This is a genomic window from Gracilibacillus alcaliphilus, assembly GCF_016909015.1.
Taxonomy (GTDB): Bacteria; Bacillota; Bacilli; order Bacillales; family Amphibacillaceae; genus Gracilibacillus; species Gracilibacillus alcaliphilus.
Window position 1 is genome coordinate 57,672 of record NZ_JAFBFA010000011.1, and the last position, 57,671, is coordinate 115,342.

General features: G+C 39.6%; 51 protein-coding genes, 2 pseudogenes and 1 riboswitch. Of the genes and pseudogenes, 32 read left to right on the top strand and 21 right to left on the bottom strand.

The window, feature by feature from the left end:
• The first annotated feature begins 50 nt into the window (after positions 1-50).
• The 3 genes from JOD18_RS10210 to JOD18_RS10220 are packed head-to-tail and all read left to right on the top strand — an operon-like array spanning position 51 to position 3,642.
• Positions 51-806 carry a DeoR/GlpR family DNA-binding transcription regulator gene (locus JOD18_RS10210; RefSeq protein WP_204668924.1) on the top strand — a complete coding sequence of 252 codons (756 nt, stop codon included), beginning with the start codon at positions 51-53 and terminating at the stop codon, positions 804-806.
• Positions 803-1,720: a 1-phosphofructokinase gene (gene pfkB / locus JOD18_RS10215; protein WP_204668925.1), complete on the top strand. Its 918-nt coding sequence runs from the start codon at positions 803-805 to the stop codon at positions 1,718-1,720. Before JOD18_RS10210 ends, pfkB begins: the two co-directional genes overlap by 4 nt.
• A gap of 20 nt (positions 1,721-1,740) precedes the next feature.
• On the top strand, positions 1,741-3,642 hold the full coding sequence (locus JOD18_RS10220; RefSeq protein ID WP_204668926.1) for a PTS fructose transporter subunit IIABC: 1,902 nt from the start codon (positions 1,741-1,743) through the stop codon (positions 3,640-3,642).
• 85 nt (positions 3,643-3,727) lie between these two features.
• On the opposite strand, the gene JOD18_RS10225 is transcribed toward JOD18_RS10220, so the two are convergent.
• From JOD18_RS10225 to JOD18_RS10270, 10 genes are all read right to left on the bottom strand, one after another.
• Positions 3,728-4,399 (bottom strand): ABC transporter ATP-binding protein, encoded by a 672-nt coding sequence (locus tag JOD18_RS10225; RefSeq protein ID WP_204668927.1) that lies wholly within the window; start codon positions 4,397-4,399, stop codon positions 3,728-3,730.
• Positions 4,392-5,513 (bottom strand): ABC transporter permease, encoded by a 1,122-nt coding sequence (locus JOD18_RS10230; RefSeq protein ID WP_204668928.1) that lies wholly within the window; start codon positions 5,511-5,513, stop codon positions 4,392-4,394. The genes JOD18_RS10225 and JOD18_RS10230 overlap by 8 nt, the downstream gene beginning before the upstream one ends.
• On the bottom strand, positions 5,510-6,736 hold the full coding sequence (locus tag JOD18_RS10235) for an ABC transporter permease (RefSeq protein ID WP_204668929.1): 1,227 nt from the start codon (positions 6,734-6,736) through the stop codon (positions 5,510-5,512). Before JOD18_RS10235 ends, JOD18_RS10230 begins: the two co-directional genes overlap by 4 nt.
• Positions 6,737-6,777: 41 nt before the next feature.
• Positions 6,778-8,637: a hypothetical protein gene (locus JOD18_RS10240; protein WP_204668930.1), complete on the bottom strand. Its 1,860-nt coding sequence runs from the start codon at positions 8,635-8,637 to the stop codon at positions 6,778-6,780.
• A 382-nt stretch (positions 8,638-9,019) separates the two neighbouring features.
• A complete protein-coding gene (locus JOD18_RS10245; protein WP_275582988.1) occupies positions 9,020-10,126 on the bottom strand; it encodes a C40 family peptidase in 1,107 nt (368 codons plus the stop codon).
• A 412-nt stretch (positions 10,127-10,538) separates the two neighbouring features.
• Entirely contained in the window at positions 10,539-11,147 is a 609-nt protein-coding gene (cysC, locus tag JOD18_RS10250; protein WP_204668931.1) for an adenylyl-sulfate kinase, read from the bottom strand.
• A 22-nt stretch (positions 11,148-11,169) separates the two neighbouring features.
• Positions 11,170-12,351, bottom strand: a complete 1,182-nt coding sequence (gene sat / locus JOD18_RS10255; RefSeq protein ID WP_204668932.1) for a sulfate adenylyltransferase — start codon at positions 12,349-12,351, stop codon at positions 11,170-11,172.
• A gap of 13 nt (positions 12,352-12,364) precedes the next feature.
• Positions 12,365-14,059: an assimilatory sulfite reductase (NADPH) hemoprotein subunit gene (cysI, locus tag JOD18_RS10260; RefSeq protein ID WP_204668933.1), complete on the bottom strand. Its 1,695-nt coding sequence runs from the start codon at positions 14,057-14,059 to the stop codon at positions 12,365-12,367.
• A gap of 173 nt (positions 14,060-14,232) precedes the next feature.
• Positions 14,233-16,047: an assimilatory sulfite reductase (NADPH) flavoprotein subunit gene (locus tag JOD18_RS10265; protein WP_204668934.1), complete on the bottom strand. Its 1,815-nt coding sequence runs from the start codon at positions 16,045-16,047 to the stop codon at positions 14,233-14,235.
• A 59-nt stretch (positions 16,048-16,106) separates the two neighbouring features.
• Positions 16,107-16,850 (bottom strand): phosphoadenylyl-sulfate reductase, encoded by a 744-nt coding sequence (locus JOD18_RS10270; RefSeq protein ID WP_420827797.1) that lies wholly within the window; start codon positions 16,848-16,850, stop codon positions 16,107-16,109.
• Between the two features lie 220 nt (positions 16,851-17,070).
• Positions 17,071-17,177, bottom strand: a riboswitch (SAM riboswitch).
• Positions 17,178-17,448: 271 nt separating this feature from the next.
• On the opposite strand from JOD18_RS10270, the gene JOD18_RS10275 reads away from it, so the two are divergent.
• On the top strand, positions 17,449-17,880 hold the full coding sequence (locus JOD18_RS10275; RefSeq protein ID WP_204668936.1) for a hypothetical protein: 432 nt from the start codon (positions 17,449-17,451) through the stop codon (positions 17,878-17,880).
• Positions 17,881-17,916: 36 nt separating this feature from the next.
• Here the strand turns inward: JOD18_RS10275 and JOD18_RS10280 are convergent, their stop codons facing one another.
• Entirely contained in the window at positions 17,917-18,861 is a 945-nt protein-coding gene (locus JOD18_RS10280) for an aldo/keto reductase family protein (RefSeq protein ID WP_204668937.1), read from the bottom strand.
• Positions 18,862-19,165: 304 nt separating this feature from the next.
• On the opposite strand from JOD18_RS10280, the pseudogene JOD18_RS10285 reads away from it, so the two are divergent.
• The 13 genes and pseudogenes from JOD18_RS10285 to JOD18_RS10345 form a co-directional block, all read left to right on the top strand.
• Positions 19,166-20,244, top strand: a pseudogene (locus tag JOD18_RS10285) (RNA-guided endonuclease InsQ/TnpB family protein); the annotation flags it as partial.
• 204 nt (positions 20,245-20,448) lie between these two features.
• Positions 20,449-21,567, top strand: coding sequence for a sensor histidine kinase (locus tag JOD18_RS10290; RefSeq protein WP_204668938.1), 1,119 nt, complete (start codon positions 20,449-20,451; stop codon positions 21,565-21,567).
• On the top strand, positions 21,564-22,199 hold the full coding sequence (locus JOD18_RS10295; protein ID WP_204668939.1) for a response regulator: 636 nt from the start codon (positions 21,564-21,566) through the stop codon (positions 22,197-22,199). Before JOD18_RS10290 ends, JOD18_RS10295 begins: the two co-directional genes overlap by 4 nt.
• 219 nt (positions 22,200-22,418) lie before the next feature.
• Positions 22,419-23,351 carry an ABC transporter ATP-binding protein gene (locus tag JOD18_RS10300; protein WP_204668940.1) on the top strand — a complete coding sequence of 311 codons (933 nt, stop codon included), beginning with the start codon at positions 22,419-22,421 and terminating at the stop codon, positions 23,349-23,351.
• Between the two features lie 11 nt (positions 23,352-23,362).
• Positions 23,363-24,610: an ABC transporter permease gene (locus JOD18_RS10305; RefSeq protein ID WP_204668941.1), complete on the top strand. Its 1,248-nt coding sequence runs from the start codon at positions 23,363-23,365 to the stop codon at positions 24,608-24,610.
• Positions 24,607-25,698 carry an ABC transporter permease gene (locus tag JOD18_RS10310; RefSeq protein ID WP_204668942.1) on the top strand — a complete coding sequence of 364 codons (1,092 nt, stop codon included), beginning with the start codon at positions 24,607-24,609 and terminating at the stop codon, positions 25,696-25,698. Before JOD18_RS10305 ends, JOD18_RS10310 begins: the two co-directional genes overlap by 4 nt.
• A 340-nt stretch (positions 25,699-26,038) precedes the next feature.
• Positions 26,039-27,580, top strand: coding sequence for a response regulator transcription factor (locus JOD18_RS10315; protein WP_204668943.1), 1,542 nt, complete (start codon positions 26,039-26,041; stop codon positions 27,578-27,580).
• A 433-nt stretch (positions 27,581-28,013) separates the two neighbouring features.
• Positions 28,014-28,721 carry a YesL family protein gene (locus JOD18_RS10320; RefSeq protein ID WP_204668944.1) on the top strand — a complete coding sequence of 236 codons (708 nt, stop codon included), beginning with the start codon at positions 28,014-28,016 and terminating at the stop codon, positions 28,719-28,721.
• Between the two features lie 18 nt (positions 28,722-28,739).
• Positions 28,740-30,503 (top strand): sensor histidine kinase, encoded by a 1,764-nt coding sequence (locus JOD18_RS10325; protein ID WP_239588050.1) that lies wholly within the window; start codon positions 28,740-28,742, stop codon positions 30,501-30,503.
• Positions 30,504-30,937: 434 nt separating this feature from the next.
• Positions 30,938-32,590 carry an extracellular solute-binding protein gene (locus JOD18_RS10330; RefSeq protein WP_204668945.1) on the top strand — a complete coding sequence of 551 codons (1,653 nt, stop codon included), beginning with the start codon at positions 30,938-30,940 and terminating at the stop codon, positions 32,588-32,590.
• Between the two features lie 123 nt (positions 32,591-32,713).
• Positions 32,714-33,688: an ABC transporter permease gene (locus JOD18_RS10335; RefSeq protein ID WP_204668992.1), complete on the top strand. Its 975-nt coding sequence runs from the start codon at positions 32,714-32,716 to the stop codon at positions 33,686-33,688.
• A gap of 13 nt (positions 33,689-33,701) precedes the next feature.
• Complete coding sequence (locus JOD18_RS10340; protein ID WP_204668946.1) at positions 33,702-34,622, top strand: carbohydrate ABC transporter permease; 921 nt, start codon at positions 33,702-33,704, stop codon at positions 34,620-34,622.
• A gap of 142 nt (positions 34,623-34,764) precedes the next feature.
• Positions 34,765-35,745, top strand: coding sequence for an endo-1,4-beta-xylanase (locus JOD18_RS10345; RefSeq protein WP_204668947.1), 981 nt, complete (start codon positions 34,765-34,767; stop codon positions 35,743-35,745).
• A 224-nt stretch (positions 35,746-35,969) separates the two neighbouring features.
• Here JOD18_RS10345 and JOD18_RS10350 read toward each other — a convergent pair whose 3' ends face one another.
• A complete protein-coding gene (locus JOD18_RS10350; protein WP_204668948.1) occupies positions 35,970-36,536 on the bottom strand; it encodes a TetR/AcrR family transcriptional regulator in 567 nt (188 codons plus the stop codon).
• Positions 36,537-36,699: 163 nt separating this feature from the next.
• Here JOD18_RS10350 and JOD18_RS10355 point away from each other — a divergent pair, with 163 nt between their 5' ends.
• Both JOD18_RS10355 and JOD18_RS10360 read left to right on the top strand, forming a co-directional pair.
• A complete protein-coding gene (locus JOD18_RS10355) occupies positions 36,700-37,626 on the top strand; it encodes a DsbA family protein (protein ID WP_204668949.1) in 927 nt (308 codons plus the stop codon).
• A gap of 15 nt (positions 37,627-37,641) precedes the next feature.
• Entirely contained in the window at positions 37,642-37,947 is a 306-nt protein-coding gene (locus tag JOD18_RS10360; RefSeq protein ID WP_204668950.1) for a monooxygenase, read from the top strand.
• 108 nt (positions 37,948-38,055) lie between these two features.
• Here the strand turns inward: JOD18_RS10360 and gdhA are convergent, their stop codons facing one another.
• Positions 38,056-39,408, bottom strand: a complete 1,353-nt coding sequence (gene gdhA, locus JOD18_RS10365; RefSeq protein WP_204668951.1) for an NADP-specific glutamate dehydrogenase — start codon at positions 39,406-39,408, stop codon at positions 38,056-38,058.
• 256 nt (positions 39,409-39,664) lie between these two features.
• Positions 39,665-40,921 (bottom strand): MFS transporter, encoded by a 1,257-nt coding sequence (locus JOD18_RS10370; RefSeq protein ID WP_204668952.1) that lies wholly within the window; start codon positions 40,919-40,921, stop codon positions 39,665-39,667.
• 115 nt (positions 40,922-41,036) lie between these two features.
• Here JOD18_RS10370 and JOD18_RS10375 point away from each other — a divergent pair, with 115 nt between their 5' ends.
• Positions 41,037-41,402, top strand: coding sequence for a hypothetical protein (locus JOD18_RS10375; protein ID WP_204668953.1), 366 nt, complete (start codon positions 41,037-41,039; stop codon positions 41,400-41,402).
• A 153-nt stretch (positions 41,403-41,555) separates the two neighbouring features.
• On the opposite strand, the gene JOD18_RS10380 is transcribed toward JOD18_RS10375, so the two are convergent.
• Positions 41,556-41,819 carry a hypothetical protein gene (locus JOD18_RS10380; RefSeq protein WP_204668954.1) on the bottom strand — a complete coding sequence of 88 codons (264 nt, stop codon included), beginning with the start codon at positions 41,817-41,819 and terminating at the stop codon, positions 41,556-41,558.
• A gap of 473 nt (positions 41,820-42,292) precedes the next feature.
• Positions 42,293-43,108 (bottom strand): DUF2268 domain-containing putative Zn-dependent protease, encoded by an 816-nt coding sequence (locus JOD18_RS10385; protein ID WP_204668955.1) that lies wholly within the window; start codon positions 43,106-43,108, stop codon positions 42,293-42,295.
• 141 nt (positions 43,109-43,249) lie between these two features.
• Between JOD18_RS10385 and JOD18_RS10390 the strand changes: the two genes are divergently transcribed.
• Both JOD18_RS10390 and JOD18_RS10395 read left to right on the top strand, forming a co-directional pair.
• Positions 43,250-43,747, top strand: coding sequence for an Lrp/AsnC family transcriptional regulator (locus JOD18_RS10390; RefSeq protein ID WP_239588051.1), 498 nt, complete (start codon positions 43,250-43,252; stop codon positions 43,745-43,747).
• A complete protein-coding gene (locus JOD18_RS10395; RefSeq protein WP_204668957.1) occupies positions 43,744-44,910 on the top strand; it encodes an aminotransferase in 1,167 nt (388 codons plus the stop codon). Before JOD18_RS10390 ends, JOD18_RS10395 begins: the two co-directional genes overlap by 4 nt.
• Before the next feature lie 198 nt (positions 44,911-45,108).
• Here the strand turns inward: JOD18_RS10395 and JOD18_RS10400 are convergent, their stop codons facing one another.
• Entirely contained in the window at positions 45,109-45,396 is a 288-nt protein-coding gene (locus tag JOD18_RS10400; protein ID WP_204668958.1) for a HesB/YadR/YfhF family protein, read from the bottom strand.
• Between the two features lie 211 nt (positions 45,397-45,607).
• Here JOD18_RS10400 and JOD18_RS10405 point away from each other — a divergent pair, with 211 nt between their 5' ends.
• Positions 45,608-45,928 (top strand): MerR family transcriptional regulator, encoded by a 321-nt coding sequence (locus JOD18_RS10405; RefSeq protein WP_204668959.1) that lies wholly within the window; start codon positions 45,608-45,610, stop codon positions 45,926-45,928.
• Positions 45,929-45,941: 13 nt separating this feature from the next.
• On the opposite strand, the gene JOD18_RS10410 is transcribed toward JOD18_RS10405, so the two are convergent.
• Positions 45,942-46,166, bottom strand: a complete 225-nt coding sequence (locus JOD18_RS10410) for a Fur-regulated basic protein FbpA (protein ID WP_204668960.1) — start codon at positions 46,164-46,166, stop codon at positions 45,942-45,944.
• 499 nt (positions 46,167-46,665) lie between these two features.
• Between JOD18_RS10410 and JOD18_RS10415 the strand changes: the two genes are divergently transcribed.
• The 4 genes from JOD18_RS10415 (at position 46,666) to JOD18_RS10430 (ending at position 50,756) form a co-directional block, all read left to right on the top strand.
• Positions 46,666-47,478: a glycosyltransferase family 2 protein gene (locus JOD18_RS10415; RefSeq protein ID WP_204668961.1), complete on the top strand. Its 813-nt coding sequence runs from the start codon at positions 46,666-46,668 to the stop codon at positions 47,476-47,478.
• 7 nt (positions 47,479-47,485) lie between these two features.
• Positions 47,486-48,820, top strand: a complete 1,335-nt coding sequence (locus JOD18_RS10420; protein WP_204668962.1) for an MATE family efflux transporter — start codon at positions 47,486-47,488, stop codon at positions 48,818-48,820.
• Positions 48,821-48,985: 165 nt separating this feature from the next.
• Positions 48,986-49,969, top strand: a complete 984-nt coding sequence (locus JOD18_RS10425) for a Gfo/Idh/MocA family protein (RefSeq protein ID WP_204668963.1) — start codon at positions 48,986-48,988, stop codon at positions 49,967-49,969.
• A 145-nt stretch (positions 49,970-50,114) separates the two neighbouring features.
• Positions 50,115-50,756, top strand: coding sequence for a CAP domain-containing protein (locus tag JOD18_RS10430; RefSeq protein ID WP_204668964.1), 642 nt, complete (start codon positions 50,115-50,117; stop codon positions 50,754-50,756).
• Positions 50,757-50,845: 89 nt separating this feature from the next.
• Here JOD18_RS10430 and JOD18_RS10435 read toward each other — a convergent pair whose 3' ends face one another.
• From JOD18_RS10435 to JOD18_RS10445, 3 genes are all read right to left on the bottom strand, one after another.
• Positions 50,846-51,406, bottom strand: coding sequence for an RNA 2'-phosphotransferase (locus JOD18_RS10435; protein ID WP_204668965.1), 561 nt, complete (start codon positions 51,404-51,406; stop codon positions 50,846-50,848).
• 102 nt (positions 51,407-51,508) lie between these two features.
• Positions 51,509-52,075, bottom strand: coding sequence for a histidine phosphatase family protein (locus JOD18_RS10440; RefSeq protein ID WP_239588052.1), 567 nt, complete (start codon positions 52,073-52,075; stop codon positions 51,509-51,511).
• Between the two features lie 81 nt (positions 52,076-52,156).
• Positions 52,157-52,648: an NUDIX hydrolase gene (locus JOD18_RS10445; protein ID WP_204668966.1), complete on the bottom strand. Its 492-nt coding sequence runs from the start codon at positions 52,646-52,648 to the stop codon at positions 52,157-52,159.
• A 219-nt stretch (positions 52,649-52,867) separates the two neighbouring features.
• Between JOD18_RS10445 and JOD18_RS10450 the strand changes: the two genes are divergently transcribed.
• From JOD18_RS10450 to JOD18_RS10470, 5 genes and pseudogenes are all read left to right on the top strand, one after another.
• Positions 52,868-54,031, top strand: a complete 1,164-nt coding sequence (locus JOD18_RS10450) for an MFS transporter (protein ID WP_204668967.1) — start codon at positions 52,868-52,870, stop codon at positions 54,029-54,031.
• 6 nt (positions 54,032-54,037) lie between these two features.
• Positions 54,038-54,944: pseudogene (locus tag JOD18_RS10455) on the top strand (AEC family transporter).
• A 167-nt stretch (positions 54,945-55,111) separates the two neighbouring features.
• A complete protein-coding gene (locus tag JOD18_RS10460; RefSeq protein WP_204668968.1) occupies positions 55,112-55,915 on the top strand; it encodes a basic amino acid ABC transporter substrate-binding protein in 804 nt (267 codons plus the stop codon).
• Positions 55,916-56,131: 216 nt separating this feature from the next.
• Positions 56,132-56,788, top strand: coding sequence for an amino acid ABC transporter permease (locus JOD18_RS10465; protein ID WP_204668969.1), 657 nt, complete (start codon positions 56,132-56,134; stop codon positions 56,786-56,788).
• Positions 56,785-57,507, top strand: coding sequence for an amino acid ABC transporter ATP-binding protein (locus JOD18_RS10470; protein ID WP_204668970.1), 723 nt, complete (start codon positions 56,785-56,787; stop codon positions 57,505-57,507). The genes JOD18_RS10465 and JOD18_RS10470 overlap by 4 nt, the downstream gene beginning before the upstream one ends.
• Positions 57,508-57,671 lie beyond the last annotated feature (164 nt).

Here is a 57,671-nt window from a genome sequence, read left to right on the forward strand (position 1 = left end):
CATTTTTGTTGGACTTTTTGAACAACTTCTATAAAAAAGGAATGATCACAGTGCTAACGATTGAGAGGCAAGAATTGATTTTGTCTTTGCTGAAAGAACAAGAAGTCGTAAAGGTTAAAGACATTTGTGAGTTAACACAAGCCTCCGAATCAACGATCCGCAGAGATTTAACAGAACTGGAGAGGAAACAATATATCAAACGTGTTCATGGTGGTGCTTCGTTAATAAAGAAAAAAAGAGAAGAACCTACTTTTCTGGAGAAACAGACTAAAAATTATGAGGAAAAGCAGGCAATTGCCAAAAAAGCAGCTTCGTTTATAGAAACAGGAGACTCCATTTATTTAGATGCAGGATCGTCATCATTAGCGATGATCCCTTTTTTACAAGATAAGTCGGTTGTGGTCGTCACCAATGGTATTCCGCATGTGCAGCTGTTAATTGAACAAGGTATTGATACTTATGTGATTGCCGGTAAAGCAAAGCAGGGTACAGCCGCACTTACTGGTACAAAGGCAGTCGAATCTGTTCGAGAATACCGATTTGATAAATGTTTTCTAGGTATGAATGGTATCCATCTGGAACAAGGGTTAACGACACCAGATCCGGAAGAAGCAAGTGTGAAACGTGCAGCAATAGATCAATCACTGGCAGCTTATGTACTGGCAGACTCCTCCAAATTCGGAGAGATATCTTTTGCAAATGTAGGCGATTTATCAGAAGTCAGCATTGTTACAACGAACCATATATCAGAAGAACAGCAAGATGCTTTACGAAAATATACGTCTTTGGAGGTGGTATCACTATGATTTATACGGTTACACTAAATCCAGCGATTGATTATGTTGTGCAAGTCGATCAGTTTACGGCAGGCGGTTTAAACAGAAGTAAAGCAGATTACAAGGAAGCTGGCGGTAAAGGAATTAATGTTTCCAGAGTATTGCAAAGGCTCGGTGGGGAAAGTACAGCATTAGGGTTTGTTGGAGGCTTTACCGGCAAGTTTATTACCGATTACTTAACAGAAACAGGCATTTCGCATGATTTTGTCCAATTGCAAGCAGATACGCGGATAAATTTGAAAATGAAATCAGGTAATGAGGAAACAGAGGTAAACGGTGTGTCGCCACAGATTGAACCAGCAGATTATCAGCAATTATTAGATAAATTTAAACAGTTAAATCAAGAAGATGTGGTTGTCCTAGCGGGAAGTCTGCCTGCTTCTTTGGCACCGAATACGTATCGTGAAATAGTTGCCCACTTGCATGAACAGGGAGTAAAGGCAATTTTGGATACGAGCGGTCTGCCGCTCAAGGAGGCCATTCAGGCAAGCCCGGCTTTTATTAAGCCGAATCATCATGAATTGGCAGAGTTGTTTGAGGAAACGGTACATGGGGAAGAGGATATTGTTCGTTTAGCCAAACGTCTTCATCAGGAGAATAAGATTCAACACGTATTAATTTCAATGGCGAAAGATGGCGCTATTTATGTAGGGGAAGGCGGCGAATTTCGTTTGACAGCACCAGTTGGTCAAGCAGTTCACTCTGTAGGTGCGGGTGATTCAGCGGTCGCCGGTTTTATTTATAAATTACAGCAGACAGGCAATCCGCAAGAAGCAGCGCAATATGCGATTGCGTCGGGCAGTGCAACAGCCTTCTCCAAGACATTATGTACGAAAGAAGAAGTAGTGGCGTTGTTGCCGCAAGTTCAAATAAACCGATATTAATCAGAAAGGATGGATAAATAATGAAAATTACCGAGCTATTAAGACGTAATATTATCATTTTAGATGCAAAGGCACAGTCTAAAGATGGGATTATTAATGAATTAGCTGAACAACTAGATAAAGGCAATTATCTGAAGGATAAAGAGCAATTTATACAAGCTATTTGGGATCGTGAAAATCAGACAAGTACGGGAATTGGCGAAACGGTAGCGATCCCGCACGCAAAGACAAGTGCGGTAGCTACGCCTGCTATTGCGTTTGCCCGATCACAAGCTGGAATTGATTATGATTCATTAGATGGTCAGCCTGCTCATTTATTTTTTATGATTGCTGCTAGTGAAGGCGCGAATAATGATCATCTTCAAACATTATCCAGGTTGTCCACGTTATTGATTGATGAAGATTTCCGTCAGCAGCTGATGGAGGCCAATACAGAGGATGATATTCTGAAGATTATTGATCAGAAGGAAGAAGAAAAACTAGGCAGGGATGAATCAGAGGCTAAGGCAGCAGCCGAAGCTAACCCAGAAGACAGCGGCATTGAACTTCTTGCCGTCACGGGTTGTCCGACAGGAATAGCCCATACTTATATGGCAGCAGATGCCCTCAAGGATAAGGCAAAAGCAAAAGGAATTTCAATCAAGGTAGAGACAAATGGTTCAGATGGTGTGAAGAATCGCTTGACAGACGAAGAGATCAAAAAGGCAAAAGCGATTATCATTGCGGCTGATACAAAAGTAGAAATGGATCGTTTTGCTGGTAAGAAAGTGCTGCGCCGTGGTGTAACCGATGGAATTCGTAAGACAGAGGAATTAATTGATACAGCTATGAGTGGAGATGTACCAGTATTTGAAAGTGATGGAAAAGGTTCAGGATCTGGTTCTGGATCAAGCAGCGGCAACCGATCTAGCTTCTATCAGCACTTAATGAATGGTGTATCGAATATGCTCCCATTTGTTGTCGGCGGTGGTTTGTTAGTAGCCATTTCCTTCTTATTTGGGATTCATTCAGCCGATCCTGAAAGTGCGGAATACAATGTATTTGCAGCAGCATTAAACACTATTGGCGGGGAAAATGCCCTTGCACTGATGGTTGCAGTGTTAGCCGGTTTTATCGGTATGAGTATTGCTGATCGTCCAGGGTTTGCACCGGCGATGATTGGTGGTTTTATGGCAACAGCAGGTGATGCCGGTTTCTTAGGCGGTTTAATTGCTGGTTTCTTAGGTGGGTATGTTGCTTTAGGTGTCAAGAAGGCACTATCAGGAATGCCGAAGACGTTCGATGGTATTAAGACGATTCTATTTTATCCGGTGTTCAATATTTTAATTACTGGTCTATTAATGTATTTTGTTATTATTGAGCCGGTTGCTTGGCTGATGCGTGTGATGAGTGATTGGTTAGGTGGTATGACAGGTGCGAACGTGCTGTTCTTAGGAATTATCTTAGGTGGTATGATGGCAATTGATATGGGTGGTCCAATTAACAAAACCGCCTTTACGTTTGGTATTGCTATGATCGATGCTGGTAACTTTGGTCCACATGCAGCTGTAATGGCTGGCGGGATGGTACCACCATTAGCGATCGCCTTGGCAACTACCTTCTTCAAAAATAAATTTACTGAGGAAGAGCGAGAAGCCGGTAAAACAAACTATGCCCTCGGATCCTTCTTTATTACCGAAGGTGCGATTCCATTTGCTGCTTCTGATCCAGGGCGGGTATTGCCAGCGTCTATAATTGGCTCGGCCATTGCTGGCGGACTGACCTTATTATTCGGCATTGGTATACAAGCGCCGCATGGCGGAATTTTCGCCTTTCCGGCAGTAGTGGGTAATTGGGTTATGTACTTGCTGGCAATCATTATCGGTGCCGTGATTTCATGTTTAGTACTCGGTCTTTGGAAAAAACCGATTGAGAAAAAATAAAGACAGCAGAAAAAGCTACTCCGTGATATGCGGAGTAGCTTTTTTCATCATATTTAACGAATGATGATCAAGCTGAAACTCATAGCTATACGACCATTACCTCTTTCCCAGCTTCTTTCAACAGATCATAATAAAAGGAATCTTCTCCGATAACCAGTACCCGGTCACAAAGCTCCTTAATCTCATCCATATCATGAGAAGTGTAGATAATCAGTTTGTTCCCTTCTGTGGCTTGGCGGCGCAGGTAGGCACCGATTTCCTTACGGGATTTCAAGTCAATTCCTACAGTCGGTTCATCAAGTAATAAGAGGGAAGGGTCATGAATCAAGCTAATCGCCAAATTTAATTTTCGCTGCATACCGCCGGATAGGTTCTTGACTGGTTCTTTCCAGCGGTCAAGACGCATATCTAAGCAGATTTTTTCAAGCTGGGCCTTGCTTTTTTTCTGCCATGAAAGTTTTTCGAAAAAAACCATATTTTCTTCAACGGTTAACTGATTCCAAACGGCGATATCCTGAGGTACAAAGCCAATATGCTTTCTAATTTGAGACTTATCTTTTTTATAGTCCCAATCATTGAAATAGATAGAACCTGCGGTTGCTTTTGAGGTCGCAGCTAATATATTCAATAAGGTGGACTTCCCGGCTCCATTTTCTCCGACAAGTCCGACGATTTCTCCTTGTTGGGCGCTGAATGATAAATTTTCTAATATTTTCTTATGGTGATAGTGCTTCTGTAATCCTTCTACCTTAAGCATATTTCTTCTCCTCTCTGATATACCAGACAATCATCCCGATCAAACAAAGTATGAACCAGCCGATCGTTAGCTCCCCTGTTAAAAAGCGATAGAGTGGGTTTACATAAGGCAGCCAGTCTGCAGCTGTTTCCGTGCTGCCAAACGGCAGGATGGCTCCGCTCAACGCGACTAGGATAAGTGTCCATAGGATAGCGATGATATAACTGAAATAGGCATTTCTGATAATCGACACCAAAAGAAAAGCAAATAAACAAAGCATTAAGCGCAACGTCAATAGCGCCAAGATAGAAACAGATTCCTGATATAATCCATAAAACAATCCAGCGGTAGCCAAATCAATGATGAAAAAAACAGCAACATAAATGGCAATATTGATCAGCATGTAAAAGGTAAAGCTGTATTTCATAAAAGGAAAACGAATGGAGACACTGGCTTTTTGCTCCTTTATGACCCAATCAAATACAAATATCGTCATCAATAAAGTGACAAATGCCCAAACCATCCAGGGGTTCCATTGAATAAAACCGCCCGCTTCTGCTTGTGCTTGCCCTTGATAGCGAAACGAATGTCTTAACAAATCTTGTTCCTGCTGCACTTCTCGTGATTTTGCGACCACTTCCTCGACAGTCAAGTTCTGGGTGCCTTGCAGCTGCTGTTCTAATGCTATTACTGCATTTGCTGCTTTGACTCTTCCTGTTTCCTGCTGAATGATCGACACAATCATTTCTTTGACAGGGCGGTAAGCAAAGGAGCGATTGGTATAATAGGCTTCCAACAAATCCCGCCGTTCCCCAATATGGATTTGTTCTTCGTAACCGGTGCGAATAACAAAGACACTGTCCAATTCATGCTGCTTTACTTTTCTTAAGGCCTCTGTTTCACCTAAAATCGTTGCAGAAACGAGAGGAGAGTCTGCTATCTCATCAAATAAGGCATGGCTTGCTTCCGTATCATCTTCTAATACAATTCCAACCGGTACTTGAAAATCATCCTGAACAGTTTCTACAGTGCTAAGGAAGCCAATCGTTATCGCAATAGGCAGCAGAAGCCAGCAGACAAGACTCAACCATTGCTTCTTCCATAGTAACAGACGTGTAGAGAGGATTTCTTTCATGGCTGCATCCGCCCCTTTACAATGGAAATGACTCCAAGCAGTGCAAAGCCAGCCAGCATAGTAAGGGCTAATGCTTGGTAATCAGCATAAAAACGTCCATTCAGGCTGATTTGCTCTATCCAATAGAAGGCTTGATGGGCGAAGCTGAACTGAAACAGTTGTTCTAAATAAGCAGGAAAATAGATCATGGGCACAATGGCTCCACTGAATATAATAACCAGTCCAGTAAACAGAGTGTGGACAAGTAATGTCAGCTTCTGTGATGGCACCAGCCAGTCTAGTAAAAGTAAACATTGTAAAAAGATAATACTATGCAGCAGCGTAAGCAGGGCAATCCGCACATAATTTTCGCTAACTAATGTCAAGTCCTCTAAAAAGTAGAGCAGTCCCGAAAATGTGAAGGCAGACATGACGACGGTAATAAGCAATGTAACAACAATAGTGGCAATGGCTTGCTGAAATTCGGTAACCCCGTATAATTGCATCCGTGCCTTCATGCGCTGATCATGGTTTCGATGTAACTGTGTGTATACAGTAAATAACCAAATAGTAACCAGGGTATACCAGCCAGCCAGACTAAAATAATGCAGAGGAGAGGCGGTGGCATGATTGGTAATTTCCTGTTCGTTCACCACTTGATTACTTCCTAATACATAAAAGAAAAAATCAATAAATTGGTCAAATAACAGATCATTCCTTGCTTCACTGTCCATATCTAATTCTTTGGCGTAGTCATTGACAGTCAGGATATTGGCTTGCGAACCGCGAATATGCCGTGTAATGGTTTCGATTAGTTCATTGACTAATTGACTTTCAAGCGGGCGATCTGGATTACCAATAATCGAGACTTGGGAACGCTGCCCATCTAATAAGGCTTGAAAGAAATCAGCTGGAAAAATGATATAGGAATTTAGTTGATCATTCTCGATTCCTTCGATCCCTTCTGCTTCGGTCACCTGTTTCATGTGGAGGCCTTCGCCGAGTTGTGAAGATTCTGCTAAGAGATTAACAATTAGTTCTGTTTCTTCTGACTGATCAAGGTTGACCAGTCCTACTTCGATTGTTTCACTTTCCACTATATCGGTCAAGGACAGCAGACTAAAGGCAAGCAGTCCTATAAGCAGAATTGGAGACAGCAAAAGAAGAGGAAGTGATATCCACTTCCTCCCAAGTTGAACCAGGTGGTTCTTTATAAATAAAGTTATTAGTTTAAGAGATTGCATTGCATCCACCTACTTTATTTATCCTATATATTGAGGCTGCATTATTGTTGGCTCTGTAATGTTTCTAATTCATTCCTTAGTTCATCAATTATTTCCTCTGGCATATCCTGTTCTTCCCAGTCCTCGATCATTTCTTCTATTAGCTCAATTTCATCTTCCACTGTCCATTCCATATCGAAATCAGGCTGCATCTCTGCATCTGGATCAAAATCCAGTTCATAGTCCATGTCAAGCTCTGGATCAAAGTCAAAATCAGAACTGAAATCATCATTGAATCCAGGATCGAAGCCAGGGTCCATACTAGGGCCATAACTAGGCATCAGGTCAGAGAAGGCATCTGATTCTAATAATTCATTAGACCATGTGTCAAACTGTTGAGCTACGTCATTTTCAAAGTAATCGATAAGCTCTTCAGCAGACATTTCGCCTAAATTCCGTACTTGATCAGTATTTGGCATTTCTACTTCATTAATGGTAGTGCCTGTTTCAGCGATAGAAACAGAAGCGACATCTTGATTAACATACCTTCCATCGTCTGCATAAATCGTATGGTTAGCAGACATTTGATCACTTTCATAAGTGGCGTCTCCTGTCCAATAGATAGTAAGGAACAGTGCTTCATTTTCTTCCAAACCTAAGCTGTATTCAAATTCTGTATTGCCGTCTTCTTGATTGGATTTAGCCATTTCAAGGGTAACTCTGGAATTATCAGAAGAAAACGTGTAGCTATCATTCATTTCCCCGTCTTGATAAGATAGGTCCCCATTGATTGCGATCGTTTCATCGGAATATTGGTCTTTCACATGAAGGACATATTCGATAGTTTGTGTGTGCTCTGAAATAAGGTTAGAACCGGTAAAGCTTATTTCAGCTTTGTCATCGTTTTTGTCACTAGCGATTTCAGCATTTAGGTCACGCTGTACAATCACATTATCATGTACCCAAATAATCGAATTAAATCCGTTTGGCAATTGTAAAGAATCGATTTTATCCGCCGCTTCTTGCAAACTGGTATTAAATTCCTCGAGCAGCATATCAATATCGTCATCACTTGCAAGATTACTAACATAGTTGGCATGAAGAAGCTGGTCGATAATAACCTGTTGTAATCTATCGTCCTCCGCCATTTTACTAAATAAATCGCCTAAAATCGTCTGTACCTGTTCCTCTGTTAACACGAAAGAAATCTTATCAGTGTTGAGTTCTTCCCCGCTAACGGTGATTGTTTCAGAAGCAGAATCAAAAGCATCATCTGGGAGTTGGTCATATAAATATTCGACAAATTCTGTTTGTAAGTATTCTAAATCTTCCTCAGGTAATACGTTCTCTTCAAAAAGGATAGAACGGAAATTAATATTTTCCTCTCCCCTAAACGATGCAGGATCAATATCTGCTAGAGTTTTGCCAATATCGTCTCCATTCAATTGAAGAAATTCATCTAAGAAAGGTAAGCCGATAATTAAATCATTACTATTGATATACCCCTCTATACCTTCTAATTCAAAATCAGCAATACTGGCAGATAGGGCAGCAGAAGCCTGCTCATTTTCCCTGTCCATTTGGGTTTTGATAGAGATAGTGGAATTGTTAATAATTTGAGCCACATTTGTTGGAACACTCATATCATCCACCACTGCTGAAATATCAAAACTAGATTCTGTTGCATTGTTTTTGGCATGGTCTAGCCATTCCAGCTCATCTTCGAATCGTTCTTGATAAATTTCCTTGTATTGATCGATGGTGTTTTTCTCAGCTAAGAAATAATCTTCTTTATCTGAGGTAAGTACGAAAGCCTGCACAATAAATACACCAGCGATAATAACGACAGCTGCAATAATAGCTATTGGAATCCATTTCTTGCTGCTTTTCTGTACTTCCTCTTGTTGCACTTGTTCGTCCAATCTAGTCTCCTCCTTAAGTTGTATGAATAAAAAAAACTGTTTACGAATCTGTGTATCTTTACCTACTGCTTTCATTTATTTGGAAGCAGAAGATAAAATTACATACAAAACATACGATAACACATCCATTTACCCGGCATCCACCATTTTTACCATATTTGATAATAAATGAATATATTGAAGGGCATAAAAAGGACGAGTGTAGTTATATGGATGTGTTTTTTATGAAATGGTGTGAATCTTTATACCTATATAAAGGAAGGTTGAAGAGGGAGGTGACAGCAATAATGTGGGAGTAATCTATCAAAAACATCCGCATGACAACTGCTGAAACAGCGTCTTATCATGCGGATGTTTCTTTAGTGGAGTTATAAATAAATAATTAATAAAAGCGTTTGAAGCTATCGAAGTGTTTCTTCCAATAAGAATTATCTAATGAGCTAATTTCTACACCTTTGGATCCTGCATGAATAAACTGGTTATTTCCAAGGTAAATTCCTAAGTGGGAAATACCAGGTTGATAGGTTCCAGCGAAAAAGACAAGATCGCCGACTTTTGGTGAATTGACTTCATAAGAGCGGTTATAATAACCAACACTTGATGTACGGCTCATACTCATACCTGCTTGGTTATAGGCGTAGTAAATAAAGCCGCTGCAATCAAAACCACTTGTTGTAGAGCCGCCCCATACATATGGCTTCCCTTGTTGTGCTTTGGCTGAGCTGATCAACGTATTGACATTATAACTTACATCAGAAGGTGCTTGTTCCTTGGCATTGCTGCTGCCACTGTTATTACTTGCAGGCTTGGATCCAGCACTAGAAGAATTAGATGAAGAACCAATGCTCAATTTCTGACCTACTAAGATAATATGAGAATTTAAATTATTCCATTGTTGTAATTTAGATACAGACACTCCATAACGAATGGCGATGTGTGAAAGAGTCTCTCCTGATTTTACGGTATGTGTAGTAGCAGAAGAATTGTTGCTAGAACTATTGCTAGAATTGCTGCTTGAGCTGTTATTACTAGAATTATTATTGCTAGAATTGCTGGAAGATCCATTCTTGCTGACTACAAATTTATTCCCTGGATAAATTAATGTTGTGCTTAAGTTGTTCCATTTCATTAAATTCTGGACAGAAGTATTATGTCTAGAAGCGATGCCGCTTAGGGTATCCCCTCGTTTTACCGTATATGTAGTTTGGCCAGAACTGCTATTACTGCTGCTAGAATTAGAGTTGTTAGAAGAGCTGGAACTAGACGATTTGGTAGTTCGGATGACTTGGTTAGGGTGAATAAGATCCGAGTTTAGGTTATTAATAGATTTAAGAGAAGATACACTAGTACCATATTTCTGTGCAATGCTCCACAGTGAATCCCCTCTCTTTACCGTGTGGTTGGCTGCTTCTGCTTCATTAGCTGCGAACAATGAAGAAGCAATGGCAGCTGTTGCTGTGACTGATAGAATCATTTTCTTATTTTTCAATTAAAAAACCCTCCTTCTGTAATTTGTGAATGGTATATGTAGTATGAAATTTAGTGCTAAAGTTTTACTTGTGAGTTAGTTAGTTTAGTCATTGATTAGAAATAGACTCTCTTATTATAACTTTTTTTGTTGAATTTTAATAGATATGACATAGAATTGTAGCATAATTGTAATATTACTGTGAAATTTGTTGTGCAAAATGGAAATAAGGGAATAAAGAGATTATTTTATCTTTTTTTGATGTGTAGTTATTTTGAACTAGGGGAGCGTGCTTTTTAGTTGATGGTAGGGGGATGATTAGCTTCCATTACTGTAAGGGCGATTGAATGGCACGTAAAAAACATGTTATACAAGAATAGTTGTTTTATTCTTGTATAACATGTTTCTCCATTTAGTATTAAGAAAAACGATCTCACTTGACCGGTGAAATGAATTGTTTGCTTTCCAAATAGTTCAAAATAGTTTGAACAGATTCTTCCAGGCTTTGCTGTTCCGTGTCGATCACTAATTCAGGTGTTTCTGGTTCTTCATACGGGGCATCGACTCCGGTAAAGCCTTTGATTTCCCCTGCACGAGCTTTCTGGTATAGTCCTTTAGGATCTCGTGCTTCACAACCATCTAAACTGCATTTCACATAAATCTCAATAAATTCACCGTCATTCAGAATTTGACGTACATTATCACGATCTTCCTTGTACGGAGAGATGAAGGCAGTTAAAGTAATGAGCCCGGCGTCATTTAGAAGTTTAGACACTTCGCCAATGCGGCGGATATTTTCTTTACGATCTTCCGGACTGAAGCCTAGGTTATTATTTAAGCCGTGACGAATATTGTCCCCATCCAGGCGATACGAACGGATTCCACGGTCAAATAATGCCTTTTCTAAGGCTACTGTAATAGTTGACTTACCAGAACCGGACAGCCCTGTAAACCATAGTACAGGACTGTGGTGGTTATTTTGTTCTTTACGGTCTTGTTTGGTCACAACAGAATCATGCCATACGATGTTGTTGGTTGTCATATTAATTACTCCCTTTTAGAGGTTAATCACGCACTTTTAATCCTTTTATGAGCACTTCTGCCACTTCTGGGCGAGAGAATTGTCTTGGTAAGGGTTCTCCCGCACGAAGTTTTTCTCTTACTTTTGTTCCGCTCAAATGAACATGTTCAGATTTATCGTGTGGACATGTTTTTTGTGTCGCCATGTTTTCACACTTTTTGCAAAAGAATGCATGTTCAAACTTGAATATTTGGATACCTAGTTCTGACTCATATTCAGAGATAAGTTCCTGTGCTTCATAAGTGCCATAATAATCCCCGACACCGGCATGATCACGCCCGACAATAAAGTGTGTACAGCCGTAATTTTTACGAACAAGGGCATGCAGGATGGCCTCACGCGGACCTGCATAACGCATAGCTGCTGGATAGATAACCAGGCGGGTACGGTCTGCAGGGTAGTAATGTTTGAGAATGACTTGATAGCTTTCCATTCTAATTTCCGCAGAGATATCGTCAGATTTGGTTTCTCCAACAAGCGGATTCAATAGTAAACCATCGACTGATTCCAGAGCAATTTTCTGAATGTATTCATGGGCACGATGGACTGGATTTCTTGTTTGGAAACCGACCACCGTTTTCCAGCCTAGATCTTGAAATAATTGCCGTGTTTCCACTGGATCAAGATAAAAATCCTCAAACTGGCTGTGATCAGGTCGGTTTAGCAATGTGATCGGACCTGCTAAATAAACATTACCTTTCTCGTATAACTTTTTTACACCTGGGTGGGCATCCTCTGTTGTTCCGTATACAGATTGTGCTTCTTTTAATTTATCATAATAATATTTCTCTTCTAACTGCAATGTTCCATATAAAATACCGTCTTCACCGTATAAGGCTACTTGGTCTCCGATAGTCAGGCTGTTGGCTTCTGCTTCTGTGACGGCGAGGTTAATTGGAATACTCCAGATTGTACCATCTGCTAGATGTAAGTCATTGACAACAGCTTGGTAATCCTTTTCGCCAAGAAAGCCTTTTAATGGACTAAATCCGCCAATACCGATTAGCTCTAAGTCAGAAATACTCCATTCATTAATAGTTAGTTTCGGATAAGAGGCTGCTTGCTCCAACAGTCGTTCTCTTTCCGCTCCTTTTGCTTCACGATTAATTAATGTACCGCCATGGGCAGTAATGGTTTCTTGTACCTTTTCTTGAATAACTGTCATGATTTGTCCCCTCCTACTGTTTATGAAACTTTCGGCCGTCATATACTTCATCTACATAGCCCTGGCGGACGACAAAGTCGCCAAAGCGTTCTTGATTTTGTCGGTTAGTAACAAAATCATGGAAAATCTCTTTTAAATGAGACAAAATCTCTTCTTCACCTATATTTTCACGGTATAGCTGGTTTAATCGATCTCCCGTAAAACTCCCGCCTAAATAGAAGTTATACTTGCCGGGTGCCTTTCCGATAAAACCGATTTCTGCAAGTGCTGGTCGAGCACAGCCATTCGGACAACCTGTCATACGGATGACGATTTCTTCTTCTTTGAGTCCCTCTGCTTCTAATAATCCTTCTATTTTATCGACAAGAGAGGGGAGGTAACGCTCTGATTCTGCCATGGCCAAGCCGCAAGTAGGAAATGCCACGCAGGCCATCGAATTACGGCGTAAACCAGAATAATGTTTGCCATCAGTTATGCCATATGCGGCAATGATTTCTTCTATTTTTTTCTTTTTTTGTGGTGTAACATTCGCGATAACTAAGTTCTGATTAGGTGTTAAGCGAAACTCACCAGTATGGATTTTGGCAATTTCCCGTAAGGCAGTCATTAATTGATAGTCTTCTGTATCTCTTACTCTTCCATTCTGGACAAAAAGAGTAAAGTGCCATCTGCGATTCCCTTTTACCCAGCCATAGCGGTCACCATTATGGTCAAAGTGGTAAGGTTTCGCTTCTTCTAAGGCATAGCCCAGACGGTTCGCGATTTCTTCCTTAAACCAATCCAGACCATAGCGGTCAATCGTATATTTAAAACGAGCATTTTTTCGATTAGAGCGATTTCCGTAATCTCGTTGAATAGTAACGATTTTCTCTGTGACATCCACAATCTTATCTTTAGGTGCATAACCTGCAACCCTGCCTAATTGCGGATAAGTTGCTGTATCACCATGTGTAGATCCCATACCGCCGCCAACTACGACGTTAAAGCCTTTTAATTCATCGTCTTCCACGATAGCGATTAAGCCAATATCTTGTGAGAAGATATCTACATCGTTGGAAGGAGGGACAGCGATCCCGATCTTAAATTTACGAGGTAAATAGGTTTTTCCATAAATCGGTTCGGTTTCCTCCTTAGAATCTGTGATTTTCTCTTGATCTAGCCACAGTTCATGGTAGGCACCTGTCCTAGGTGAGAGATGATCACTAATCTGCTGTGCCCAATCTTGCACCTCTTGATGGATGTCAGATTGGTAAGGGTTCGGATTGGACATCACATTACGGTTCACATCTCCGCAAGCAGCGATCGTGGTCATTGCTTCCTCATTGATGGTTTTAATGGTTTCTTTCAGGTTCCATTTTAATATGCCGTGAAGCTGATAGGCTTGGCGGGTGGTCAGCTTAATTGTGTTATCGCCATATTTTTGTGAGAGCTGATCAACGGCCAGCCATTGCTTAGGGGTCGTAGCACCGCCGGGAATGGCAATCCGTAACATGAATTGATAGGCAGGCTCTAACTTTTGTTTACGGCGTTCATCACGGATATCACGATCATCCTGTTGGTAGCTGCCATGGAATTTTAATAGTTTGGTATCATCATCGGAAATAGAGGCAGTAATTGGATCTGCTAATCCTTCCTTAATCGTTCCGCGTAAATAATTACTGTCTTCTTTTAGTTTCTCGATCGGATCTAGTTTGGGCTGATCTGCCATAGTATATTTTCCCCCTTAATAGTGTGTGTTCAAAAAGGTCGATAAAAAGGCAAGAAGTTCAAGGCGGCGTAGCTTTGAGCAACGGAACGTATGCTTTTAATACGTGAGTAGCGGAAAAGCAAGCCAACGCAGAAATTCGCTGTGTCATTTTTATTGGGCTTTTTGAACAACCTCTAATAGACATCTCGCTGGTATCTTTTATCTTTTTTCAACTGTGCGACATATGCTTTTGCTTCGGCTTCTGTCTTATTTCCTTCTTGGGCAACGATGGCTTCTAATGTATGGTGGACGTCTTTCGCCATATATTTCTCGTCGCCGCATACATAGATATGTGCGCCGGCTTCTATCCATTCGAATAGTTCTTTTGATTTTTCATACATGCGCTGCTGCACATAAATCTTCTCTGCCTGATCACGAGAGAAGGCCACATCCATTTTGGTGAGATAGCCTTGTTTCAGCCATCTTTGCCAGTCAACTTGATAGAGGAAATCGGATCGGAAGTGCTGATCTCCGAAGAACAGCCAAGTCTTTCCTTTCAGTTCCAGTTCTTCTCGTTCTTCGATATAGCCTCTGAATGGCGCTACTCCTGTGCCTGGTCCAATCATAATAATTGGTGTTTCCTCATTAACTGGGAATTTGAAATTCGGATTCTTATGGATATAGACACTTAGCTGATCACCTGGCTGAATGCGGTCGGCAATTTCACCGGAGCATACACCGCTGCGGTCGCGGCCGAATGTATGATATCTTACGGTAGCAATTGTTAAATGCACTTCATCAGGATTGGCTTTGTAACTGCTTGAGATCGAATACTGGCGTGCTGGTATTTTTCTTAATATATGCATAATATTGGTTGGATCCAGTGATTCAGGCGGATATTCTGTAATAAGATCAAGCCAGTCATGACCATCTAAGTAAGCTTTCATTGCTTCCTGATCGGTAATTAGCTGATGTAATGCTTCATTGTTGAAATGTGCTGCGGCTTTTTCTAACTGGCTTTTCGTTAATCTCGTAATCTCAAAAATGGATGTCAATGCTTCCTGAATAGAACGGATTTCTCCTTGCTTATTAATCGGAATCGTTTGTTCAGGGTTCCAGTTCAAAGCTTCAATGACTTGCTTGACTAAAGCTGGTTCATTTTTTGGATAAATGGCTAGACAGTCTCCAGGTTCGAACTGCAAATTGGAGCCTTCCAATGAGAGTTCAATATGACGGGTTTCCTTATTAGAACCTTTACCGCTTAGGACAATGTTATCTAGTACTTCGGCCGTATAGGGATTACTCTTCGAATAAATAGGCTGTTCTGCTGGTGAAGTGGGTACAGCTTGTTGTTCCGCACTTGTACCCGATTCTTTTTCTAAATAGCTGACAACTCCAGTAATCCATTCTTCCGCTAATTCTTCATAATCAACGTCGCAATCCACACGAGGGTGGATGCGGCTTGCGCCTAATTCCTCCAGACGTTTGTCAAAGTCTTTTCCTGTCTGGCAGAAATGTTCATAAGATTCATCACCAAGTGACAATACAGCAAAATTAGTTCCTTCTAGTTTAGGCGCCTTGCGTCCATGTAGAAACTCATGGAATTCAATGGCGTTATCCGGTGGATCGCCTTCGCCGTGTGTCGCGGTAATAATCAACAGATCTTCCGCTTCTTTCAACTTCTTTGCTTTAAAGTCATCCATGCTTGAAACAGTAACTTTGCGCTGAATAGCTTCGAGTTTGCTAGATAACTGCTCTGCAAGTGCTTGGCAGTTTCCTGTTTCTGATCCGAATAAAATAGTTACTGTTCTGGCAGCAACAGCTTCTGTTGTTGCAGCTGCCGGAACTGGTGCTGTTGTAGCGGCAGGCGCAGCAGCTGCCACACTTTGGGAAGCTGCTAAATATCCTGCCAGCCATGTTTTTTGTGTTTCTGTCAAAGTGGGCAAAAGTTGGTTTAAAATTTCAGTTTGCTTCTGGTCAAATGGAGAGTTTATCACTTGTAAAGTCAATAGTTTCACCTCATTAATATTAATCCGATAGATTTACTTAGTTATGGATGTAAAAAAAATCACTTTGCCGTTGGTGTTGTGTGTAATCCGCATTCAGTCTTCTTAAAATTAGCCCATCTGCCAGAACGTTCATCTCCTGCATTAGTTACTGGTGAAGTACAAGGAATACAGCCAATACTTGGGTAATTCTGATCGTGCAAGCTGTTATAAGGTAATTGATGCTCCTTGATATAGTCCCAAATATCATCCCAAGTCCAGTGAATCAAAGGACAAACTTTTATCGATTGAAAACGTTCATCTTTATTAATATAATCCGTATTGGCTCTTGTTGGCGACTGTTCTCTTCTTAAACCGGAAATCCATGCGGTTGCCCCGCTTAACGCTTCTTCTAATGGCTTTATTTTCCTGATATAACAGCATTGATCCGGGTTTTTTGACCATAAGGCGGCACCATATTGTTCCCGTTGTTCATCTACTGTTAATTCTGGCTGTTTCATTTCAATTTCTAAATCCGGGTAGCGTTCTTTGACTTCGTCGATCAGGTCATACGTTTCTTGGAAATGCAGACCTGTATCTAAAAACACTAGCTTGGCATTTGCTTTGGTTTTAGCAATTAAGTCGATTAACACCATGCTTTCAGCACCGAAACTACACGCATAGACAAGGGAGTCGTTATAGGTTTGATAAGCCCATTCGAGGATTTTCCCCGCCCCTTTCACAGGATCGTTTTCCTCGTATGTTTCTTGATTTAGAGGGCTGTCATAAAAGTTATCAAAAGTAATCAAGCGTACTCCTCCTTTTATTTAGAAAAACGTGACTTGACGCCAAGCCTTTACGGCGGAAGCCTGCGCTTTATTTCTATCATTATATTAAGCTGTGATATGCTATATCGTTATAGTGCGAACAACCTCTTATAAAAAACTTCTTAATCGATCAGCAGATTAAGAAGGCAGGCAAGATATCATCTATCTGTTATTCCTTCTTATCGTTCGGGTCCATTATTAATGTAAGACTAGTAGTGCGTGTTTAACCTCAATATATGCACTCCCGCAGGAATTGGCACAGTGTTAAATAATTAACCTGCTGCCGAGGTTTCACAGGGCCTGCCCCTCCACCTCTCTGGATAAGAATATGACTAAGAAATATTTATCTATATGTTATACACTTTAGTTGATAATGTCAATACGTTTTGTTGGTTTTTTGTTAAATTAATACAAAATAAATAGTAAACTACTTGGTTTTATAAGAAAAAAGGACTTTTTACACTTTGTTCCTCTTTATATGGAGTGAAATACAAAGAAGGAGCTAATTTGAATGTTGATAAATGGATAGAAAATGAAACAAATGATGGCTGTATGACGTAAAAGAAGGAAATAGTTTAAGACAAGGGAGACGACGGAATTGAAGAATATAAAAAAAGCAGCTTTCTTATTTGGTGTGAGCTGTATATTAATGGGACTTATTGTAGCTCCTTTTGCTTTTTTTTACGTAAGGTCAGGGGATCCGGTAGAATTGGATCGTTTTCAAGCAGGGGAAGAATTTCGAATAGGAGATCGGGCGAATTATGTCACCTATCGGACAAATGATCTCAGTATTTCCTGCTACAACCAAGAAGGGATAGAAATAACGCTTTTTCAGGAAGAGGAATCAGATATCGTCTTTACCAGCCAAAGTTTTCCACAACGGGTCGTCTGCAATGCAGAGATTACTGCTTACAGTCAACCCTCTCCACAGTCATTACGTTTTACAAGTGGTCTGCTGATCGCGGCCCCGCTGTTTGTGGGGGTGGGTGTATGGATTATTAGAAAAAACAGAAAGCCAAAAGCCGACTAATCTGCTAATTTCGGCTTTTGGCTTATTGGACTAAATTTAATTGTCTAGGATGCCTTCTATCTTAGCAAGCGTATCTTGTGATAATTTGGTGCCGGAAGCAGCAATATTCTCTTCAATTTGTTCTGGTTTACTGGCTCCTATTAATGCACTGGCAACATTAGGCTGACGTAAAATCCAAGCCAATGCTAATTGAGAAAGGGATAATCCTTCATTTGCGGCAACGGCGTTTAGTGCCTCCACACGTTCCAGGTTTTGGACCGTTAATAATTTGGATAAGTCTAGGTTCTTTTGTGCTGCACGGCTGTTGGCAGGAATATCCTGTCCTTTTTTGTATTTTCCGGTTAGAACGCCTTGGGCCAATGGAGAATATACGACTTGCCCGACTCCATGCTTCTCACTGACCGGGATAACTTCTTTCTCGATATAACGATGAAGCATGCTGTAGTTGGGCTGATTGACAACAATGCGGTCTAACAGGCGTTTGTCGGCAATATGGGCAGCTTCTGAGATTTGTTCGGCAGTCCATTCGCTGACTCCGATATAGAGTACTTTGCCTTGGCGGACAAGATCATCCATTGCCCGTAATGTCTCTTCAAGAGGGGTATCAGGGTGGTAACGATGACAATAGTAGATATCGACATAATCCAGGCCTAAACGCTGCAGGCTGGCTTCACATTGCTCGATAATATGTTTGCGGGAAAGCCCTTGGTCATTTGGTCCGTCTCCCATTTTACCAAACACTTTTGTTGCTAATACGTAAGAATGGCGGGGATATTTGCGCAATGCTTTCCCGACGATCTTCTCTGCTTCTCCACGCATATAGACATTGGCGGTATCAAAAAAATTAATTCCTAAATCATAGGCCTTATCAATAGCAGCAGCTGCTTTCTGCTCTTCGACATATCCCCCATATGTAAGCCAGCTGCCTAAACTGATTTCACTAACTTTTAAACCTGTGTTACCTAAACGACGATAACGCATGAGCACACACTCCTTTTTATAATAGATGAGTAAAACGTTTTCAATAAGTATAAAATATTTGCGTGCAGGAAGCGAATAATTTGTTCGACTTACTGTGTACTTTTAAATGACTGCCGCTTTATTGCTGGTTTTACTCCTTCATCTATCATTTTAGCCAAGAGGACTCCTTCTTCAAAAATTCCATAGAATTTCAGGTGGGAGCTGAATTGGTGATTTTAATATTTCAACTTTTAGCCGTTAAGGAAATCTAAAGAAATTCCCAATCACATAAGTACAATAAAAACTGTCACTAAAAAGTTGTTAACAATCGATGAAACAGACTGATTATCAGTCCTTACCAATCCAATCGAGTCAAGGCATCATGACAACGGTCTTTCAAAATTGGAAATCCTTTTATGGAAGTTTGCAGGAATATAAAAAGAACCCTGCAACATTTAAAGCTCGTCCCAACATACCGTCATATTGTCGTTCTAAAGAAAAAGAAATATTCTTTTCAAACCAGGATTTTGTCATAAAAGCAAATAAATTCTTAAAGTTTCCTCAAACAAAAGCGCGTCTGAATATTGGGAAATTGGGGTATTCAGAAGGAAAGCTCAAGCAGGTTCGGGTAGTTCCAAAGTATGGCCACTATGTCGTGGAATTAGTTTTTCAAGTTCCCTGCAGAAGCAGAGAGAAAAGAATCCAAGAACCGTTATTTGTCTGTTGATTTAGGTATGGATAATCTTGCAACCATTGTCACGATACGGGCAAAAGGCCAATTTTAGTGAAGGGCAAAAATATCAAATCTGTCAATCAACGATATAATCAGCTAAAAGCTAATTATACGGGCATCCTTCGACAAGGAATACAGGCAAACGAGGGCCTCTTTACATCCAAACGTTTGGAGAAAATCAGCCAAAAGCGATTTCTTCAAATCAAAGATCTCTTTCATAAAGCTAGTTTTCAAATTATGAAAATTGCTTTGGAAGAGGACATTGATACCATCATTATCGGTTAAAATAAAACGTGGAAACAACAATCGACAATGGGGAAAAGGAATAACCAGTCCTTTACAGTCATCCTGCACAGCCTGCTTATTCAAATGATCACATACAAAGCAGAGAAACATGGGATAACCGTGATGTGGACAGAAGAATCTTATACGTCGAAGGCTAGCTTTCTTGATAACGATGAAATCCCTGTTTATGGCCAACCCCATAAAAAAGACATATTTTCAGGGAGCGTATCAAACGTGGCCTTTACCTATCGAAAAACAGGGAGCGCATCAACGCAGATGTAAATGGAGCCGCAAATATCATGCGGAAAGTTTTTAAAGAGGCGTTTCATCCCAGTTTTTCCAGTATGGAGGCTTTACGGAGACCGGCATCTTTGGTTGTACAATAAAAGTAATCCCAAAATGGGATAGCGGAGTTGGGTTGGTGTTTTCAGCACACCAATGTGTCAACTCCACTGGTGGTTAATCGTCATCTTGAAAGTCGACACCCCAGAAACCCCCATTTCAAATTTTGGGAGAAGTTAAGTGATGGGAGTATTCATGAACAGGTATGATATATTAAAGGTAACGAGTAAGAAGGAGGGTTTTGGGGATTGGTATTCTGGATGTGGTTGCTGTTATGGCTTTGTGCTTGGTGCGGTGCAATTTGGTATGACGTCGGTTATCATAGCGGAAACCTGACGTATTTGTTTATGGGTGCTGCGGTCTTTTTTTCTATTTTCTTTTTTACCTCGATTGCTGCCAGGCTGTATCCGTGGTTGTGGTACGGGTTAATTGTTGTGATCACGATCACCTTCTGTCTGCCGTTGGAGAAGGACATTAACCCTTTTGTGATTATAATGTATGGCTTTGCATTAGTTGCTATTGTTCATCAGATTCGTTCTAAATCAGTATACATATTGGTAAGTACCTTATTAGTTTCTTTTCTATTGCTGGTTTATTCCTCCATGAATCCGACATTTCTATTTTTAATGATAGTAGTTGCAGTTTCTGTATATGCAGCGGCCTATTTTTACCAGAATAATCATGAACGGATAGAGGATTTAGAGGTGCGTTATCAGGCTTTACTGCAAACATACCGTAATATGAAGCGTGATTCTGTGACAAGAGATCAACATGCACGGCAAGAGGAACGGGTTTCGATCGGTCGCGAAATTCATGATCGAGTAGGTCATACATTGACCAATTTATTGATGAAGATAGAAATATTACGGCTGCGAGATAACCAAGCTCCATTAGACGAACTTAAAGAATTGGCACAAGAAAGCCTAGCGGAAACGCGCAAGGCAGTAAGGGCGCTTCGTGAGGATCATACAACAGGGATGGCGGCCATTATCCATTTAATTCGAAAACTAGAGGCTGAACAATATGTGTCGATTACCTTTTCTATGAGACAAAATGCCCTGTCAGTTGTGCTGACACCTGAACAGGCGAGTGTTATTTATCGAGCTATTCAAGAGGCGCTGACGAATGTAATGCGGCATAGTAATGGCCGGGAAGCGGAGATAGTACTGGAGGCTCCTGGCCTGACTTATTTTCGCTTTGAGGTGACCAATCCGATTGACCATGATATCGAAGAAGTAAAAGAGGGGTTTGGACTGCAATCGATGCGAGAGCGGCTCGCCCAAATAGGCGGACAGTTAGAGATTCGAGTCTATCAACAGCAGTTTATTGTGCGTGGAACGCTTCAATTAAAGGAGGAAACAGAATGACAGATATTTTGATTGCGGAGGATCAGGCTATTGTCAGGCAAGGTATTAAGTTAATGCTAGAGACAGAGCCGACTTTTCATGTGAAAGGGGAAGCGCGCGATGGGAAAGAGGCTCTTCAATTAAGAGAATTGTATCACTTCGATATAGCTTTATTGGATATTCGAATGCCGGAGATGGATGGTCTCCAAGCAGCTAAACAGCTGCTGCAGCGTTTTCCATCGACAAAGGTATTGATGCTGACGACTTTCAATGATGAACAGTACGCAATTGAAGCCTTACAGATTGGGGTAAGTGGTTATTTACTAAAGGATGCTGATGCCAGCCATCTTATCCAGTCTATAAAAGAGTGTTTGGCTGGTGGATTGCAGCTACCGAGCGATGTAGCCAGGAAAGTGGTGCCTCATTTGTTAGAAAGAAACAAGCCGAAGCAGTCGGCTTTAATCCATTTGACCAAGCGGGAGACCGATATCCTCTGCCTTGTTGGGGAGGGGAAAAGCAACAAAGAAATGGCCGAGGAATTGGCCCTTTCTGTTGGTACGGTAAAAAATCATATCAGCCAGTTGTTGGATAAATTAGCCTTGCGAGATCGGACTCAGTTGGCTATTTATGCGATTCAGAATGATTATGTGTAAAATAGGGTGTGTGCTGGAGTCGTTGGCTTTGAATGGATATGGATGGTTTGTGCCAAGCTAATCCGTTTTAGAAAGGCATATATGTCGGAAGTCATGGTTTTGGTAAAAAATAATGACGAAGGGCAGTGTTGGCACTGTCCTTTTTCACGTATATTTTAATTAGTTCATTGTTATAAATGGGAGTGGAATTGAAATCAATAGGTTAAGGAGTGGGTGTATATGTTAGAAACAACGTCATTACGCAAAGTATATAAGAAAACAACGGCAGTAGATGATGTCAATTTCTATTTAAAACAAGGAGAATCAGTAGGTCTGCTTGGTCCTAATGGTGCTGGGAAATCAACGCTTATTTCCATGATCTCGACCTTGCTCAAGCCAACCTCAGGAACGGTGATGTGGAATGGCGAAGATATCTTGAAATCACCGAATAACATCAGGCCGATTCTTGGTGTTGTTCCTCAGGAAATTGCACTGTATAAAGAGTTATCTGCTTATGAAAATGTGAAATTTTTTGGCAAAATTTACGGTATTCGCGGTAAAAAATTAGAGGCACGGGCACAGGAAGTATTGGAATTGGTAGGCTTGGCTAACCGGCAAAAGGAACAAGTGCAGAAGTACTCGGGAGGAATGCAGCGCCGGATTAATATTGCTGTTGCCCTCCTGCATGAACCAGAGATTATTATTATGGATGAGCCAACAGTGGGAATTGACCCTCAATCAAGAAGTTATATTTTAGATATGGTGAAGCAATTGAAAGAAGAAAAAGGGATGACAGTGCTATATACCTCCCATTACATGGAAGAAGTCGAGCGGCTCTGTGACCGGATTTATATTATGGATCATGGCAAGGTGATCGCAACAGGCTCCAAGGCTGAACTGATTAGTATACTATCATCAGAGGAAACGATTCAATTAGGTTTAGATAAACCATCAAAGGCTTTTCAAGAGGCGCTAACAGAACACAACGACATCTTGAAAGTAACAACAAACGAAAAAGGATTAACGTTGATTATTTCCAAGGATAGCCGCCCGTTGACAGCTATTTTTCGAATGGCGGAAGAACACGATGTGATGGTGAATGGCATCAATATTACCATTCCGTCATTAGAAGATGTATTCCTGCATCTGACAGGGCGTAAATTACGAGATTAGGAGGGAGCCGGATGTTTGACTTTTGGATCAAAGATATGAAATTGCTCTGGAGAGATCCTACAGAGCTGCTTGTGATCTTGTTAATGCCGTTCATTTTAATCACTATTCTTGGTTTTGCGCTAGGAGGGTTTATGAATGATCCCAGCGTGGAATTAGACGTAGCTGTTGTGGATCAAGATGATGAACGAGCAGGGATAGAACGAATACAAGAAGATATCGAAGCAGCCTCTTTACCGATGGAATTAAGCGGAATTGCTCAAGAGCTGGCACCTAAATCTATTCTGCTGGAAGTAATGGAAGAGGATTTAAGTGATGTGTTAACAGTAACGATGATGACAGAGGAGGAAGCAAATCAGGCACTGGAAGATCAGGAAGTAGAAGCTGTAATGATCATTCCGGAAACCTTTACGTACGAGTCACTGCAGAATATGCTGCTGGGAGTGAACGTGCAGAGTACATTGACCGTTACCAAGTCAGAAGATAACCATATGGCAGGAGATATTTTTCAGACGATTATAGAACAGTTTGCCAACACGATGAATGTGAACAATGCCTTTTCACAGGTGCTGATGGATGAGCTGCCTGTTATTGATATGGAGGAAATAAGCAGACAAGAAACCGTAATGGATAGAGAACCGATTTCTTCGATGGAATACTACACATTAGGGATGGCAGCAATGTTTGCCTTATTTATCGCTTCAACGATGGCGGCGAAGACACATAATGAATTAAATCAAAAAGTTGTCAATCGTATCTTATTAAGCGGTAAGCACCCTTTAACTTATTTAATAGGAAAGGTACTGGCTGTCATTGTTTTAGTATGGATACAGGTTTGCTTACTATTAGGGGTAAGCTCACTTGTTCTAAGAACCTTTCAGCCTTTCGAAACAACTATTCTTCTGTATATGTTCTTGACTATATTAATGTATGGGCTGGCTGTTGGGGCACTTGCAAGCTTGTTGATTGCATTGACTGTTCGTTTTGAGGGACAATCCTTGCAGGAAATATTTTCGATTGGGCTGGTGACCATTTTGTCCTTTTTAGGGGGGAGTTTTTTTCCAGCGGCTATTTTTCCAAGTATTATTCAGATATTAGGAGAGTGGACACCAAATGGTATAACGATGAAGATATTTATGCTTGCTAATCAAGGTATGCCGTTTGCTGATTTATTGCCGTATATCGGCAGGTTGAGTTTCATTATTGCCCTTTTATTTGCTGTTAGTGTATTGGTCTTTCCAAAAAGGAGGTTGCAAACATGAAAGATATATTTTTATTACAGTGGCAGCGCTTAAGGCGGAGGCCGTTTATGGTTCTGGTCATGATTGCCATGACATCCATGTTTGTGTTCTTTATAGGCGGAGCCAATTTAGGTGATGATCAACTATCTATACCTGTGTATTTTACGGATGAGGTAAGCGAAACAGAACAGGCAGAGCTCAATGAAGCCTTGAAAGAGATGGAAGGTGTTAGCTTCTATCAGGAGGAATTGGAGGAGATGCGTGAGGCCATTGTGCTGGGAGATGTGTCTTTCGGTCTGCAATTATCAAATGACCACTATACCTTTGTCAGAAGTACGGAGAATCCTTACCAAAGCTTAGTTGATAATCATTTGCGCTCTGTTTATTGGGAAAAATTACAAATGGACCGATTAACTAGTGAAGAAGAAAAAGCACAGGTTACGGCAGCCTTAGAAAATCCGCCCATAGTAGTTGATGGTCAGATGGGTGAATCCGAACAAGCGGTGTTTGTATACAATAACCAATTGCAGGCCTTATTCGGTATGACATTGTTCTTTGCCATCTATACGATTGTGTTTAGTTTGGGCGAAGTAGCAGAAGAAAAACAGCGCGGAAGCTGGGATCGACTGATTTTGTCCCCTGTGCGTAAATGGCAGGTTTATCTGGGACATTTACTTTTTGCCTTTTTCATCGGGATGCTGCAGATAAGTGTGGTGTTTCTGATGTTTGAACTCTTCTTTGACTTTACCATTGGTCGTAACTGGCCGGCGGTATTACTGATCTGTGCTTGTTATACATTAGCCATTGTAGCTCTAGGTATGCTATTGACCGGTCTGGTTAAGAAGTCATCCCAATTAAGCGCCGTTGTTCCTATTATATCAGTTAGTATGGCCATGCTTGGCGGAGCTTATTGGCCGCTTGAAGTAGTGAACAGTCGGGTGCTGCTCGTTATTGCAGAAGTAATTCCAGTCAAGCATGCGATGGAGGCTTTAAAAGGTATTACGATGTACGGGCATGGTTTAACAGACCTAACCCAGCCATTGGCCGTTCTTTTACTGATGAGTGTTTTATGTATGGGAATAGGGGTTAATGTGATGGAACGGAGATAACTTATCACAAATATGCCGGAGTGCGAACAGAATTGAAACAGCAGAGATAAAGGAATCTAAGGTATATCGCCATTTGGTGGTAAACGCCTTAGATTTCTTGCTGTTATTAATTGGTTGACTCTGCCCCTTTCAACTTGTAGCTAAAAAAACTCCATTAAGTTTATTAAGCAACATAATGGTTGGGTGTGTTTATATAAAAGCCTCTTGACAGATACCTTAGTGCAATGATTGAATTAAGTGTAGACTGAAACCGAGAATTTATATGTCTTATGATAAAATGGACAACAATGAAAAAAACTAGAGATGATTTGGAGACGCTTACAAAAAGGAGAGAGGTATCTTGAATCGAATTGTCTTGGTTGATGATGAACAATTTGTTAGACAGGGGATTATGACATTAATCGATTGGTCGAAAATAAATTATCAGGTCGTTGGGGAGGCAAGTAATGGAGAAGATGCAGTAGAGATTATCCTAAAGCAAGAACCTGATGTTGTTCTCACAGATATCCGCATGCCTGTATTTGATGGATTAAAGCTCATCCAACAAGTGAAAAAGCAAGCTTCAAAGGTGCCTAAGTTTATTATAATTAGTGGTTATAGCGATTTTGAATACGCTCAACAAGCAGTTCGTTTAGGTGTTACTGATTTCATTTTAAAGCCGATTGACAAGCAAGAACTAGAAACAGTTCTGCTAGATTTAACAACTATTATGGCACAAGCTAAAATACAGGAACAAGTAAGCCAGCGTTTTGTGAATTATCATCTTTATCAACGAATTATCATCAATGGTGAACCTCCTACTCCACAAGAATTAATTAAAATCACACGTTCAGAAAATAAATTCAATTGTTATCTAATTATTGATACTGGTGATCATAAAGAGAACGACATGATTGATGAAAGCATAATGAAAGTATTGATTGATTTTTTTGAGGATGAAAATATTTTTTTCCATCCTATCGAAAAGGAAGGTTTTGGTGTGCTGCTTGAAGAAAAACATCTTCCAAATCATTTTGATCAATTATCTTGGCTGTTAGAACGGCTGAGAAATTATATAACTCAGCAATTGGACAAGCGTATCTTTATCTTTGCTGGAAAGCTTGGACAATCATTGGAAGGGATTCGTTATTCCTATCGCACAGCAATGATTGCCAGCGCAAGACGATATGTACAATTGGATCAATCCACATTAATTTATGATGAAAACCTTGAAAGGCTGAGTCAATTAAATAAACCATTAAATTATCACATCATTCGGAAGTTAATTGAAAACATCGAGGAAAATAAGAAAGAAGAAATCGAAAAACAAATAGATCATTGGGCGGCAGAAGTTCAATCCATCGCTTTGTCTCTTGAGGGTGTGCGGTTGTTTATCTATAGATTAGAAAAGGAAGTAGAAGCTTTGATCCATGAAACAGCCGGAGAGGAACTAACTGTTGATATCAATTCAATTGCACATTCTGCATGGAGAAAACTAACGTTAAGAGAATTAAGCCAGCTAATGAAGTATTATGCATTACAGACAAGTGATAGTCTGGCAAAGTTAAACAAAGAAAAATATCGAGGTGATATATATAAGATTAAGCACTACATTAATAAGCATTATCATGAAAATCTGACATTAAAAGAAATAGCTAATGAATTCTTCATGAATCCTGTTTACTTAGGACAATTATTCAAAAAAACGTATGGGATTTATTTTAAGGATTATCTTCTGCAGGTTAGAATTGAGAAGGCAAAGAAGGTACTTAGACAAAGTGATATGCGAATTTATGAAGTAGCAGAGAAAGTTGGTTTTGGAAGTCCAGACTACTTTGTCACTCAATTTGAGAAAAAAGTGGGACTAACCCCGTCCAAATATCGGCAGCGAATGAATGAATAAGAGCTGAGTAAGTTACAATGTCTGATGAATCAAGCTGAAGAGATATCAATTACAAAACTAATCTGGTGAAAAGGAAAAGTTTTTAAGAGGATATTCAAAAAGCCCAATAAAAATGACACATTGAATGTCGGAGTTGGCGATGGAGGAACTTCTACTAAGATCACCCACATCGTGTGGGTAACGCAGCAGTCAACAATTCCTGTTCAAGCCCGCTGCTCAAAGCTGCACCGCCTTGAACTTTCGAGGTACAGGACGTACTAGTATCAGTGTTGCAACACGATGTTGTGAATTTAACCAATGATGGTCCTTTTTATCGACCTTTTGAACACACACTTCCAGCTTTATTTTTTAAAATAACTCCTATACTTCTTATGTTTGAAAGCGTTTTATTATATGGTATAGTGAATACGATATAAAGGAGGGAAATGGTTATATGAATAACAATTACGGATTTATTTCAACACGTTTCTATAGAATAATGGAATGGATATGGCGTTTAGCTTATCTAAATATACTATGGATATTTTTCACGCTTATAGGTTTGGGAGTTTTCGGTGTTTTCCCAGCTACGGCCTCGATATATGCGGTGAACCGCAAGTGGCTGCTTGGAGATTCAGAAATACCTATCTTCAAGGTTTTTTGGACATCTTTCAAAGAAAATTTCTTCAAAGCTAATATGTTAGGAATAACGCTGGTAGTAATCGGATATGTATTATATTTCAATGTTAATTATTTGTCCGTTAGTTCTGGAATGGAGCATACATTGTTGTCAGGCTTTTTTTATATTACAGTGGTATGTTACTTTTTTCTTTTGTGTTATTTATTTCCCATATTCGTTCATTTTGAACTTACATTTTTTCGCTATTTTATGGTTGCCATTATCATTCCTTTTACAACCCCTTTTACGTTAATTTCAACTCTTGTCAGTCTGGCTATTGCTTTGTACATGTTATATCTATTTCCAGGTCTCATTCCCTTTTTTGCAGTGAGTGTACTGAGCTGGTTAATTATGTGGAATAGCACACATGCTTTTAGACGAATTGAAAATAAGAAAAGGCGGATCAATAATAATGAAGAATCCTTTTTATCAAAAATAAGGGTAATGACCAAAAAATTTTTTTCAACTCATCAAACACGCTAGTGTATGGGCTGAATCAATATGATGAAGCAGCTTATACATTCATTTAATGATTTAAGGATAAGAAATAAATTTTTAATTGTTTATTTTTTATCTGTTTTTATACCAATTGTAGGTTCTAATTTAATTTTTTATCATATGAGCACAGAGCGATTTCTAGAACAAAAGCGAATCGATATCAATCTTGTCGTAGATCAGGCACAGGAGGAATTTGCAAGATTGACAGATCAAGTAATGGGGCTAGCAACAAGTATGTATTTAGATACAAGTATGTATGAATTCCTGGATTATCATTATGAGAGTGATATTGAATATTTGGAAACGTATAATCTCCTAATGAGGCCGCTTCGAGGAACTTTCCCGCTATATAATACGGTACAAGATATCACTTTTTACACCGATAATACTTCCGTCATCTATACGGGTGGTGTTCAAATGCTAGATGATAAACAGAGACAATCAGATTGGTACCAAAGGTTAACACGGAATAAAGAGCCTTTTATTCAGTTTGACAATTCAAGAATAGGAGATATTCATTTAGCTTTGTATCACCAAATGGATTATTATGGTATCTATAATCAGTACGAAAAAATTGTGAGAGTGAATATAGATTCCTTATCTGTAAGACAAATTTTTAATAAAGTCACTTTACAAGGAGATTTTTATCTGCTTGATGAGACTGACCACATTATCTATTCCAATGACGATGAAATAGACTGGAAAAATGAGTTACCGTTGTTTCAGAATGTGAAGATTAGTTCTGATGATATTGTTGTCAGAAGAGGTCTGGGTGATAAATATCTTAATGGCTGGACGATCATCGCTGTGGTTGATTCAGCCGTATTTACCAAAGAACAAATTGAATCCAGCAGACACATTATCATACTGAGTATCATCAATTTCATCTTACCCACTATGTTGATTGTATATATATCAAGATCTTTTAATGTCCGTTTAAATAAAATCTTACGACACAGCAAAAAAATTGAAAAGGAAAACTTTGAAGAGTACCCACATATTAAATCTAATGATGAAATTGGTCAATTAGCAGGGCAAATTAACCGTATGACCAGAAGAATAAATGTGTTATTTAATGAAGTATATAAGACAAACCTTGAGAAAAAAGATTTAGCTTTAAAAGAAAAGCAATCACAGCTCAGTGCGTTACAAAGTCAAATTAATCCGCATTTTCTTTTTAATGCATTGGAAACCATCAGAATGAGAAGTGTAATCAAAGGTGAGAATGAAACTGCAAAAATTATTGAGGATATGGCAGGTATTTTTCGTAATGCACTCACCTGGGGAAAAGACTGGGTAGAAGTCAAAGATGAAGTTCATTTAATTAGAGCATTTTTAGAAATTCAGAAATACCGATTTGGAGGAAAACTAATTTTTGATATCTCTGTTGAAGAGGATGTTTTGGATTGTAAAATACCGAATCTGTCCATTCTTCCGTTCGTTGAAAATGCTAGTATTCATGGGATTGAAGCAATTAAAGGGCAAGGTCGCATTACGATTGGGATTACCTCCCTCTCTTCTTTTCTTGAAATTGTAATTTCTGATAATGGAGTTGGAATGAGTCAAACCGAAGTGGATCATATCATGAACAAACTGGAAACTAATCATGAAATAGGCGAAAGTGTCGGGGTACAGAATGTATATTATCGTTTAAAGCTTTATTATAAGGATAACTTTGATTTTGTTATCATCTCAACTCTAGGAAAAGGAACGATGATTAAGATACTCCTGCCTATGTCAAAGAAAAGGTATGATAGCAAATCATAGAACAGAATGATATATTCATTTTTTTGGCAGTAATGTCCATAAGATATGATAGTAATAGGATAGAAAAAGTGGAGTAGTTACGCTTTAGCGTGGCTGCTCCATTGTGCTTATGCAAAAATTAGCGCTGTGTAACTAGCTGTAAGCCTCCCGCTTCGAAAAATAAGGGAACCTGTCATGTCTAAGTGGAAGAAACACCAGCCAGTAACGGCTCGCTTGATTCAACTAAGAGGAAATGGACTAAATCTGCGAAGCCTGCACTAGCACACCATGTGCGGTGAAACCCACTGAACGAATTTATACTTTATTTTGGAATCTAAATTTATTTAGGAATTGCCTATAGTTTAGTATGGTGATCTTATTAAATGTAAGCGCTATAATTGAAATGCTTACAATATTGGGAGCGAGTTACATGAAATGAAAGGGGGAGTTAACAAATGAATGGTAAGAAGGGGTTTTTATCTATCTTGTTGGTCGCTGTGTTATTAATGATAACCGCTTGTGTTGGCGAAGAAGAGGATACGGCTGCTGATAGTGACGATGGTGTAACTTATCATTACTTTATTGGTGGATCAGGAAGAGATGTAAATACTAATGAGACGGTAATTGGAAAAATATTTGAAGAGGAAACAGGTGTGAATTTTCAAGTGGAACACTTAGTAGGTGATCTTAATGAGCGAATTGGTGTCATGCTGGCAGGCGGTACCTATCCAGATGTAGTTGTAGCAGCAGGCACAGAAGACCAACTAGTTGATGCAGGTGCTTTTATTCCATTAAATGATTTATTAGAAGAGCATGGTCAGAATATTTTAGAAATGTATGGTGAATACCTTGACCGATTTACGTATCCAGACGGGAATATATATTACATTCCATTTGGAGCAGAAATTAATGAATATCAACCAATGGCTAATATTGATCAAGGCGCATTTTGGATTCGAAAAGGAGTGCTCAAGGAATATGGTTTTCCAGAGTTGACAACCATTGAAGAGTATTTCGACCTTATTAAACGTTATGCAGATGAGTATCCGGAAATCGATGGCATGAGGACAATTCCATTTACAGGAATTGGACATGATCAGGGGTTTTTTAGAATTTCGAATGCACCTAACCATTTAGCCGGTTTTCCAAATGATGGCGGCGTTATGGTTGATATGGAAACACATGAGGCAACCGTGTATGGAGACTCTGAATATGCCAAACGTTATTTGCGAATGTTAAATGAATTAAATGCAGAAGGTTATCTGGATCAAGAAATGTTTGTGATGAATGACGATGATTATTTGGCTAAGCTTTCATCGGGCAGTGTACTAGGATTCTTTGATTACGGCTGGGCCTTTGCTGATGCAAGAAATGCTCTTGAAGAAGCTGGAGAGCCAGATAATGAGTTTATGGCTTTGCCAATTGTGATGGATGAAGGAATAAAAGATCAATATATTGATCCACCAGCATTTGTTCAAAATCGAGGAACAGGGATAACGGTCAATGCGGAAAATCCTGAGCGTATTGTTCAATATTGGGATAATATGATCAAAGAAGAAAATCAGCGTCTCATTATGTGGGGAATAGAGGGTGAACATTATGAAGTGGATGATAATGGACGATTCTATCGAACACAAGAACAAATAGACCTTGTACGTCCGCAAAAGTTCCAAGAGGAATTTGGCATGTCGGTATTTTCGTGGGATTGGCCAAGAATTAACGGAACATTCTCTGATGGAAATGCTATTGAGCCAAGAAGACAACCTGAAGTGGCTTCCATGGAATATCGCGAATCAGATCATGAGTATTTAGAAGCATATGGAATTGAAACTTTTTCGGAATTATTCTCACTTCCGGATGAACGTCCATGGTATCCAGCTTGGAGTGCGAACGTAGCGCCTGGATCTGCAGTAGATATTTTCTCTGAAGAGTCTGATCAGGTATTAAAACGACATTATCCAAGAATTGTATTGTCCGATCCGGCTGATTTTGAGGCAGAATGGGAAGATTTTGTAGAGGCATACCGATCACTTAATGTGGAAGAATATGAAGCATTTTTTACTAGAACGGTTGAAGAGCGTATAAATGGTAACTGGCAATTTGAGTAGCGTCTGATCAGATGACTAGGTTATGGCAGCATTAAGTTGCCATAACCATCATTTATGACAGTGTAATCAGCATTTCTAGCATCATTCAAATATAGGTAAGGGGGGAAGCTTTTGTCACAATCAATGAACCCTGTAGAGGCAGAGAAAGAATATAAGGCTCGTAATAAATATAAAGCTAAAAGAGGCCTAAGGTATTTTTTTCGAAAATGCAAGGAACAAAAAGAATTACTATTTATGAGTGTACCATTTTTAATTTGGTTATTTATTTTTAAGTATATACCACTTGGCGGCTGGGTGATGGCTTTTCAAGATTTCAAACCAGCGAAGGGTTTTTTTGAGCAGGAATGGGCTGGGTTGGACAACTTCCGATTTTTGTTTGGAAATGAACGTTTTTTTGAAATTATGAGAAATACACTTGCAATGAGTATTATCAATCTTGTACTGGGTTTTGTAACAGCCATTGCATTAGCCATTCTATTAAATGAATTAAGGAATATTGCATTTAAACGAATTGTGCAGACAATTAGCTATATGCCGCACTTCCTATCATGGGTTGTGGTAGCAGGTCTTGTATCAACAGCCTTAGCAATGGAAGATGGTATTGTTAATACAATCTTACTTCACTTAGGAATCATTGACTCGCCAATTATGTGGCTGGGAGTAGCTCACTATTTTTGGGGGATTATTGGAGCCTCGGATGTTTGGAAGAGTGTTGGATGGAATTCTATTATCTATTTAGCAGCCATGACGATGATTAACCAAGAACAATATGAAGCTGCAGAGATTGATGGAGCCAAAAGGATACAAAGAATTCTGTACATTACCTTGCCAGGGATCAAACCGGTTTTTGTTATTTTATTGATTATGAATATTGGTTACATTCTAGAATCTGGTTTTGAAGCTCAATACTTGTTAATGAATTCAATGAATATGGACTATGCGGAAAATCTAGATATTTATGTTTTGAGATACGGTATATCCATGGCAGACTTCTCATTAGCTACAGCAGCCGGTATGTTTAAAACCATTATCAGTTTTATTTTCCTGTTTGGGGCGAATAAAATAGCAGAAAAGCTTGGAGAAGCAAGATTATTTTAAAGGGGGGAGTGGAATGGGTGTAATAAGAAAAATAGTTGGAAAACGAAGAGGTGTTGATGATTTAATCTTTGATACAATCAATGTTACCTTTATGTTATTATTGGTAGTTGTCATGTTATATCCTATGTTAAATACACTTGCGATTTCCTTAAATGAGGCTACTGATACAGTAAGAGGTGGACTGCATATTCTTCCACGTTCCTTTACCACCTACAATTACGCTCATGTTTTTAATGAAGCGCAAATTATTCAAGCAGGGATTATTTCTGTACTTAGAACAGTTGTTGGAACTGGGTTAGGAGTTTTCGCTTCGGCTATGGTTGCTTATACGATTTCGAGACCGCATTTCTTTTTAAAAAAATTTATTACATTAGCCTTTGTATTAACAATGTATATGAATGCAGGATTAATACCAACGTACTTACTGAATCGTGAACTAGGATTAATTGGTTCATTCTGGGTCTATATTATTCCTGGATTGATAGGTGTTTTTAATTTAATCGTCATTCGTTCCTTTATTGAAGGTTTACCTGAAACCATATTTGAATCGGCTCGAATGGATGGAGCTGGAGAGTTTGTTCAATTCTTTCGTATTGCATTGCCGTTAGCTGTACCAGTGATTGCAACAGTTTCACTTTTTGTGGCTGTTGGTCAGTGGAACCAATGGTTTGATGTATTTATTTATAATTCCTCTATTCCAGAGTTAAGCACATTACAGTATGAGCTGATGAAAGTGTTACAAAGTACCAATACTTCTGGAGGAAGTGCAGCCGATTCTTTTTCACGATCTTTAGGCGGACAGGTAGAGGTCGTTACACCACAATCCATTCGTGCTGCTATGACAGTCGTTGTGTCCATCCCTATCATCATGGTTTATCCATTCCTGCAAAAGTATTTCGTTAAAGGATTAACATTAGGTGGGGTAAAAGGCTGAAAGGTGGTTCATTATCACACTCTAAAAGAAGCAATATACAGTTGGCAGTTAATCTTTCATCGTATATGTTGAAATTTGATAAATGATTTAATACCAGTTTGTTCATATCTCAATCCAAATGCTTGAAAAGGTGGTTTAAAAAATGAAAACACTTAAAGAGCGATTCAAGCAACAATTTTTAATAGGAGCAGCAGTAAATGGAAATATCATGAAAGAGAATCAAGATTTGTTGAAAATGCATTATAATTCTATAACCGCAGAGAATGAAATGAAATTTGAGGAAATTTGTCCAGAGCCAGGTCTTTATAACTTTGAGCTTCCAGATCAGTTTTTAGCTTTTGCAGAAGAGCACGGTATAGGGATGCGAGGTCATACACTTGTATGGCATAATCAAACACCAGCTTGGTTTTTTATGGATGATGAAGGAAATGACGTTAGCAGGGAGGAGTTATTAAAGCGTCTTCATTCCCATATAAATACAGTAGTGAAGCGTTATAGAGGGCGTGTGTATGCATGGGATGTAGTTAATGAGGCTGTATCGGACCATGGTGAAGAGGTATATCGTCCGTCAAAATGGACGGAAATTATTGGTGAGGATTTTCTGGATTATGCATTTCAATATGCCCATGAGGCAGATCCAAATGCTTTACTTTTTTATAATGATTATAATGAAACGAATCCAGTCAAACGGGAAAAGATCTATCGTCTAGTTAAAGGGATGCTGGCACGTAATGTACCAATCCATGGTATTGGTTTACAGGCTCATTGGAGTCTGTATCATCCGGCTTACGAAGAAATCGAAGAGGCATTGAAGCGTTATAGTGAGCTTGGATTAACATTACATATTACGGAAATGGATGTTTCTGTTTATGCATTTGATGATAAGCGGACTGATCTGGTTAAACCTACAGAAGAAATGCTCCATTTGCAAGCAGAACGCTATGAACATTTCTTTAAGTTATTTGAAGCGTATGCTGAGAATATTTCGGCGGTAACCTTTTGGGGTGTTACTGATAATTACACATGGCTAAACAATTTTCCAGTAAAAGGGCGAAAAAATTGGCCGTTTTTGTTTGATGCCAATGCTGTACCTAAGCCGGCATTTTATCGTGTTATCAAATAAATAAAATCCTTCTCGCAGTTAGTTTGGCCATGGTTTAACAGACCTAACCGAGCTATTGGCAGTTCTGTTACTTGAACGGAGATAATTTGTCAGAATATACGGGAGTTCGAACAGAATTGAAATAGCAGAGCTAAAGGAATCTAAGGTATATCTATATCACCTTTTGACGGTAAATACCTTAGATTTTTTGCTGTTATCAATTGTTGGATGGACAGTATTTGTATTTATGCCTGTTTACCGTTTAAACCCGAAATAATATAAGGAATAGCAGAGTGAATAAACGCTTCTGGGGTTATCTTCTCACTATTTCTGCTCCATTCTACAGAAGCTCCATAAATGCCCCAGCTTAATATGGCAGCCATCACCTCTAGTCCTTGTTTCTCTTGTGACGGATGTTGATTAGATAGTAGTTTATAGAAAATAACTTCAAGTTGTTCTCTGATAATACGGGCAATGGTATCCTCATATCCTCTGTGACAACGGTTGGATAAGGACTGTTGAAAGGTAGTAATCGCAAGAAGTAGAGAGGTGATCGTTTCCTCATCTACTATTTTTGCTTGATAATCATCACCATCCAACTTGATGAGCAGTACTTCTGATAAGGATTTTTCTAATAAATCGTAGATATCTTCAAAATGATAATAAAAAGTAGCGCGGTTAATCATAGCTTCGGTTGTAATATCTTTTATCGTAATATCTTTAAATTCTTTTTTTTCAGAGAGTTGGATAAAAGAATCCATAATTAATTTGCGAGTGCGCAGAACTCGAGGGTCTGTTTTTGATCGCGTCATGCTAATCCCTCCTACTTTTTCAACAGATTTAGATATGTGTTGTATAAGCAACGAATCAACTAAATTATTGGTGTTTTCTACTTTTATTATGCCTTAAAATTTGATTATAAGGCAACTAAAAAAGAAAACTTGATGATAAGGATACAGGAATGGAGGAAGTAAATTGAGTAATAATAATATGATTTGTGATTTGGAGACAGGCCTATGTGGGCCGGGAGAATCAGAGGGGATCGAATGGATTGACTTAAATCAGCCAGAGAAGAAGGTTACGCTCTATTATGTAACAGACCCGATTTGTTCTCATTGCTGGGCAGTAGAGCCGGTTCTGCGTCGTTTTATCGAACAGTATGGTGATTATTTCCGTTTTCAGCCGGTTGTGGGGGGATTATTAGAAAAATGGCATGATGGCCCCATTGATCCGACAAATGGAATTTATAAACCTGCTGATGTGGTAGGTCATTGGAGAGAAGTTGGCAGTCATTCCAGGATGCCGATTGATGGATCATTAATGGTTGATAATCCTGTCCAATCCTCTTATCCGCCTTCACGTGTATTTAAAATTGTCCAGAAGAATCATTCAGAGGCATTGGCATTGGAATATTTACGTCGTGCAAGAGAGACGCTGTTTGTTTTTAATCAAAATATTGCTGAAAAAGTCATTATGATTGATATCGTAAATCAACTTGGATTGGATGGCGAAGCAGTGATCAAGGAAGCAGAAACACCGTTAGGACAGCAATTGCTGCATGAAGATTTTGAATTGGTAAGGAGTTTAGGAGTAAGAGGTTTCCCAACCATTGTTATGGTTAATGAGGAAAATAAGGGAGTAAAAATTGTAGGCGGCCGCCCGCTTGAATATTATGTCAATGGTCTCAAACAGGTAGTGGACACCGAAACAGTGAACGCGAAACAGCAGCCGCAGCTTGCTGATTTATTAAAGCGAGAAAAACTGTTATTTTCCAAAGAAATTGAAGTGATGTATGATCTGGAGCCAGCCGCTATGCATGCATTTATAGAGAAAGAACTTTCGGCGGATCAGTACCAAGCAAACGAAATATTGGGAGAACATTATTTCGTAACGACAAAATAGGTAAGGAGAATGGATATGGCTTATGTATTACAAATCGATTTTTCAATGAATGGACCGTTTGGTGATGAAATGGCGGCGGAATTCGCTGATTTAGCAAAAAGCATTAATGAAGAACCAGGATTTCTGTGGAAAGTATGGACAGAAAATCCGGAAACAAAAGAAGCAGGTGGCATTTATTTATTTGAATCGAAGGAAACAGCGGCACATTACCTAGAGATGCATACTAAGCGTTTAGCTGGTTTTGGAATCACGGACAGCAATGCCAAAATTTTTGCGGTTAACTTGCCTCTTACGGCCATCACGAAAGGGCCAATACAGTAGTCGTTAGCAGGTGACATGTTAGATTATCTTACAAACCAACCTACAAAAAGCTGTTGCACAATGTAACATGTACATTGTGCAACAGCTCCTTTGGTTGGATTTATATCATTAAATAACGCCTTGAGCGATCATAACATCTGCAACTTTACGGAAACCAGCGATGTTAGCACCTACTACTAGGTTGCCGGGGTGACCGTATTTTTCAGCGTTGTCAACACTGTTTTTGTAGATGTTGGCCATAATATTTTGAAGTTTTTCGTCTACTTCTTCGAAGGTCCATGCAAGACGTGCACTGTTTTGAGCCATTTCTAGAGCAGAAACGGCTACTCCTCCTGCATTAGCGGCCTTGGCCGGACCGAATAGTACGCCGTTGTCTAAGAATACATCGATCGCGTCTAAAGTTGACGGCATATTAGCTCCTTCGCCGACAGCTTTTACGCCATTAGATACTAATGTCTTGGCTGCTTCTTCGTTTAATTCATTTTGTGTGGCGCAAGGTAAGGCAATATCACAAGGAATCGACCAGATTCCGCCGTCTTCTGTCTTGAATTCTGCCTCAGGGTGTTCATTTACATATTCTTTAATACGTTTGCGCTCTACTTCTTTAAGACGTTTCACTGTCTCTAGGTTAATACCATTTTTATCATAAATATAACCGTTGGAATCACTGCAAGCAACGACTTTGGCACCTAGTTCAGTGGCCTTTTCAATAGCATAGATAGACACGTTGCCTGATCCAGATACTACAACTGTTTTACCTTCAAAGCTGTCATTTTGGTCTTTAAGCATTTCATTCACGAAATACACTGTACCATAACCAGTAGCTTCTGTACGAGTTAAACTGCCGCCGAAATCAAGGCCTTTACCAGTTAATACACCTGCTTCGTAGCCACCGCGCATTTTCTTATATTGTCCGAATAAATAACCTATTTCACGAGCGCCTACACCGATATCCCCAGCTGGTACATCTGTGTCAGGGCCGATATGTTTAGATAATTCGCTCATAAAGCTTTGGCAGAAACGCATAATTTCGTTGTCTGATTTTCCTTTAGGATCAAAATCAGAACCACCTTTACCGCCGCCAATAGGCTGACCGGTTAAAGAATTTTTGAAAATTTGTTCAAAACCTAAGAATTTAATAATACTTGCATTAACAGACGGGTGGAAACGAAGTCCACCTTTATATGGTCCGATTGCGCTGTTAAATTGTACACGGAACCCACGGTTTACACGAACTTTTCCTTCATCATCTACCCAAGGAACGCGGAAAGAAATAATTCGTTCTGGTTCTACCATTCTTTCTAAGATATTATGTTCTATATAAACAGGATCTTGTTCAAAAATTGGTACTAAAGAGTCAAAAATCTCTTTTACTGCTTGATGAAATTCTGTTTCGCCGGGATTACGTTTTTTAACTATTTCAAAGACGTCATTTACATATTGTTTTGCAGAAGTAGTCATATTATAATTGCTCTCTCCCTGTTGTATTATTTTTTGTTAGAAGTTGTTCAAAAAGTTCAATAAAAATGATATATCGAACTTTTTGAACACTCACTTATATATTAAGCATAAGCGTGACACCGAAAAATAAAGGTTGTCAGATTATCTTCAATTGTATTGTCAGATAATCTCCGTTACTGCTAATTCTATAATATTCAATCGTTCTTAACAATGCTTATATTAGATACAATTAATCTCGTTATGAGATAAATGGGAATTATATGTTAAGTTTTTTGTCGGAAGGAACGAAGTGTAGGATAACTAATCCAGCAATAAACAGCCCGATTAAGCTTAATATCCCTGCGTTGGATTTACCGGTGATTTGTGCTGTTACTGCTAGTAATAACGGACCGCTTACAGAGGCGAATTTTCCGAAAATATTGTAAAAGCCAAAAAATTCGTTAGAGTTTTGTTTAGGAATTAATTTAGCGAAATAAGATCTGCTTAATGCCTGAATCCCGCCTTGAGAAGAGGCTACCAACATAGCCAAAATCCAAAAATCAAGGGCAGTCTGCAGGAAATAACCATAGGCACAGATGATGATATACACGAAAATTCCAATGTTTAACATGAATTTGGCAGAATAACGCTCTGCCAGTTTTCCGTACAATACCGAGAAGGGGGCGGCGACGATTTGAGTGGCCAGCAGAACGATTAATAAAGTAGTGGCAGTTAAACCGACATCTGTTCCGTAAGCCGTAGACATGGAAATAATCGTTCCCACTCCATCAATATAAAAGAAGTAGGCGAGCAAAAAGATACTAACGTATTTATACTGTTTAATATGTTTCAGAGTGTGCCATAGACGTTTGAAACTTTGGCGGATGGGCTGTGAATCACGAGGAAGATAATGTACTTGTCTAACGTGTTTCATCAACGGCAGAGCGAAAACTCCCCACCATAAACAGGTAATCAAAAAAGCGATTTTACTGGCTGTTACGCTGGAAATAGGAAGGATTGCTTGTTGAGCCAATAAAATAATGGTAATGCTTAAAACAAATGGTATGGCACTTCCGATATAACCAAGTCCATATCCTCTGGAAGATACATCATTCATTCGTTTATCATCGGTGACATCCACAAGAAAGGCGTCGTAAAACAAGTTTGCTCCCGTAGATCCAAGGGAAGCTAACGTGAAGAAAATCAGTAATAACAGCCATTCACCCTCAGGTACAAAAATGAGCGCAAAAGTAGAAAAAATCCCTAAGCCCATAAAGCTGATAAAGAACTTCTTCTTTAGTCCTTGATAGTCCGCAATCGTACCTAAAACAGGCCCTATCATCGCCAGGATAAATGTGAATATAGCGATTGTATAACCGAGATAAGCAGTAGAATCCACACTGGAAATCCCTGCTTCACTGGCCTGTGCTTTATAATAGATAGGGAAAATGGCTGTAGTAACGATAACAGAAAATGCCGAACTTCCCCAGTCATAGAACATCCAACTTTTTTCACGTACACTGAACGATTTCATCCAATCCCTCCCTTATTTCTATTGTACTTCTTTGGCTGTGAAAAGATAGAGAAAGTTTATTTTTCTTGGAATAGGGTAAATTATAGTTAACACTTTAAAAGGGAAGTGAATCATTATGTATAAATCAGTTCAAGCTTTCTTTAAATCAGAAAATGATGCAGAAAAAGCAAGGGCGGCTCTAAATGGTCTCAAAACTAACCATATCTTGGTAGATACGCTTCCGGAGGATTCAGAAACATTGTTATTAAGTCCATTAGGATATACGCGTGATGCTTCTTCAAGCATAGGTCCGATGGGGACAGCTGGTCCAGCTTCAGGTGGCATCCTGCCTGTCTTTGATCGGATTAGTGAAGAAACTGATGATGAAGAGCCGCGGGGCTATATGGTTGATTTTGAGGTGGATGAGGAAGATTTTCAAGAAGCATTGAGGGTTTTGATGGAAAATGATGGGTATGTGAATAGGAATAGGTTTGGAAGTTAAATAATCAGTTATCTGAGTCTTTGTCAGATGGAAAGGGATACTGATATGGAGAATTTATGAAAAGGACTACCATGGGGACTAGGTGATTGGTAGTCCTTTGCTTGTTTTAGTGGTTGGTAGTGTATATCGACTTGTGACCGCAGAAAACGGATGTTACCAAAAGAAAAATGGCAAAAAGGCTATCGAGGCGATGGCACCTAATGCAATGCCTAATCCAAATCCACTTCCAAACCCAAAGCCGCCATAACCATAGTAACCTTGACCATATCCTCCTAAGTTTCGAGGTGAACCGAGAGGATCGATAAAGACTCTAGAACGGTTGACATGCTTAATAACACCTCGATGAACTTCACCGCTGCGTGTAACTATCTTTACAGGGTGCCCGATGTGTTGTTTACAGAATTCATAATGGGACATAACTGGACAACTCCTTTCCTTTGTCTCTCCTGATATGTGTATGACAGACATGGAGAGGCGCTTGGATATTTGTTTAGCCTTATAGTAAAATAGTGGAATGCCCCTATCTATAAGAAGTTGTTCAAAAAGCCCAATAAAAATGCCGCATCGAATGTCTGCGTTGGCAATAGGGGAACTTCTACTAAAACTATCCACATCATGTGGACAACGCAGAAGTCAACACCTCCTGTGCAAGTCCGCTACTCACGTATTAAAGGCATATGCTCCGGTCCTTGGAAAAGGAGATCGCTTTTCCGGCGTACAAGATCGTCTCCTTGAAAAAGAAAATCACTTTTTCTACGTGTAAGCCCATTTGCTCAAACCGGTGCCGCCTTGAACTTTCGACGTATAGGACGAACTAGTATCGAGGTTGCAACACGATGTTGCAAACTTAACCGATGATGGTCCTTTTTATCGACCTTTTTGAAGACATTTTATAATCCAACTTGCTGCAAGATGTCCTGATTTGCTATTTGAATGAGTTCTCCGGTGGATAACGTTTTTTCTTCCATAAAACGATGGATCAAATGGAAACCAATGACATAACCAATATTTTTAGGTGTCCCACGCCGTCCGTACATAATGATATTATGCTGTGGGTGGTCTCTTGTTAATTCTTGAGTTGGACTGATCCATTTTTGCCACAGTCGTTGAAATTCGTTATCGCTTAGGACAGTCAAACGTTTATTGCCATAAGTTTCCCCAAGATATTTCCTAACTAACCACTCGGCAATTCCCTCCAAGATAACCGCATCCAGAACGGTATATTCACTTTCCTTTTTCGAAAAATGATTCAATCGGCAGATATGGCTGTATTCATGGATGATGAGTGCTAGGATTTCGCCATTGGAGGCCTCTTTTTGCAAGAACAGCAATAATTTGTCAGGGTAGCTTAACCCTGCGTTGCTGTTATACCATTGTTTGAACTCCTTGGCTTCTTCGTTAGAGGGGAGGATAAATACATCGGTATCAGGTCCTGACCACATCTGTTGGCATTTTACAAGTGCCTTCTGCACTTTTTGATGGAACGGTTGTTTTAACCACTCTACAATTTGGTCTGTCTCGGTATGAGGGGCAAACATCCCGTGATTTAACAAATGTTGTTGGATAGCGGCAGCATCTCCAGAGGTAAAATAAGGAACTAAACGTTCGCAAATAATACGTTGCTGTAACAAAATATCATCTTGTTTATCTTTTTTTCTTTGATCCATCCATTCCATTAACCATTTATTGGTTGAATGAATTCGCATATTTTTTTCCCTCTTTTCCTTATTATGCGTGTGTGATTGTAGTTTAAATTATCAATGAATTGTAGTATGATTAACTATTAGTAAGTAGTATTTTATTCGTTGTATATAATGTATACACAACATCTAAAGAAGGTGAAGGAATTGAAGCAAAAGGAAATCGAATTATTGAAATTGTTAGAGAAAAATGGACGAATTGATAACGATACGATTAGTAAAATGTTAGATTTAGAAGTTGCACAAGTGGAAGAAATGATTGAACGCTTAGAAAAAGAACATGTAATTATTGGTTACTCCACTTTAGTCGATTGGTCTAATGTCTATGATGATGAAGGTGTTGCAGCTTTAATCGATGTAAAAGTAACCCCTGTACGCGGTTTAGGTTTTGATAAAATTGCTTCCCGTATTTACCGCTTCCCTGAGGTGAAGGCTGTTTATTTAATGTCAGGTTCTTATGATTTAAGTGTTTCTGTTGAAGGAAAAACGATGATGGAAGTCAGTCGTTTTGTGTCAGAGAAACTGTCTACTTTAGATACGGTATTATCCACCACTACTCACTTTATTTTAAAGAAATATAAGCATGACGGTATTATTTTCGATGATGGCGATGACAAAGATAAACGAATTATGGTGAGTCCATGAGTTCTGAATTTTTAGCGCAGCATGTGGAGGCATTGAAGCCGTCCGGAATTCGTAAGTTCTTTGATCTCGCATCGAAAATGGATAATGTCATTTCTCTAGGAGTAGGGGAACCTGATTTTGTTACACCGTGGAATGTGATTGAAGCAAGTTATCACTCATTAGAACAGGGTTATACCGCATATACAGCAAATGCTGGATTGATTGAATTAAGAGAAGAGATCAGCCACTATCTACAGGAAACATTCTCTCTCCATTATCATCCAGAAACACAAATTCTTGTAACGGTAGGTGCCAGCCAGGCGATTGACCTGTCATTACGAGCTATTTTGAACCCGGGAGAAGAAGTAATTGTTGTAGAGCCGTGTTTTGTATCTTACGGCCCAGCTGTATCATTGGCAGGTGGAGTGCCGGTCTCTGTCAGTGCTACACCAGAAAATGAATTCAAGATAACACCGGAACAGATTGAAGCAGCAATAACCCCTCGTACCAAGGCGATTATTCTCTGCAGTCCGAATAATCCAACCGGGGCCGTTCTAAGCAAAAAAGACTTGGAAGGTATTGCTGAGGTTGTGCAGAGACATAATCTGATGGTATTATCGGACGAAATCTATGCAGAATTAGCCTATGATGAAATAGCTTCCAGTATTGCTGTACTGGAAGGGATGGATAAGCATACAATTGTTATCTCTGGGTTTTCGAAGTCATTTGCGATGACAGGCTGGCGTTTAGGATATGTGGCTGCACCGGCTGAACTGATTGCCGCCATGACGAAGATTCATCAGTATACGATCATGTCTGCTCCGACCATGGCACAACACGGTGCACTGGAAGCCTTGCGAAATGGCAATGACAGTGTCATAGAAATGAGAGAAAGCTACCGTCAGCGCCGGAATTTTGTGGTGAAGGCATTAAATGAAATGGGTTTAACTTGCCATTTACCTGGAGGGGCTTTCTATGTATTCCCATCAATTAAAGCGACGGGAATGCTGTCAGAAGAATTTGCTCAGAGGCTGTTGGAAGAACAACGAGTAGCTGTTGTTCCAGGCCATGTCTTTGGGGAGAGTGGAGAAGGCTATATCCGCTGTTCCTATGCTGCTTCGATTAAGCAATTGAAAGAAGCGATGGACAGGCTGGCGCGGTTTGTAACAGAACATCGGCTATAACTAAGGCAGCCGTCAGTGGGAACCCTGTCATTCATAGATAAGTCAGGCTGGCAGGATAATTACATCTTCGAGACGTCTTGAAGTACAGGTGGCGAACTATTGCATCAGTATAAAGAAATTCCTTTATGAAATAGAAAGGAGCTGCCAGCATAAGGCAGCTCCTTTTTAAATGGAAGTATATCTGCGACCAGAAATAAGTTACTTAATAATATATTCTATTTCATCAAATTTGCGTGAATATTTAATGTGGAAATCTTTATTATCAAAGTACCATAGATCTGAATCCTCAACAAAGAACGTAATCCCTTCGTCTGTCACTTCTGCACCGGGGTTATTAGGGGTGTTTTTTTCTAAGGCTAGTGAAAAGCCTTTATGAACACCGCCAAATCCGCCGTAACGGGCAAAGAAGCGAACGGCTTCACCCTCTGTCAGATGCAGTTCTTCGATAAACCACTTGGCAGCAGGTTTTGTAATAGACATCTTCATATCCTAAATCCCCTTTTTTGAACATCCTCTTATATATTCTATCATAACGAATTCATGTAAGTTAAGCCAGCTCTAGAATAAAAGCAACAATAAATCGTCAATAACAAAAATACATGTTAGATAATATGACATCACTATGGAATATATTGCTCTGTTTGTGTATAATTTAAGTTAAGTAAATTAACATCAAATGGGATGGGTGAGCTGCATAATGGCAGAACAAGCTTCTTATAAATATAGAAAAGTTATTACGATAGGAATAGTCAGTGAATTAACAGGCTTATCAGAAAGACAAATTCGTTATTATGAGGAACGAAAACTCGTATTTCCGGAGAGATCAGTAACAGGGAATCGAAAATATTCGTTTGAAGATGTAGAATTATTAATCGATATTGCAACGAAGCGCGAGGAAGGTGTTCAAACCTATGAAATTAGGCAGGATATGATTCGTGCGAAAAAGAAACAAAAGCTGCGGAGTCCATTATTAAGAGGTGAAATCAACGCACGTTTTGGAATTCAAAAAGATAGGTGAAAAGACGAGAAACCTACTGAAAATCCAGTTTCTCGTCTTTCTGAAGAGGTCTATACCTTAAGAATTTTAATGCATAATCTTTGTCAAATTCCAAACAAAAATGTTCATAGTCATGCACGATCTCACTGATAGGTTTTTGATATAAGTCAGTATTGCCTCTCTCTACAATACCTTGAGCCATTAATTGTTCAATCAGATATACTTTTTGCAGTTCGACTGCTTCTCTTAAAAATGCCATTTAGTAACACCTCCTTCAGTTCTCTGTGATGTTGCCGTCATGTAACTTAGCCTCTGTCGTGAAAAATGTATGGTTTAGTAGTGTACGTATGTTAAGCATGTGCTTTTTTTGTTGGGAGCTTGCGTTCTGTATAGATGGCTAATGAAACGAATTAGTGTGCGAACGCCAGATATTCCTGCCGGTTTTTTTGCAGCAAAAGGAAGATCTTAGGGTGATTGCCATTGTCATAAAAGTATTTCCATATTTGTTATATGTTATACATGGATATTCCATGTGAATATCCAACTATTGTAAAGATGTTGTTGTCATTTTGTAACACTTCATAGGAGTCATATTATTCCATTAGCCCCGTTTAGACGGGGTTTTCAAGCATCCTGACTTCCATCAGCAGGACACTCCGGCTGATGGAAGTCTTGTTTTATGATATGATGTTGTAATGTTAATGACTTGGCGAATGTGTAAGTATGAACGTTCACATAAAAATGGAAGGGGAATTAATATGTTTCAACCGACAGTATCTATTATTGTTACTACATATAATCGGCGGTACGAGCTAGCGGAATTATTTGCATCTTTAGCGGCTCAGACCTATCAGGATTTCGAAGTAATTATTGTGAATGATGCAGGTGAGCCGGTAGAGGATGTAGTAGCCTTATATCCTGAACTTTCTTGCCATTTGATCCATCTCACAGAGAACCATTATCATGTATATGCTCGTAATTGCGCTTTAAAGCACGTCCGAGGCAAATTTATTTTATTAATGGATGATGATGATTTGTTGTTGCCAACTCATTTAGAGGTAATGACAGCTGAACTGCAGGATTCCGACCTTGTTTACTCTGATGTTGAAATTGTGAATTATCGGGAATCACATGGCCACAGAATACCGGTAAGTCATCAATTATTTGCCTATCACGGCGAGTTAACGGATATGAGAAAGTTCTCGACTTTTGTTCCTTCCGGCAGTTTGTATCGTGCTACCATCCATCAGGAAATTGGTGATTTTGATGAAGCGGTCCGAAATTATTGGGATTGGGATTTTTTCTTGCGGACAGCCGAACGATTTCATGTAAAAAGAGTACCCATTGCTAGTGTGCTATACGCCTTTTCAGAAGAGGGAAACAATCAATCGAAACAAACGGACCGCATGCGCAACTATCTTGATCGTTTATCTGCAAAACATAATCTGGGGGAACTTCCTACGATGAATTTTCGTTTGTTACTAGAAGAACCGGAAATGAAACGACGTCAGGCATGGAGTAAACGGATTTGGGACGGAGAATCAATGCCTGAAACCAGATTAAAGGAGTAGGTATGGTTTGAATAAACAAAGAGATTTCACGGAAGGGAATATTTGGCGGGATTTAATCTTTTTTTCTTGGCCAATCATGCTGGCACAATTATTGCAGGTATCTTATCAGTTTGTTGACAGCCTATGGATAGGAAACTTATTAGGCGCCAATGCCTTAGGTGCGGTCAATGTGGCCAGTGTTGTTATTTTTACAGTGCTCTCTTTTATTCTCGGGATCAATAATACGACGTTAACTATTCTCTCTCAACAAAAGGGAAGAGGGGATGAGGCGGGAATAGCCAGATATATCAATGCATTTGCTGTGACCTTAACTGCCTTAGGGTTAGTAGTGGGAATAGTGGGCTTTTTATTTGCCAAAACCATTATACAGCTATTAGGAACTCCGGCTGCTATGGTGGGAGAGGCTACTGTCTATTTACAAATAAATACAGTCGGGATTTTGCTCCTAATTGGATATAATTTTATCAGTACGGTGCTTAGGGCGGTAGGTGACAGTAAATCGCCCTTGCGGTTTATTGGGTTAGCTGTTGTGTTAAATATTATACTTGATCCTCTCTTTATATCTTTTTTTGACTTAGGTGTGCAAGGTGCAGCGTTTGCTACTATTTTGTCGCAAGGTTTTTCATTTATTTATGGTGTTTATTATGTGATTAAACATCAATTAATTGCCTTGAAATGGCCGACATTACCAGCTTGGTCTGAGGTGAAATTAATCTTGAATTTAGGGATTCCATCGGGCTTGCAGATGGCTGTGATTTCTGCTGGATCTGCTGCTATTATGAGTGTTGTGACGGCACATGGTGAAGCGGCCGTGGCCGGATATAGTGCGGCACAGCGCTTGGACAGCATATTTATGCTGCCGGCACATGCCTTAGGGGCGACTGTTAATAGTATGGCCGGACAGAATATTGGCGTTGGTAAATGGGAACGTGTAAAGCAAATTGCGCTGTATGGTGTGGTATATAATACGCTGATTATGGTTGTGATTATGTTTTCGCTGATCTTTTTTGCAGAGAATGGCATTCGGCTGTTTATCCAAGAACAGGCTGCGGTTCAATTTGGAGCGGATTACTTGTTCATTGTGGCTTTTTTTTATCCATTTTTGGGTGTGAATTTTATCCTGAATGGTATAGTACGAGCAGCAGGAGCAATGTATCAGGTACTGATCTTGAATCTGTTATCTTTCTGGGCGCTGCGTTATCCGTTAACTTACCTTTTCTCCAAGTGGCTGGGAGAAGTGGGAATTGGTTATGGAATTGGGGTTAGTTTTGTGATCAGCAGTGGACTGGCCTTCTTGTATTATCGGTTTGGAAAATGGAAGAATAAACGCATCTTTTCATAAGGAAAAAGCCTTGTGAAAGGTGCTTCCTTGTGTTTGTAATCGCTTTATTGTAGTATTTAAATAAAGCTAGGATGTTACGTCTGTTAAACATTAAACTGCTTAGGCGAAAAATTACGGATGGTTACATCAGAATAAAACAGAGACAGGCGAAAGGAGTGGCATGCAATGATTAGAGTAGGATTTGTAGGAACTGGAGGATTCACTCAGCATCATATCAGTTTTTTACAGGAGTTCGAAAATGTAAAAGTGGTGGGTTTTGTGGGTTCGTCTGAAGAAAAGGCAGCCAATTTTGCCAATCGGTATAAAGATACGACAGGTTATGCCAGTCTGGAGTCTATGATCAAACACGAGCAGTTGGATGCAGTTTATATCTGTGTACCGCCAATGGGACATGAAAATTACGAGGAATTGCTAATCGACAAGGGCATTCCGTTTTTGGTGGAAAAGCCATTAGGTGTTGATGAAATGCAGGTGAGGCAAGTAAGGGATAAGGTGAAGGAAACGCATCATCTCACCTCTGTTGGCTATCATTTTCGTTATATGGATACGATAAAATTATTTCAAGACAAGCTTCATTATGTGAATGTAGGGGCGGTTCTCGGCAAATGGATGGGATCCATGCCAAATGTCTATTGGTGGAAAAACCAGCAACAATCAGGCGGACAGTTTAATGAACAGACGACACATATTGTTGATTTGATTCGCTATCTGTTTGGTGAAGTGAAATCTGTCTATGCCCAAGAAACCAATGCTATTACCCAGCAGCGAGATTCTTCCGTCACAGTGGCAGATGTTGGTTTATTTACACTGACAATGGAAAATGGCCTGATCATTCAAGTGACCAATACAGCTGTGCTGCCTGATGGAGTAGGAGAAGTTGGGTTGAAGGCATATACCGATCAGGGAATTATCGATTGGCAGCCGGGACATATAGATATGCAAACACATGCCAAGCTGGAGAAATATTTGAACAAACAGAACCCTTACAGAAAAGAGAGCGAGGCATTTCTTCATGCAGTAGCAACTGGTGACCGCTCGAAGATATTATCCACTTACGAAGACAGCTGGCATACATTTGCTGTTGCTTTGGCAGCGCGGAGATCTATTCAAGAGAACCGCGTCGTGCATTTAGGGGAGTGGGATGTATAAGGTAAGATGTTAAGGAGCATAGTAAGCCTATAGGATAAAGTGAGACTTATCAGGGTGTCAGGAGTTCAAGCTTTTTTGACTTTGGACATTTAAACAAGAACTCCCAGACAAGGGACACTGTGATAAAAACTTCCTAGAGGTGATCATGATGAAGAAGCAAATGGTCTTAAGTATCCTGAGTTTGAGTTTAGTCGGTATGATGGCTGGCTGTAACAAATCGTCGTTAATACCAGAAGAGAACATTCAGCCTGAATATATCAGTTATCAGGATGAACGACAGCCAGCAGATGAAAATGAAGGCCTCCCAGTAACGCCTGGCCGTGAACAAAATATCTTTGAAGAATCAGACCGTTTCTATAACATGAGGCAGCAAGGAGAAGCGCAGCAAAGAAATTTGACCACCGAAATAAATACAGGTGTGGTACAAGAGATGTTGGAAGCTACAAATAAAGTAAGGCAAGAGCATGGTATTGATCCATTGTTAGTAGATCCAAAGTTAGCCGAGGCGGCCCAAAAACAGGCAGAAGACCATGCAGCACAAGCAAATGGCTCGTCAGACTTAGGCACAGCCGAGGATATGCTCCAATATACAGGAATCCATTATCGGAAATTAGTGCAGAATCGTTTATCTGGCCAGGTTTCAGCTGAACAAGCAGTACAAGAATGGATGAATCAGCAAGAAGCGCGCAGCCATCTACTGGACGAAGATCTGACACATACTGGAGTTGGTTATGTATCAGAGGGGCACTATTGGGTACAGTTGTTTATGCAGAGAGAAAATATTTAGTAAAAAGAGGCTGGCTTTGGAAAGGCTGGCCTCTTTAGTTACTGTGGCAAAGTAAAAGAAAAGTGCAGCAGGGAGAAGCTTTACGGGCGTTAAGTACCATGATATACAGTAAGGAACTGATAAGGTATTTCATCCGCCAGCCAAACTTTTTCATTTCCTCGATAAAATTTGATACCTTCTGCCAGCGCTTTTTCTGTATCTACTCTCCATATTATCGGCTGGGCATTTTTTCGTTTACCTACGGAATAAGCTGTGTCAAGATCCACAGCTAAATGGACATATTGTCTGGCCATTGGCAGCAACCCTTTTTCTTTAATAGAAATTGTTGACAGGGGAGAACTCCCGTGATAAAGCTGTTTAGGAGGCTGTGCTTCTTTTTTTAGAATCTTCATTGGCACCGAATGTCCATAAATGGCGCGGATTTTTCCTGCATTTATTTCGTATCTTTTTTTCTCAGCCAGCTCTATCATTCGTTGTAAATCCTCCGCAGTGACATATGTCCATTGATCAGATTGCTGCAGAGATGTTAATAATTGTTGGATAGATACCCAGCCTTCCTGATCCAGTTCTAATTCGTATTCCCAAGGGGCATGACGTAATGCATAAGATATTTCTTTGCTTAATTTGGCGTGAAACGATTGTTTACTCATATTGCTCCCTCCAGTTACTATGAAATAATTGTTGTAGAACAAATCAACACTTACTTAATATTTTGATGTGAGATATCCCCATGAAGTCTTATCATTGGCAGATTATTCTCGATTTCTACTGTAGACAAGCATGCAGGATGAATATAAGGGAGGTTCCAAATATCTGAAGGCACGATTTTCAAAATAAGCCATTACTATTTTGACTACTACGGTATGTGTTACAATTAATATATCTGTTCCCTTGTGATGATCGATAATATCTTTGATCTTTGGCAGCACTCTATCCTGGACGTCTGTCAATGATTCACCAGAATTTGCTTGAAAGAGATGAGGGGTCTCCCAGAAAGCGTCAAATTGCTCTGGATCTTGTTTCTTTATATCCTCTTGTTTTTGACCTTCCCATTTCCCTAGGTTTATTTCCTTCAACAGGTCTGTTTTTATAATTGGCGTTTTTGCTTTACCGTCAATGATTTCTGCTGTTCGGACAGCTCTTGTGCTTGGACTTGTGTATATACAGTCAAAATTAACAGAATCTAAAGTGTTGCCGAGCCATTGAGCTTGCTGTTCTCCTAACAGTGTTAATGCGGAATCTTGGTGCCCTTGCATCCTTTTTTGAATATTCCATTCGGTTTGTCCGTGTCTTACGATATATAATGTTGTTTTCGTCATCATTTTACCCTCCCGTAGAATTATTGGAGCGAATAAATATATAGCAGAAAGACTAGCTTTGAGTATTGGTTGAATAAAGAACTATATTGGAGCTGCTTCTAATCTGCTATATTTGTATGCTGTTAAGGTAGACTTCTCAATAGTACAGTGATGATGATATCTATTATTATCTCCTAGAAGAATAGGTAAGTAATGGGGGAGCATTTCTCCAACTCCGAAGTTATCTTCTGTAAGTAACCAAGGGAGCTTTTTCCAGTCGAGTATTCCTTCATTGGTCGCTCTAGGAGTGGTGTAGGTATATTCTTTATCTAGGTTGACCTGAAATACATACAGCCCGCCTGTTAGATGGTTATCAATAACCCAGGTGATCACACCTTTGTCTAGCATAGCTTCATGAGGAACGGTGATTCCTGTCTCCTCTTCTATCTCACGAACAATACATTCTAAAGGTGATTCACCATCTGTCATTTTTCCGCCAACCCCATTCCATAATCCCTGCATAGGAGCATATTCTCTGTTTAGCATTAAGAGCTCATTGTTTCTTTTAACAAAACATAACGTTTGATTGTACATGATTTTTCACTCCTTTAGTTAACTATACCAGAAGAGCGATATAGTGTGACCCCGATAATATAAAGCCCCATTACGATCTGGGAGCTGCTATAAACGCATGGCACTTCCATTTTTCTACTCCTTATAAAAACCGAATAATTCAACTGTTCCCCTTTTCTTTATTCGGAATAACACCTATAATAGAAAGTTATTAGTACATATAACGGAGGGGGCAGCTTGTTGTCACGTGGAGAGTCGATACTACCTTTGAAAATGCTGTTGTTTTGTTATCATGGAGCAAATACGATTATTGTCAGCTTTCTTCCTTTATATCTGCAATCGGAAGGGCTTTCAGGGACGGAAATTGGCTGGGTGATGGCGATTGGGCCATTTGCAGCGATTTTTTCGCAACCGTATTGGGGATATATGAGTGATAAGTATCAAACCGTCAAAAAGATTTTAATGCTCTGTTTAATAGGAATGATTATCAGCAGCTTTTTCTTTTTGCAAATGAGTACGCTGGCTTTATTATTGCCTTTTGCTGCAGCGTTCTTTTTCTTTTCTTCACCAGTCGGTGCATTAACGGACAGTTTGGCCCAGCGCCGGGCTAATCAGCTTGGTATTTCATTTGGGTCGATTCGGACATGGGGATCCATTGGTTTTGCTGTGTCGTCACTAGCTGTGGGGGAGCTGTTAGATCAAATTGGCATCGGTTATATTATCTGGCCGTATATTACCGTAGCTTTGGCAGCATTCCTGATCAGTACGCGCATAGTAGATGCAAAGGTGACCACGAAGCCAATTCAACTGAAGGATGTAGGTTTACTCATTCGGAGCAAACCATATGTTATTTTTCTTGTACTTATGATGTTTATTACAATTGCCCATCGCGCTAATGATAGTTTTATTGGTATTTACATTGCCTCATTAGGTGGTACGGAAAATATGGTAGGGATTGCCTGGTTTGCTGGTGTCGCAAGTGAGGCGGTCATTTTTGCAACGGCAGGATGGTGGTTTAGGAAATATCATCCGTTGATCTTTATTCTGGGAGCAGGAATTCTTTATGTTATCCGTTGGTATTTTTATAGTGTGGTAGAAAATCCTGTCTGGATTGTTTCATTTCAATTTTTGCATGGATTCACATTTGGGATCTTCTATATCACCGCATTTCAATATATTACCCGTTTAATCCCGAACAAAGTTCAGGCAACTGGCCATCTAGTTTTTGCGGCTACCTTTATTGGCGTTTCTGGCATTATCGGTTCTTTGCTAGGCGGTCTTATATTAGAGCAGTTAGGCGGTTCAGCTTTATACTTGTCTATGGCGATATTAACGGCGGTAGGTGTTGTGTTCATACTAATCTATCATATCCTTCCGTTTGGTAAATCTAAAAAAATCAGGTGATAGGTCATGGAGTTTCTTGGAGTGTTAATTCCTATTTTCGGTATATTTGCGATTGGATATATAGGAATGAAATTTTTACATATAGACATTAAGCCGATTTCTACGATGACATTATATCTAATGTCGCCGATCTTGGCATTTCGGACGTTTTATCAAAATGAATTAAATATGGATTATGTGTATCTTGGTGCTTTTTTTATTAGTATTATGCTTGATTAGTTTGTTGTTTTGTTCCGTGGTTGGTTTTATTCGAAAATGGGATCAGCCGGTTACGAGCGGTTTTATTCTTGGCTCCGTGTTTATGAATAATGGAAATTATGGAGCGCCCCTAGTTCTCTTAGTATTTGGAGAGAAAGGCTTTCACTATGCTATTATCCTAATGGTGTTGCAAACATTGATTATGTGTACGATTGGCATTTATTTTGCAGCTAAAGGCGGTGCAGACGGCCGCAAATTTAGGATCTCTCCTTTGAAAGATGTGATTAAGGTGCCGATTATTTATGGTGCAATTTTTGGTATTATTCTGAATCTAAGTGGACTTCCGCTGAATAGTCAAACAATGACCGCATTGGATATGGTGGCTGACGCAACGATTCCTACCATTATGATTGTGTTAGGGATGCAGCTTGCTAATATAAAATTGAGCGAGTTCGAATTCGGGAGGGTTAGCCTGGCTGTATTATTTAAGCTAGTGTTGGCTCCTGTTCTTGCGTATTTTTTGACACTGCCGCTGCCTTTGGATGATATGGTCAAACAGATCCTGATTCTTACAGCAGCCATGCCAACTGCCGCCAATACAACGATGTATGCCTTGCAGTTTGGTGCGCGGCCAGGCTTTGTATCAAGTGTGACGCTAATCACAACCTTATTAAGTATTGTTACCTTACCGATTCTGCTGATCATGCTTACTTAGGGGAGGGGAAAATTCTAGATTCTTTTATCATGAATGAGGAGATAACTGACTGAATTTTCTGAATAGTTCAACTTATAAAATGTTCGTATGAATGGTTGAAGAACCTTAAGAAAAGTGCTATAGTTACTATGGTAAATTTGTATAAATACAAAACGGAGTGAATATTTATGAATAAATGGTTAACAGCTTTATCTGTGATCCTGCTGGCAATGGTATTAGCTGCTTGCGGGTCAAGTGATAATACAGAGAATGGTAATGCAGACGGTGATCAAAAAACATTAAAGGTAGCTACAGAGTCTAACTTTATGCCATTCTCCTATCAAAGCAAGGGAGAAGTTGTCGGCTTTGATATGGATATTTTAGAGGCGGTCATGGCGGAAGCCGGATATGAATATGAAGTAGAAAACTTAAGCTGGGAAGCTATGCTTATTTCTGTCGAACAACAAGACTCAGATTTGGCAATGGCGGGTATTACCATTAATGAGAAACGTCAAGAAATGTACGATCTATCCAGTCCGTACTTTGAATCTACACATAAAGTGGTTTTTCCTGAAGGGGAAGGGATCACTAGCGGGGAAGATATCAAAGATTTGAAAGTTGGCGTACAAGCAGGAACAACAGGGGAAGAAGCCGCTGAGAAAATCCTTGGGAAAAACGCTAATAACTTGTCGAAATATGATTCTAATACATTGGCTTTAATGGCTTTACAGTCTGGTGATATTGAAGCAGTAGTAACTGATAATGTAGTAGCTGATGAATATATTGCCAACAATCCAGACGCTGCTGTAGAAATGATTGAAGATCCAGAGACGTTTGAATCAGAGTTTTACGGTATTCTATTACCGAAGGACAGCGAGCTAACGGATGAGGTTAATGAAGCACTAGCTACAGTCATTGAAGACGGAAGATATGCGGAAATTTACGAAGAGTGGTTTGGTGTAGAGCCGAATATTGAGGCAATAACTCAATAAAGTAAGCCTTCCATCAAGGGGGAGTTTCCGCCGATGAAAGAGCCCTGTCAAAAAAAGCGTAGCGACAACCGTTACGCTTTTTGCTATGCAGAGAGTTCCATCATCTAATTTTGGAACACATAAAAAGTATATGTGTTTTCGTTCCGTTATAGGTTATAATAGTACAGAATAAGACCTATTCGATCTAGTCTAGATATGGAGGAAAGGGGTCAAAGCATGAATTTTCGATTTGATATTATTCAAGAATATTTACCATTCTTTCTGCAAGGAATGGGATTGACTATATTAATGTCAGTGATTGGTGTATTAATGGGATGTATCTTGGGCTTTTTTATTGCTTTAGGGAAGATGTCTCCAATTTTAATCGTTCGTTTGCCGTTTATTTGGTATATTAACTTTTTGCGTGGTACACCCCTATTAGTACAGCTATTCTTATTCCACTTTGCTGTGCTGCCATCTTTGCTTGGGGAAACCACACCAGTACTTTCGGTGATTGTGACCTTATCGTTGAACTCATCTGCCTATGTAGCCGAGATTTTCCGGGCAGGTCTGCAATCGATTGATAAAGGACAAGCAGAAGCAGCTCATTCATTAGGGATGAATAAAGTGCAGGTTATGTGGCATGTGTTGTTACCACAAGCGTTTAAACGATCTATTCCGCCTTTAGGTAATGAATTTATCGTTCTCTTAAAGGATTCCTCATTAGGGGCAATGATTGCTGCGCAAGATGTTTTATATTGGGGACGAGCAGCTTCCAATGAATATCTTAAGGTCTGGGAACCTTATTTAATGGTAGCATTGATCTATTTAGTACTTACTTTAAGTCTGACATATTTATTAAATTATATTGAGAAAAGGTTGGATGTAAAATGATTTCGGTTAAACATTTAAGAAAAACGTTTGGCGAAACAGAAGTATTAAAAGATATTAGCATGGATATCCACTCACAAGAGGTTGTTGTAGTAATTGGTCCATCTGGTTCTGGTAAATCCACCTTCTTGCGCTGTCTCAACCTGATTGAATCGGTAACAGACGGATCAATTGTTATCGATGGACAGGAAATCACCGCTTCTGGCGTGAATGTGAATACATTGCGTACGGAAGTTGGAATGGTGTTCCAACAATTTAATTTGTTCCCTCATAAAACGGTATTAGAGAATATTACGCTGCCAATCGTGACCGTGAGGAAATGGAAGAAGCACCAGGCAGAAGAAAAGGCGATGGATTTGCTGCAGAAAGTAGGCCTGTTAGAAAAAGCTTCGGCTTATCCAGATTCATTGTCAGGCGGTCAAAAACAGCGTGTGGCTATAGCACGGGCATTAGGAATGGAACCTAAGGTGATGTTATTTGATGAGCCAACTTCTGCACTTGATCCGGAGATGGTTGGAGAAGTATTAGGTGTAATGAAGCAGTTAGCAGAAGAAGGGATGACCATGGTAGTAGTCACGCACGAAATGGGTTTTGCCCGGGAAGTCGGCGATCGTGTGGTCTTTATGGATGACGGATATGTGGTAGAGGAAAAACCGCCTAAAGAATTATTTGAAAAACCGGAGCATGAACGCACGAAAGCATTTCTAAGTAAGGTGCTTTAAGAGAGCGTGTAGGCTGTTGCACAATGTAAATATTGCATTTTGTAACAGCTTTTTTGTATGTTGGATGGTTCATTTTGATTATTGTTAATGATAAGAAAGAGTATTTACATAAGCCAGCCTTTTTTCAGCTGTCTAAGTCGGCTTCAACAGCTAGAATCATAGCA

Bases quoted from the DNA above. Each gene is read 5' to 3' on its own strand.
- JOD18_RS10430 (WP_204668964.1), top strand. From the start codon at position 50,115: ATGATGAAGAAGCAAATGGTCTTAAGTATCCTGAGTTTGAGTTTAGTC.
- JOD18_RS10385 (WP_204668955.1), bottom strand. From the start codon at position 43,108: ATGCGAATTCATTCAACCAATAAATGGTTAATGGAATGGATGGATCAA.
- JOD18_RS10220 (WP_204668926.1), top strand. From the start codon at position 1,741: ATGAAAATTACCGAGCTATTAAGACGTAATATTATCATTTTAGATGCA.
- JOD18_RS10375 (WP_204668953.1), top strand. From the start codon at position 41,037: ATGTATAAATCAGTTCAAGCTTTCTTTAAATCAGAAAATGATGCAGAA.
- JOD18_RS10370 (WP_204668952.1), bottom strand. From the start codon at position 40,921: ATGAAATCGTTCAGTGTACGTGAAAAAAGTTGGATGTTCTATGACTGG.
- JOD18_RS10280 (WP_204668937.1), bottom strand. From the start codon at position 18,861: ATGCGTTATCGTCGTTTAGGTAACACAGGTTTAAAAGTTAGTGAAATC.
- JOD18_RS10405 (WP_204668959.1), top strand. From the start codon at position 45,608: ATGGCAGAACAAGCTTCTTATAAATATAGAAAAGTTATTACGATAGGA.
- JOD18_RS10435 (WP_204668965.1), bottom strand. From the start codon at position 51,406: ATGAGTAAACAATCGTTTCACGCCAAATTAAGCAAAGAAATATCTTAT.
- JOD18_RS10445 (WP_204668966.1), bottom strand. From the start codon at position 52,648: ATGTACAATCAAACGTTATGTTTTGTTAAAAGAAACAATGAGCTCTTA.
- JOD18_RS10300 (WP_204668940.1), top strand. From the start codon at position 22,419: ATGTTAGAAACAACGTCATTACGCAAAGTATATAAGAAAACAACGGCA.
- sat (WP_204668932.1), bottom strand. From the start codon at position 12,351: ATGACAGTTATTCAAGAAAAGGTACAAGAAACCATTACTGCCCATGGC.
- cysI (WP_204668933.1), bottom strand. From the start codon at position 14,059: ATGGCAGATCAGCCCAAACTAGATCCGATCGAGAAACTAAAAGAAGAC.
- pfkB (WP_204668925.1), top strand. From the start codon at position 803: ATGATTTATACGGTTACACTAAATCCAGCGATTGATTATGTTGTGCAA.
- JOD18_RS10410 (WP_204668960.1), bottom strand. From the start codon at position 46,166: ATGGCATTTTTAAGAGAAGCAGTCGAACTGCAAAAAGTATATCTGATT.
- JOD18_RS10335 (WP_204668992.1), top strand. From the start codon at position 32,714: ATGAACCCTGTAGAGGCAGAGAAAGAATATAAGGCTCGTAATAAATAT.
- JOD18_RS10415 (WP_204668961.1), top strand. From the start codon at position 46,666: ATGTTTCAACCGACAGTATCTATTATTGTTACTACATATAATCGGCGG.
- JOD18_RS10340 (WP_204668946.1), top strand. From the start codon at position 33,702: ATGGGTGTAATAAGAAAAATAGTTGGAAAACGAAGAGGTGTTGATGAT.
- gdhA (WP_204668951.1), bottom strand. From the start codon at position 39,408: ATGACTACTTCTGCAAAACAATATGTAAATGACGTCTTTGAAATAGTT.
- JOD18_RS10320 (WP_204668944.1), top strand. From the start codon at position 28,014: ATGAATAACAATTACGGATTTATTTCAACACGTTTCTATAGAATAATG.
- cysC (WP_204668931.1), bottom strand. From the start codon at position 11,147: ATGACAACCAACAACATCGTATGGCATGATTCTGTTGTGACCAAACAA.
- JOD18_RS10465 (WP_204668969.1), top strand. From the start codon at position 56,132: ATGAATTTTCGATTTGATATTATTCAAGAATATTTACCATTCTTTCTG.
- JOD18_RS10395 (WP_204668957.1), top strand. From the start codon at position 43,744: ATGAGTTCTGAATTTTTAGCGCAGCATGTGGAGGCATTGAAGCCGTCC.
- JOD18_RS10400 (WP_204668958.1), bottom strand. From the start codon at position 45,396: ATGAAGATGTCTATTACAAAACCTGCTGCCAAGTGGTTTATCGAAGAA.
- JOD18_RS10345 (WP_204668947.1), top strand. From the start codon at position 34,765: ATGAAAACACTTAAAGAGCGATTCAAGCAACAATTTTTAATAGGAGCA.
- JOD18_RS10470 (WP_204668970.1), top strand. From the start codon at position 56,785: ATGATTTCGGTTAAACATTTAAGAAAAACGTTTGGCGAAACAGAAGTA.
- JOD18_RS10235 (WP_204668929.1), bottom strand. From the start codon at position 6,736: ATGCAATCTCTTAAACTAATAACTTTATTTATAAAGAACCACCTGGTT.
- JOD18_RS10460 (WP_204668968.1), top strand. From the start codon at position 55,112: ATGAATAAATGGTTAACAGCTTTATCTGTGATCCTGCTGGCAATGGTA.
- JOD18_RS10225 (WP_204668927.1), bottom strand. From the start codon at position 4,399: ATGCTTAAGGTAGAAGGATTACAGAAGCACTATCACCATAAGAAAATA.
- JOD18_RS10325 (WP_239588050.1), top strand. From the start codon at position 28,740: ATGATGAAGCAGCTTATACATTCATTTAATGATTTAAGGATAAGAAAT.
- JOD18_RS10425 (WP_204668963.1), top strand. From the start codon at position 48,986: ATGATTAGAGTAGGATTTGTAGGAACTGGAGGATTCACTCAGCATCAT.
- JOD18_RS10360 (WP_204668950.1), top strand. From the start codon at position 37,642: ATGGCTTATGTATTACAAATCGATTTTTCAATGAATGGACCGTTTGGT.
- JOD18_RS10440 (WP_239588052.1), bottom strand. From the start codon at position 52,075: ATGACGAAAACAACATTATATATCGTAAGACACGGACAAACCGAATGG.
- JOD18_RS10295 (WP_204668939.1), top strand. From the start codon at position 21,564: ATGACAGATATTTTGATTGCGGAGGATCAGGCTATTGTCAGGCAAGGT.
- JOD18_RS10230 (WP_204668928.1), bottom strand. From the start codon at position 5,513: ATGAAAGAAATCCTCTCTACACGTCTGTTACTATGGAAGAAGCAATGG.
- JOD18_RS10380 (WP_204668954.1), bottom strand. From the start codon at position 41,819: ATGTCCCATTATGAATTCTGTAAACAACACATCGGGCACCCTGTAAAG.
- JOD18_RS10350 (WP_204668948.1), bottom strand. From the start codon at position 36,536: ATGACGCGATCAAAAACAGACCCTCGAGTTCTGCGCACTCGCAAATTA.
- JOD18_RS10305 (WP_204668941.1), top strand. From the start codon at position 23,363: ATGTTTGACTTTTGGATCAAAGATATGAAATTGCTCTGGAGAGATCCT.
- JOD18_RS10330 (WP_204668945.1), top strand. From the start codon at position 30,938: ATGAATGGTAAGAAGGGGTTTTTATCTATCTTGTTGGTCGCTGTGTTA.
- JOD18_RS10310 (WP_204668942.1), top strand. From the start codon at position 24,607: ATGAAAGATATATTTTTATTACAGTGGCAGCGCTTAAGGCGGAGGCCG.